At 33.0% G+C, this 57,671-nt stretch carries 42 protein-coding genes (1 of these 42 running past the window's edge); 22 read left to right on the forward strand and 20 right to left on the reverse strand.

Annotation, left to right across the window (positions count from 1 at the left end):
• A partial coding sequence (locus tag HY951_14445) for a choice-of-anchor L domain-containing protein (GenBank protein MBI5541262.1) occupies positions 1-4,279 on the reverse strand: 4,279 nt, incomplete at its 3' end.
• An 8-nt stretch (positions 4,280-4,287) separates the two neighbouring features.
• On the reverse strand, positions 4,288-4,680 hold the full coding sequence (locus HY951_14450; GenBank protein ID MBI5541263.1) for a hypothetical protein: 393 nt from the start codon (positions 4,678-4,680) through the stop codon (positions 4,288-4,290).
• 217 nt (positions 4,681-4,897) lie between these two features.
• On the opposite strand from HY951_14450, the gene HY951_14455 reads away from it, so the two are divergent.
• Entirely contained in the window at positions 4,898-5,509 is a 612-nt protein-coding gene (locus tag HY951_14455; protein ID MBI5541264.1) for a hypothetical protein, read from the forward strand.
• A gap of 81 nt (positions 5,510-5,590) precedes the next feature.
• Here the strand turns inward: HY951_14455 and deoC are convergent, their stop codons facing one another.
• Positions 5,591-6,451, reverse strand: a complete 861-nt coding sequence (gene deoC, locus HY951_14460) for a deoxyribose-phosphate aldolase (protein MBI5541265.1) — start codon at positions 6,449-6,451, stop codon at positions 5,591-5,593.
• A 118-nt stretch (positions 6,452-6,569) separates the two neighbouring features.
• Between deoC and HY951_14465 the strand changes: the two genes are divergently transcribed.
• On the forward strand, positions 6,570-7,802 hold the full coding sequence (locus HY951_14465) for a T9SS type A sorting domain-containing protein (GenBank protein ID MBI5541266.1): 1,233 nt from the start codon (positions 6,570-6,572) through the stop codon (positions 7,800-7,802).
• A 100-nt stretch (positions 7,803-7,902) separates the two neighbouring features.
• Positions 7,903-8,592: a hypothetical protein gene (locus HY951_14470; protein ID MBI5541267.1), complete on the forward strand. Its 690-nt coding sequence runs from the start codon at positions 7,903-7,905 to the stop codon at positions 8,590-8,592.
• A 2-nt stretch (positions 8,593-8,594) separates the two neighbouring features.
• Here HY951_14470 and HY951_14475 read toward each other — a convergent pair whose 3' ends face one another.
• Positions 8,595-9,047 carry a DUF1905 domain-containing protein gene (locus HY951_14475; protein ID MBI5541268.1) on the reverse strand — a complete coding sequence of 151 codons (453 nt, stop codon included), beginning with the start codon at positions 9,045-9,047 and terminating at the stop codon, positions 8,595-8,597.
• 6 nt (positions 9,048-9,053) lie between these two features.
• Positions 9,054-10,166: a glycosyltransferase gene (locus tag HY951_14480; protein ID MBI5541269.1), complete on the reverse strand. Its 1,113-nt coding sequence runs from the start codon at positions 10,164-10,166 to the stop codon at positions 9,054-9,056.
• A gap of 101 nt (positions 10,167-10,267) precedes the next feature.
• Here HY951_14480 and HY951_14485 point away from each other — a divergent pair, with 101 nt between their 5' ends.
• The 5 genes from HY951_14485 to HY951_14505 all read left to right on the forward strand — a co-directional run bounded on the left by HY951_14485 (position 10,268) and on the right by HY951_14505 (position 16,917).
• Complete coding sequence (locus HY951_14485; GenBank protein ID MBI5541270.1) at positions 10,268-11,500, forward strand: FprA family A-type flavoprotein; 1,233 nt, start codon at positions 10,268-10,270, stop codon at positions 11,498-11,500.
• A 4-nt stretch (positions 11,501-11,504) separates the two neighbouring features.
• Positions 11,505-12,581, forward strand: coding sequence for a methylmalonyl Co-A mutase-associated GTPase MeaB (gene meaB / locus HY951_14490; protein MBI5541271.1), 1,077 nt, complete (start codon positions 11,505-11,507; stop codon positions 12,579-12,581).
• Positions 12,582-12,718: 137 nt separating this feature from the next.
• Positions 12,719-14,218 (forward strand): amino acid permease, encoded by a 1,500-nt coding sequence (locus HY951_14495; protein MBI5541272.1) that lies wholly within the window; start codon positions 12,719-12,721, stop codon positions 14,216-14,218.
• A 9-nt stretch (positions 14,219-14,227) separates the two neighbouring features.
• Positions 14,228-15,673: an amino acid permease gene (locus tag HY951_14500; GenBank protein ID MBI5541273.1), complete on the forward strand. Its 1,446-nt coding sequence runs from the start codon at positions 14,228-14,230 to the stop codon at positions 15,671-15,673.
• A gap of 65 nt (positions 15,674-15,738) precedes the next feature.
• The gene (locus HY951_14505; protein ID MBI5541274.1) at positions 15,739-16,917 is read left to right on the forward strand and encodes an SAM-dependent methyltransferase; all 1,179 of its coding nucleotides are present in this window, start codon (positions 15,739-15,741) and stop codon (positions 16,915-16,917) included.
• A gap of 146 nt (positions 16,918-17,063) precedes the next feature.
• Here HY951_14505 and HY951_14510 read toward each other — a convergent pair whose 3' ends face one another.
• Positions 17,064-17,849: a (Fe-S)-binding protein gene (locus tag HY951_14510; GenBank protein ID MBI5541275.1), complete on the reverse strand. Its 786-nt coding sequence runs from the start codon at positions 17,847-17,849 to the stop codon at positions 17,064-17,066.
• A gap of 28 nt (positions 17,850-17,877) precedes the next feature.
• A complete protein-coding gene (locus tag HY951_14515) occupies positions 17,878-19,182 on the reverse strand; it encodes a (Fe-S)-binding protein (GenBank protein ID MBI5541276.1) in 1,305 nt (434 codons plus the stop codon).
• A gap of 86 nt (positions 19,183-19,268) precedes the next feature.
• Here HY951_14515 and buk point away from each other — a divergent pair, with 86 nt between their 5' ends.
• Positions 19,269-20,345, forward strand: coding sequence for a butyrate kinase (buk, locus tag HY951_14520; protein ID MBI5541277.1), 1,077 nt, complete (start codon positions 19,269-19,271; stop codon positions 20,343-20,345).
• Between the two features lie 10 nt (positions 20,346-20,355).
• On the opposite strand, the gene HY951_14525 is transcribed toward buk, so the two are convergent.
• Both HY951_14525 and HY951_14530 read right to left on the reverse strand, forming a co-directional pair.
• Positions 20,356-21,027 carry an inorganic pyrophosphatase gene (locus tag HY951_14525; protein MBI5541278.1) on the reverse strand — a complete coding sequence of 224 codons (672 nt, stop codon included), beginning with the start codon at positions 21,025-21,027 and terminating at the stop codon, positions 20,356-20,358.
• 47 nt (positions 21,028-21,074) lie between these two features.
• Positions 21,075-23,267 carry a glutamine synthetase III gene (locus tag HY951_14530; protein MBI5541279.1) on the reverse strand — a complete coding sequence of 731 codons (2,193 nt, stop codon included), beginning with the start codon at positions 23,265-23,267 and terminating at the stop codon, positions 21,075-21,077.
• A 210-nt stretch (positions 23,268-23,477) separates the two neighbouring features.
• Here HY951_14530 and HY951_14535 point away from each other — a divergent pair, with 210 nt between their 5' ends.
• Genes HY951_14535 through HY951_14545 form a run of 3 tightly spaced genes read left to right on the forward strand, consistent with a single transcriptional unit; the run spans position 23,478 to position 31,054 of the window.
• A complete protein-coding gene (locus HY951_14535; GenBank protein MBI5541280.1) occupies positions 23,478-23,975 on the forward strand; it encodes a hypothetical protein in 498 nt (165 codons plus the stop codon).
• A 24-nt stretch (positions 23,976-23,999) separates the two neighbouring features.
• A complete protein-coding gene (locus HY951_14540; protein MBI5541281.1) occupies positions 24,000-30,050 on the forward strand; it encodes a gliding motility-associated C-terminal domain-containing protein in 6,051 nt (2,016 codons plus the stop codon).
• A gap of 32 nt (positions 30,051-30,082) precedes the next feature.
• A complete protein-coding gene (locus HY951_14545; GenBank protein MBI5541282.1) occupies positions 30,083-31,054 on the forward strand; it encodes a PorP/SprF family type IX secretion system membrane protein in 972 nt (323 codons plus the stop codon).
• Between the two features lie 4 nt (positions 31,055-31,058).
• On the opposite strand, the gene HY951_14550 is transcribed toward HY951_14545, so the two are convergent.
• The 3 genes from HY951_14550 to pseF form a co-directional block, all read right to left on the reverse strand.
• Positions 31,059-31,760: an OmpA family protein gene (locus HY951_14550; protein MBI5541283.1), complete on the reverse strand. Its 702-nt coding sequence runs from the start codon at positions 31,758-31,760 to the stop codon at positions 31,059-31,061.
• Positions 31,761-31,840: 80 nt separating this feature from the next.
• A complete protein-coding gene (locus tag HY951_14555) occupies positions 31,841-33,382 on the reverse strand; it encodes a YifB family Mg chelatase-like AAA ATPase (protein MBI5541284.1) in 1,542 nt (513 codons plus the stop codon).
• A 72-nt stretch (positions 33,383-33,454) separates the two neighbouring features.
• Positions 33,455-34,141: a pseudaminic acid cytidylyltransferase gene (pseF, locus tag HY951_14560; protein MBI5541285.1), complete on the reverse strand. Its 687-nt coding sequence runs from the start codon at positions 34,139-34,141 to the stop codon at positions 33,455-33,457.
• A gap of 205 nt (positions 34,142-34,346) precedes the next feature.
• Between pseF and HY951_14565 the strand changes: the two genes are divergently transcribed.
• The gene (locus HY951_14565; protein MBI5541286.1) at positions 34,347-36,233 is read left to right on the forward strand and encodes a tetratricopeptide repeat protein; all 1,887 of its coding nucleotides are present in this window, start codon (positions 34,347-34,349) and stop codon (positions 36,231-36,233) included.
• A gap of 164 nt (positions 36,234-36,397) precedes the next feature.
• Positions 36,398-37,891, forward strand: a complete 1,494-nt coding sequence (locus tag HY951_14570) for an Ig-like domain-containing protein (protein MBI5541287.1) — start codon at positions 36,398-36,400, stop codon at positions 37,889-37,891.
• A 79-nt stretch (positions 37,892-37,970) separates the two neighbouring features.
• Here the strand turns inward: HY951_14570 and HY951_14575 are convergent, their stop codons facing one another.
• On the reverse strand, positions 37,971-39,428 hold the full coding sequence (locus HY951_14575) for a sodium:solute symporter (GenBank protein MBI5541288.1): 1,458 nt from the start codon (positions 39,426-39,428) through the stop codon (positions 37,971-37,973).
• Positions 39,429-39,542: 114 nt separating this feature from the next.
• Here HY951_14575 and recR point away from each other — a divergent pair, with 114 nt between their 5' ends.
• From recR to metF, 4 genes are all read left to right on the forward strand, one after another.
• On the forward strand, positions 39,543-40,169 hold the full coding sequence (gene recR, locus HY951_14580) for a recombination protein RecR (protein ID MBI5541289.1): 627 nt from the start codon (positions 39,543-39,545) through the stop codon (positions 40,167-40,169).
• A 100-nt stretch (positions 40,170-40,269) separates the two neighbouring features.
• The gene (locus HY951_14585; protein MBI5541290.1) at positions 40,270-40,872 is read left to right on the forward strand and encodes a hypothetical protein; all 603 of its coding nucleotides are present in this window, start codon (positions 40,270-40,272) and stop codon (positions 40,870-40,872) included.
• Between the two features lie 82 nt (positions 40,873-40,954).
• Positions 40,955-42,916: a glycosyltransferase gene (locus tag HY951_14590; protein MBI5541291.1), complete on the forward strand. Its 1,962-nt coding sequence runs from the start codon at positions 40,955-40,957 to the stop codon at positions 42,914-42,916.
• 37 nt (positions 42,917-42,953) lie between these two features.
• Positions 42,954-43,907, forward strand: a complete 954-nt coding sequence (gene metF, locus HY951_14595) for a methylenetetrahydrofolate reductase [NAD(P)H] (protein MBI5541292.1) — start codon at positions 42,954-42,956, stop codon at positions 43,905-43,907.
• 94 nt (positions 43,908-44,001) lie between these two features.
• Here the strand turns inward: metF and HY951_14600 are convergent, their stop codons facing one another.
• The 3 genes from HY951_14600 to asnS all read right to left on the reverse strand — a co-directional run bounded on the left by HY951_14600 (position 44,002) and on the right by asnS (position 47,589).
• Positions 44,002-44,631 (reverse strand): hypothetical protein, encoded by a 630-nt coding sequence (locus tag HY951_14600; protein MBI5541293.1) that lies wholly within the window; start codon positions 44,629-44,631, stop codon positions 44,002-44,004.
• A 10-nt stretch (positions 44,632-44,641) separates the two neighbouring features.
• On the reverse strand, positions 44,642-46,138 hold the full coding sequence (gene rpoN, locus HY951_14605; protein MBI5541294.1) for an RNA polymerase factor sigma-54: 1,497 nt from the start codon (positions 46,136-46,138) through the stop codon (positions 44,642-44,644).
• 62 nt (positions 46,139-46,200) lie between these two features.
• Positions 46,201-47,589 (reverse strand): asparagine--tRNA ligase, encoded by a 1,389-nt coding sequence (gene asnS / locus HY951_14610; GenBank protein ID MBI5541295.1) that lies wholly within the window; start codon positions 47,587-47,589, stop codon positions 46,201-46,203.
• Positions 47,590-47,964: 375 nt separating this feature from the next.
• On the opposite strand from asnS, the gene HY951_14615 reads away from it, so the two are divergent.
• The 3 genes from HY951_14615 (at position 47,965) to HY951_14625 (ending at position 53,078) form a co-directional block, all read left to right on the forward strand.
• Entirely contained in the window at positions 47,965-50,910 is a 2,946-nt protein-coding gene (locus HY951_14615; GenBank protein MBI5541296.1) for a T9SS type A sorting domain-containing protein, read from the forward strand.
• A 152-nt stretch (positions 50,911-51,062) separates the two neighbouring features.
• Positions 51,063-52,061, forward strand: coding sequence for a type I glyceraldehyde-3-phosphate dehydrogenase (gene gap / locus HY951_14620; GenBank protein MBI5541297.1), 999 nt, complete (start codon positions 51,063-51,065; stop codon positions 52,059-52,061).
• Positions 52,062-52,109: 48 nt separating this feature from the next.
• The gene (locus HY951_14625; GenBank protein MBI5541298.1) at positions 52,110-53,078 is read left to right on the forward strand and encodes an acyl transferase; all 969 of its coding nucleotides are present in this window, start codon (positions 52,110-52,112) and stop codon (positions 53,076-53,078) included.
• Positions 53,079-53,080: 2 nt separating this feature from the next.
• Here the strand turns inward: HY951_14625 and HY951_14630 are convergent, their stop codons facing one another.
• Together HY951_14630 and HY951_14635 are read right to left on the reverse strand one after the other, a co-directional pair.
• Entirely contained in the window at positions 53,081-53,530 is a 450-nt protein-coding gene (locus HY951_14630) for a tetratricopeptide repeat protein (GenBank protein ID MBI5541299.1), read from the reverse strand.
• Entirely contained in the window at positions 53,530-55,971 is a 2,442-nt protein-coding gene (locus HY951_14635) for a hypothetical protein (GenBank protein MBI5541300.1), read from the reverse strand. Before HY951_14635 ends, HY951_14630 begins: the two co-directional genes overlap by 1 nt.
• Positions 55,972-56,200: 229 nt before the next feature.
• On the opposite strand from HY951_14635, the gene HY951_14640 reads away from it, so the two are divergent.
• Positions 56,201-56,743 (forward strand): DUF4924 family protein, encoded by a 543-nt coding sequence (locus HY951_14640; protein MBI5541301.1) that lies wholly within the window; start codon positions 56,201-56,203, stop codon positions 56,741-56,743.
• 85 nt (positions 56,744-56,828) lie between these two features.
• On the opposite strand, the gene HY951_14645 is transcribed toward HY951_14640, so the two are convergent.
• Together HY951_14645 and HY951_14650 are read right to left on the reverse strand one after the other, a co-directional pair.
• Entirely contained in the window at positions 56,829-57,470 is a 642-nt protein-coding gene (locus HY951_14645) for a hypothetical protein (GenBank protein ID MBI5541302.1), read from the reverse strand.
• On the reverse strand, positions 57,451-57,671 hold the 3' end of the coding sequence (locus tag HY951_14650) for an RNA polymerase sigma factor (GenBank protein MBI5541303.1). Its footprint extends 385 nt past the window's final position; only the last 221 of its 606 coding nucleotides appear in the window; its start codon lies off the right edge, out of view; its stop codon occupies positions 57,451-57,453. Before HY951_14650 ends, HY951_14645 begins: the two co-directional genes overlap by 20 nt.

The raw sequence follows: 57,671 nt of genomic DNA on the forward strand, positions 1-57,671 counted from the left end.
ACAACTGAGTTTGTAATAAAGCAGATGGATTAATAAATGCAGTGTCTGTCCAGTTAAAAGTATAGTAATTTGTCTGAGCTCCATTTGCAGTACTTAGCAAAATTTCTCCGTTACATTCCATACAATGTGCATTTGTTAAATCATACGAAGGATTAAATGGTGCAGGCTCTACTACCTGATTGGTAACAATACCGCTACGACAACCCCAGGTATTAGTTGTTATAAGTGTAACATTATGTTGTTCACCTGTTGACCAGCTTACATAAATTGTATCCGAAACAGTTGTATTCAATATAACTGGTGATAAACTACCGTTTGTATATACCCATTCGTAATTTGTTATCATATAATCAACGTGACCAGGTAGCGGCCATGTGTTTGCTATTATCATAGAACTATCATGACGACATGCTGGCATTGTTGTAGTAAATGTACCACTTGGATGTGGAGCAAAATACAATCTTAAAGTATCACTGTTTACGCAACCTTCATGATTTTCCTGCCATATAAATTCTCTGTATTTTGGACCAGTTGCATTAAACACTGTATAACTTGTTCCTGTAATATACAAGCTATCGTTATATATTGTAGTTTGTTGTGGTCCGGTAGAATTATGGAAATGCACATTTGTAGGATCAAGCGAATACCAGTGTCCATCTCCTATTGAAGGAACAGCACCCATTTCGTAATTCAATCCGCAAACTGTATCTGTTTTTATGCGATGATTGTTACCAAATAATCCCGACCAGTAATTTGGTCCTGCATTGGCAACAGGCATTTCAATAAATTTAACAGGAACCACTTCAGAAGTATCACGACAAATACCATTTACTGTAATCCAGTAAAAATGATGATATCCGTAATAATCAACACCACCGGTATCGATTGATGCAATCGGACTTGGGTTTGTAGGTGATGGCGTAAACGTTGTTAACATAACTGTATCCATCCAATAACCACTGCCGTATGCAGGTTGTTGTGCGTTTAACAATGTATACACTGGTCCGCAAACTACCGAATCAGCAGGATCTACCAAGTGTTCAGCTGTCTGAATACTGCTAAAATAAACATTAACAGAATCGTATCCTGTACATACACCGTTATTCTCAAACCAATACATTGTTATGGTGTCATTTTCAGAAGGCCAGCGAATCCAAGAATTAGCAGAGTCCTGATAAGCTGGTGTGTATGTTCCATTATCGCCATTATAATATGCTATTCCGGAAGGACCGCTCCATGTACCATTTGCTACACTTGTTGTTGCATGAATATTTGCAAATCTTCCGCATACAGAGAAGTCAAGACCAGCATCTGGCATTGGAACAATTTTAAATTCAACACTTACGGTGTCTCTATCAGAACAAACTGTATGTGCTGCATTAGATTCTTTCCATACAAACTGATAAGTTCCGTATTCAGTAACTGTTACATCTGATAATGGATCGTTAGGTGATACAAAATTAGCAGAGCCACCTACAGGACCTGAGATAGTTGACCAGATACCAACCGGATTATCAATACTCCAATTTGCTTCTAAATCATATGCCTTGCCACAAATTGAGGTGTCTTTTCCAGCATAAGTTACCGGAACATCATAATAAGTAATCCTTACAGTATCGCTACCTGAGCATCCGATTCCATTTTGAGCAATAAAAACCAAATAATACTCACCAACTGAAAAATGGTATGCAGAATTTCCCATTAACGAAACATCAGCTGTTGCATTATATGGTGTTGGTGGAAGTCCGGCTGTAATAACAGGACCAGTTGGTAATGATGTCCAATATGCATTTACTATTCCGCTACCAATAGTATCCGGGTTCATTATTGCAATTGTACCGCAAACATCTTGAGGAGGTCCGGCCTCGGCATGAGGGGGGCGGGTAAATGTAACACTTACAGGATCCGTATCGGTACAGTTTCCATTTAGTGCATGCCAGGTAAATGAGGTAGAATATGTTGTTCCCGAATAGCTTGGTATAACAATACCTGTTTCAGCATGATCGAAACCATCAATGTATATAACACCCAATGGACCAGTCCAATATCCAGAGTAAGTACTATCTGCAGATAAAGTGTATCTGTTACCACATGCAGTAGCATCAGGTCCTGCATCTGCAACCGGAACCTGCATAAACTCTATGTTAATTGTGTCTTTACTAACACATCCTGTATTTGTTTCTGTCCAGATATATTGGAATGTACCATATCCTGGAGCTATTACAGATGATCCGGGACTTGAAGGAGTTATTACACCTGCGCCAGCCCATGATCCTGTACCCGGAGTACTCATTTGTGCTATCATTGTATAATTAAGTCCACATACAGCAGTATCTGTTCCGCCATGAGCAACCGGATCCTGAATAAATGTTAAAGTAACAACATCCAAAGAATCACAAGGTCCGTTAACCTCATTCCATTGATAGGTATATGTTCCGGGTTGTGTTACGTTTACTTCAGAATATGTAAGATGATTGTTTCCTCCTCCGTAAGTCGAAATACCTGGACCTGTTAATTGTGTCCATGTACCTGTATAACTTGGATTGTCGGGATCTACTGCCTGAAATTGACCTGAAAGACCGCAGAATGATAAATTTGGACCAGCATCAGGTGTTGGAATAACGCAGCAATTGGGAGTTCCTGCACCTAGTACCTGTATAAACTGTTGTATTGTATCACCTGGGCATCCATTTGCAGCAACTGTTTGCAAAGAGACCATATATGTTCCGGCAGCATACCAGGTAATTGTAAATGGACCAGCTGTTCCAGCAGTTCCAGATAAAATTGTTCCTCCGCCAAAATTCCATGGGAAAACTGAACCACCAGTTCCAAGATAATTTATAGTTGCAGCTTCACCAGCACAAATTGGTGTAGAGAGTGTAAAATTAGAAGTTGGTGTTGCGTTTACCGTAATATTAATACCATCTGTCACGGTAGCTCCGCATGCGTCTGTTGCTGTAACAGTATATGAATGAGTTCCAACAGGTGGACTTATTGTAATATTCGAATTGCTTGGTAAACCTCCACTCCATGCTAATGTTAATGGTGCAATACCTCCCGAGGCCGCGACACTAAAGTTTACTGGTTGCGCCCCATCGCAAATAGTCTGATCTGACGTGACTGTTGCCTGAACGGGAGTGTTATCAATAATATTTAATGTAATATCTTCGGTTCCACATGGTGATGTTTGAACATGAAGTACTACAGTTTCAGTTCCCTCGGTTAATCCATCCATAATGGAATTAATAATAATTCCAACAGAATCTGAACCGGCAGGAATTGTCACTGAAGTTGGTATTGTAGTGTAATCAGTGCCAGGTATTGCAGTTCCGCCAATAGTATAGTTTACAACTATTGGAGTTGTTGCTGGATGATCTAGTGTAAAGCTAATAATTCCATCGGTACAACCTTCAATTGCACTTAAACCTAATGCAGGGTTTGTGTAATAAGCACCTAAACCAATTGCGTCTGCCTGAAAACTGTTTGCTTCAAGAAAAACTCCTGAGTCGTAAGCACCATCGCCAATGTCACTAATAGCAAGTTTTATATGGTATTGTTGACAAGGTACAACGTTTACTGTAGCTGTAAGAGGTGTTGTAAATCCATCAAAGCAAATAGTAGATCCTGTATTGTTAACATAATACACGTTATATGAAAGTGAAGTACAGCCCGTAGTGGTTCCATAAGATCCGGGAAATCCACTATTTACAGAGTTAATTGTTACAGGAAGTGTAGTTCCTGGTATTATAGCAATATTTTGATTTGTATAAGTTCCCCCTAACGGATTAGGACCTGAAACAAAAAATCCGAATGCATCATTAAAGTTTGAACAAACATATTCTGGGTATTCTTCAGAACCAAATACATATCTAAAATTTACAACATTTGAAAGAGGAATAAAATCGAATTCCAATACAACTGCATCATAAGAAGTAAAACCACCTGAAAGTGCAGCAAGCAAGGGGTCGCCTGCACCACTTAATGAGTTACTCAAAAAATATCCGTTTGCATTAGGCACATTTGCAAATCCGCCTGTTGACATTATTACCCCACTTGTTAAACCTAAATTTGTAGTATTTCCATTAGAAAATGATCCTAAGCAGTTTGTAGGACCAGTTGCTGTAACATTTGTTACAGTAACTCCATTACCTACAAGCACAGTCTGAACAAGGTTATTAGGAGTCATACCTCCAGCAACTGCTAATTGTCCAAAACTTTGAACAGAGCAAAATAATGAACAAATAAGAGCTATTGAACAGAGCTTAATTATAGTTTTCATATTCATTATTAATTTAAATTATCAACGTCGGAGTTAACGTTATCAATAACTAGCTGTGATACCTTCATTAGTTTAAACATATTTTTAAAATATGGGATATCTGAAAATTCATAAAAAATTCCACTAGCCTGCCAATTGCTGGTTCCTGCAATGGGGATCATGTTAAATTCCTCAACACCACGATAACCTCTTATGAATTTAATCAGATTATCAGCATGTTTTTGGTTTTCTATTCCCGAAATTTCAAAAGAAAGCAAATGTTTTCCGTTGTTGTTTGAAGTAAAAATACTGCCTTCAGTTTTTGATATTTTTGCAGTTAGTCCAATATTTTGGGCAATAATGCTATTTCCCGAAAAAAGAAACAATACTGCGATTGCAAAAAATAAAAATGGAGTTTTCATATTTAAGGTATTTATATTTTTGATTTTATATATATAAGTCAATTAACTAGTACATTTGGTTGCCTGCAAACTAAAAAAAAAGTCATTATTTTTAATGTTTTTTTTAATTGTCTGAGGACTAACAATTTTAAAAAATTTCCGAAATATACAAAATATCATAAATTTATGCAAAGTTTACGATATTTGAAGATTATTTTATTATTCAAAAAATAAACATATGAAACGACTACTTGTTTTATCACTTTTGATGCTTTTTTGTTCAACCTTATTTTCGCAGGAAGAAAATACTGAAGCTGAAGATAGTCTAGGACTTTCGGTTTTTCTTGCACCTTTTTTTGAAACAACATCAATGGTAAAGCAGACAAATTATATTGGTGGTATGGGTGGAGTATTTGTGTCTGAAAATGTAATCATTGGTGGATTTGGAAAAGCGATGACATCCTTTTTTAGAGTTGATAGTGCATACAATGAAAAAACAAAACTGATGGAAAGAGATTTAGAGTTGGATCTTGGTGGTGGGGGATTGGTTTTTGGTTATATGTTTATGCCTTCAAAAAAAATTCATCCTGTTATTATGCTTTGGACAGGTGGTGGAAGCATCTCATTAAGCGATAAAACCAAAACAAGAATTAAAGATTTGTATGATGACTTTTTTCTTTTTAACGGTACTTTTGAAATTGATTATCGTCCGTTAAAATTTTTAAGTTTAGGCGTGGGCGTACATTACCAAATGGTTTCAGGTTTAAAACTTTACGGGTATACAAATAATGATTTTAACGGAGCTGGTCTTTTTGTAAATTTAAAAATTGGCTCTTTTGAAAGGGATTAGATTAGGTGAAAAATTGCTGAATAATGCAATTATTTGTATTATCTTAAGTTGATGCTTGCTTCAATAGTTGAAAAGAACAGATTAAAAATAATTTATTTCTTTTTTATCACCTGTTTCAAATTCTTTAATTTTTGAAAGTAAATTATTGGCTAATCTGCTAGCACCTAATCTGAACCATTCAGGGGTTAGCCATTTATCACCTAAAACTTCTTTTACAATTGCAAAATAAACAAGTGCTTGTTCTGGAGTTACTACTCCACCGGCAGGTTTTATCCCAACCATTCTTCCGGTTTTTTCAAAATAGTCTTTAATGGCAGTAACCATAACTAAAACTGCTTCTGGAGTTGCAGCAGGTTCCATTTTTCCAGTGGAAGTTTTAATAAAGTCTGCACCAGCTTCCATTGACAACATACTTGCAAGATAAATTTCATCAAATGAGGAAAGTGCTCCGGTTTCAAGTATAACTTTTACGTGAGCTTTTCCGGCTGCTGCTTTTATTAATGTAACTTCGTTTGCAACTGATTGGTAATCTTTTTCTAAAAATTTTCCAACCGAAATTACCATATCTACTTCATCTGCACCTTTTTCAACAGCAATGCTAGTTTCTGATAATTTTATTGAAATGAATGTTTGTGAAGAAGGGAATCCTCCAACAACCGATGCAATATTTACATTTTTTGCCTTAAGTGTTTTTCTAACAAGTCCAACAAAGGAAGGATAAATACAAATTGCTGCAACGTTCGGAAAATCAGAAAAATTTTCAGAAAAGTTATTTACTTTTTCACAAAAATCGCGAACTTTTGCGTCGTTATCTGTTGTATTTAAAGTAGTAAGATCAATAAGGCTGAAAACGGTTTTTAAATTTCCAATATTTGATAATTTTTCAGATTCTTTTGCAATTCTTGCTGTTTCAGCTAATATAAATTCTTTTTGGAGTAACATAATTTTATTTTTTATGCTCAAAAGTACATGTTTTTGACTTAAAAAAATAAATGTAATAATTGAAGTTTGATTTTTAATTTAATATATTTGTATACTAAATCGATTAAACTATTTAATTATGAAAACAATAATGCTATTTATTCTGTTTGCGGTTTTTGGTCTAACAACATATGCTCAATACAATTGTTATGGTACAAGATACAACGATAGTCTTTTTGATGTAACCGTTACATCAGATGTGCTTTATGGGAACAATTTACTTTATACAGGTGTTGCAACAGATTTGCATATGGATATTTATCAGCCTACAGGCGATACAGCATTAATGCGTCCATTAATAATTTTTGCACCTAAAGGAAGCTTTTTACAGGAAGATAAAGCAGAGTGGACAATGCAGCAACTTTGTTTAAAATTTGCGCATATGGGTTATGTAACAGCTGCAATTGACTATAGGGTTGGAATAAATTATACACTTGCTTTTCAAAATCCCAATAGAGAGTTTTCTTTAGCTGTAATGCGTGCTTATCATGATTACAAAGCAGCGATTAGGTTTTTTAGAAAAGATGCTGCAACAACTAACACATATAAAATTGATCCGAATATGATAATTGCAGGAGGAAGTTCAGCAGGTGCAATAACAGCTGTGCACGTTGCTTATTTAGATCAGCTTTCAGAAATTCCGGCAGTTATTGACACAACGGGTTTAGGTGGAATTGAGGGACACAGCGGAAACTCAGGTTATTCAAGTCAGGTAAACTATGTTGTTAATCTTTGTGGGGCAATTGCAGATACATCATGGATTAATTCTGGTAATATTCCGTTAATAAGTATGCATGGTAATTTGGATACTGAAGTTCCTTACGGCTCTGCAGTAATTTCTATGGTAATTCCAATAACTGAAGTTGATGGAAGTGCATCTATAAATCTAAGAACAAATACAGTTGGAATAGAGAACCCGTTTCATACTTTTTTAGGACAGGCACACATTCCTTATGATCCCAATGCAGGAGGCAGTTATCTTTTGTATATGGATACTGTTATTAATTATGTTAAGACTAACTTATATAACTGGATTTGTACTAGTACAGGTGTTACTGAAAATAATTTGTTGCCGTTTGTTCAGGTTTATCCAAACCCTATGCAAAATGAGCTTAATATTAATTTGAATAATAATATTTGTGATGGCGTCTCTGTTTATGTGTATGATGTTATGGGAAATATTTGTTTAGTAGAAGAATTACAAAATAAAGAAACCATTCTTAGTATTAACAATTTGCCTGAAGGGATATATCTGATTAAGATAAAAACTCAAACAAGTGTTAATACTTATAAGATAATAAAGTCTTTATAAACGATACGCAATATAAATTTTACTAAAGCACTCATATTAGTTTAACAACAGTTTGGTATATTAGTTATTTTTATACCTTCGCGTTGTTAAAACAAATTATATGAGATTAACTTTTACTTTGTTTTTAATTATTGGTATTGCCTTTTCATCATTTTCTCAGGATTATATTGTTAAGAGTACTGGCGATACAATATATTGTAATATTTCACAAATTAGTAAATATTATTTAAAGTATAAATTAGATAAAACAATTCACTTTCTGTCAACAGATAGTATTGCTGGTTATAAAGTTGAAATTTTTGATTATGTGGAAATTGACAATAAGGAGTTAGTAAATAGTATTATTGGCAATCCACCCAAAAAATACATTTTTGCTATTAGTCCAGGTATTGGTGAGAATCATGGCATTGGTGGGTTAAAAGTACTTTTAGGTCAAAATGCATCTTCAGGTATTTTCGGTTGTGTGGGATACGGAATAATGTCAGTTTTTTGGAAGTTTGGCTTACAGGCAAATTATAAATGGTTTTATATGGCAGCATCTATTGGTACAATGAAATTTTATGAGATAGGTACTATGGTATATAAAACCAATGTTATTAACGGGTTAACTATTGAAACCGGACTCCTTATAAATTTAACAAAGAATAAAAGATTTTTTATTCAGCTTGGTGTTGGGTATAACATTCCGATTGAGGAGGTTAGACCTAATTCATCTTTTTATTTTGGTCCATTATACATGGTAGATTTTTCTGGCGTAAGACCTGACTTGGGAATAGGAGTAAGGTTCTGATTTTATTCCATTAACTTATCAATAATTTTTTGCAATCTTTTTAGTCTGGTTTCTTCTTTTTTTGCGTCGTTAAGCCACATTACCCATTCTTTTTTATGACTGTATGACATTTTGTTAAATTTTTCCTCAGCTAAAGGAAATTCTTTCAGTAAAAGAATAAGATCATTAGGAATATCAACCGTTCTTTTGTCTTTATCTTCTTCTATAACAACGTTTATAATATCTCCCGGGTTTTTGTTTATAGCTTTTCTTACCTCCTTATTTAGCCCGATTAAATGACAATGATGACCCATCTTAACAAGTGAACCGCGATATAAAAATCCGTCAAACCAGGCTTTAACTTTTACTTGTCCTTTTTTTCCAAACTCTTTTTCTGTATCATAGGGAAATTCAATAAAACCTGAATCTAATTGTTTGTGCTTAATAATTAAAGCTTCAAATTTGTATTGTTTCATATGTTGTTATTTACAATTTCTGTCTTTCCAGTTATATTTAACGACTATTGAAAGTATTGAGATTAGTGAAGTATACATATAATAAATCATCTGTAATGGCACAAAAAACCATAGTAAATATTTTTGCCTGTAAAAACTAGCAGCAAGGAAAAGTATAGCAAAATCGATAATTGACTTTACTGCTAAAAGAAAAATAAAAGCGTAAATTATATGGTGGTTAAAAGCAGAATAAATGAGTAAACACGTCAATAAAATATTTATTGATAAAACAGAGAATGAAGTTATTACTGATGTGCTATTTTTATAACCTTTTGCTTTTGATGCCCACCTAATTCTTTGATTAAAAAATGCAATAATTCCCGATGGAGGAGATGTAGAAACAATAGCATCTTCAGAAAAAATAAAACGAATTTTATCTTTAGGTAAAATATTTATGGCATTGTGAAGAAAAAAAACATCATCGCCCGAAGCATATTTTTTTCCAGTTTCTTCGGAAATATTAATCCATGTTTTTTTTGAAAATGCGAGATTAGCTCCATTACAAAGAAAAGGATTGTTCATCTCTGCCGCCCCGGCTCCGACTGCCTGTAAACTTAGAAAATCCAGCGAAAAGATTTGCTGAAAAATGTTTTTTGATGCAATTTGTTTTACTGGTCCGATAATAAAATCTGCATGTTCAGAATTATAAAAAGAAACAATTGTTTCTACCCATTTTACTTCCGGAATACAATCTGCATCAGTGGCAAGTATCAAATCACCTTTTGAAAGGTTAACTGCAGTAGCAATGGCAACTTTTTTACCAATTTCATTTTTATTTAATGTAAAAAGTGAACAATTAATAAATTTATTTTCCCGAATTATTTCTGCAGTTTTATCAGTAGAATGATCGTCAATAATTATTATTTCAAAATTGCGATATGTTTGTAACGATAAAGCTTTAAGTAGATTTAGGATATTTTTTTCTTCGTTTCTGGCAGCTATTATTATAGAAACAAAAGGTTTTAAATCAGCAGTTTGATTTTTATATGTTTTATACTTAATCCAGCCTATACAAAAATAGCCAATAACTAAAGTATAAAGCAGAGAAATAACAATAACTATAATCCAAATGAAAGTCATTTTAACTAATGCGTAAAAATGTTTAAATTTACACCAATAAATTAAATTAGATTTAGGATTTAAAATAAATCAGAAATCAGCTAAAATTCAATATTATAGTTATGAAAGATGATAAAATTCTTGATGTAAGTAACGATGTAAAGTGGATTGGAATTCTAGATAAAGACCTTGTTACTTTTGATGTAGTGATGGAAACCAAATTTGGTACAACTTATAATTCATATTTTATTAATGCTGATAAAAAAGTAATTGTTGAGACTGCCAAAGAAAAATATTTTGATACTTATCTCGAAAAACTAAAGAAAGTGGTTGCCCCTGAAAGTATTGATTATATTGTGATGAATCATACCGAACCCGATCATTCTGGTTGTTTAAGGCATCTTTTGCAGATTGCACCTCAGGCAACGGTTGTTGGTAGTGGAAACGCAATTCGTTACTTACAGGATATTATTGGTGTCCCTTTTAAATCCTTACAAGTAAAAGATGGTGATACTTTAAGTCTTGGAAATAAAACTCTACGTTTTATGTCAACTCCGAATTTACATTGGCCCGATACAATGTTTACATATCTGGAAGAAGACAAACTTTTATTTACATGTGATTCATTTGGTGCACATTTTTGCGATCAGCAAATGTTTGACGATCTTGTTCCAAATTACGATGAGGCATTCGAATATTATTTTGACGTTATAATTAAACCTTATAGCAGATTTATGCTTAAGGCAATCGATAAAATTAAGCCTCTTGACATAAAAACAATATGTACAGGACATGGTCCTATTCTCCGTTCACACTGGAAAAAATATGTTGATTATGCTGCAGAATTATCATCAAAATATTTGGATTCAATAAAGGGCGATGAGAAAAATGTGTTAATTGCTTTTGTTTCTGCATATGGTTATACGCGCGAGATGGCAGAAGCTTTTGCCGAAGGAATAAGGAAAACAAATTGCACTATTACTGTTGACCTGGCTGATGTTGAAAGTATGTCGTTAGGCGAGATTGATGCTAAATTAACAAAATGTAATGGATTAATTGTTGGTTCACCAACTCTTAACCAAAATATTATGTTGCCTGTTTACAAAGTTTTTTCGATGATAAATCCTATTCGTGAACGTGGTAAGCCTGCCATGTCTTTTGGTTCATACGGATGGAGTGGCGAAGCTGTGAAAATTATTGATGCCTCTTTAAAAAGTTTAAAGCTTAATGTTATTCGTGATGGAATTGCAATAAAGTTTTTTCCTTTTGGCGAAACAAGAAATATACTTGTAGAGGAAGGTCGAAAATTTGCAAAAGCTGTAATTACTCAACCCGAACAGGTTAATTGCGACTAGTAAAATGAAAGAATCTCAACGCAAAAGTGCATTGCATGTAAACTCAGGTATAGAACAACCTTCGAGTGTTAATGCTGAAAGCGTAAAGAATATTCGTGAAAAAAGAAAAAATAAATTATTAGCAAAAGATTATACAAATGAAATTCTAAATGGAAACAGAACTGTTTTAAGCCAGGCAATTACTCTGGTAGAAAGCACTCTGCCTGAACATCAGGATTTGTCAAGAGAAATTGTTGAAAGCTGTTTGCTGCATTCAGGAAAATCAATTAGAATAGGTATTTCCGGAGTGCCAGGTGTTGGTAAAAGTACTTTTATTGAAGCTTTCGGAAAACAACTTACAAAACAAGGATTTAAACTTGCTGTTTTAGCAATCGACCCAAGTAGCGAAAGATCAAAAGGAAGTATATTGGGTGATAAAACCCGAATGGAAGATCTGGCAAATGACCCAAATGCATTTATTCGCCCAAGTCCTTCTTCGGGGACACTTGGTGGTGTTGCACGAAAAACACGCGAAGCAATAATTTTATGCGAGGCTGCTGGTTTCGATGTTGTATTTGTTGAAACCGTAGGTGTAGGACAATCAGAAACTGTTGTTAATTATATGGTAGATATGTTTTTGTTGCTTATGCTTGCAGGTGCAGGCGACGAATTACAGGGAATAAAACGGGGTATAATGGAAATGGCGGATATTATTGCAATAAACAAAGCCGACGGAACAAATATTAAAAAAGCAGAACTTGCCGTAAGCGAATATAGAAATGCATTACATTTATTTCCTGCAAAAGACTCGGGTTGGATGCCACAGGTGGTTACATGTTCTTCTATAACAAATCACGGGATATATGAGTTGTGGGATTTAACAAAACAATATTTTGATAAGGTAAAGGAGTCAGATCATTTTAAAATAAGAAGAAATTTTCAGTCAAAATACTGGATGTACGAAGTTATTTTTGAAAGGCTTAAAGAGAATTTTTTAAACCAGCCCGAGGTTAAATTGAAATTAAACGAGATGGAACAAAAAGTTTTATCTGGAGAAATATCTTCTGTTGCAGCTGCAAATATTATTATTGGAAAAAAATAATTGTTACTCTGACAATATTTGAGTGGTAGGTAATTGCTTTTTTGGTATTTAAAATACATATTTTAACCCAACCATATATCATTTTTGTTTTTAACTAAAAAATCTATAAGTTTGAGTTTTAAACCTCAAATAATCTTATGGCATCAAAAATTTTCAAAAGGAAACCTATAGGCGAACTGCTCAAAGAGACCGAAAGTGAGAATAGCCTTAAAAAAACACTTACAGCAACAGCTCTTATTGCACTTGGTGTGGGAGCCATTATTGGTGCTGGGTTATTTGTAAGAACAGCCTCGGCAGCTGCAAATAATGCAGGCCCTGCAGTTACAATTGGATTTATTATAGCCGGCATTGGTTGTCTTTTAGCTGGACTTTGTTATGCAGAATTTGCATCCATGATTCCTGTTGCTGGTAGTGCATATACATACTCATATACAACAATGGGTGAAATGGTTGCATGGATTATCGGTTGGGATTTAGTTCTCGAATACGCACTAGGAGCAGCAACTGTAAGTATTGCATGGAGCGAATATTTAAACAAATTACTTGGCTACTTTGATATGCGAGTCCCATATGAATGGAGCCATTCTCCATTTGAAATAAGCACATTGGGGACTCATGGAATAATGAATATTCCCGCTCTGTTAATTGTGTTTTTACTTACAGTTTTATTAATAAGAGGGGTAAGGGAATCGTCATTTGTTAATGCAATAATTGTTATAGTAAAAGTCGCCATAGTTGTTTTGTTTATCGGCTTCGGTTGGTCTTATATTAACCCAATTAATCATACTCCTTTTATTCCTGAAGCTACATTGTATACCGATTCTCAGGGAATATCTCATAACTTTGGTGGATTTTTAGGAATTTTAGGTGCTGCAGGTGTAGTGTTTTTTGCTTTTATAGGCTTTGATGCTGTTTCGACAGCAGCACAGGAAACAAAAAATCCCAAACGCGATATGCCAATAGGAATTCTTGGTTCATTAGCTATTTGTACAGTTCTTTATATTTTATTTGCATATGTTCTTACTGGTGTAGCAAGTGTTGAGGATTTTAGAACAGTAGGAAAAGAGGCTTCGGTTACATTTGCTGTTCAGACTTATATGCCTGGATTTAGTTGGCTTGCAACTTTAATAACAGTTGCAATTTTAGCTGGATTTTCTTCAGTAATTTTAGTAATGTTATACGGTCAGTCACGTGTCTTTTATTCTATGAGTAAAGATGGATTAGTGCCAAAAATATTTTCTGATGTACATAAAAAGTACAAAACACCATATAAATCAAATTGGTTGTTTTTAATTTTTGTTGGATTATTTGCCTCTTTTGTTCCACAAGATATTGTAGGAGATATGACAAGTATAGGAACTCTGTTTGCCTTTATATTAGTTTGCTTAGGTATATGGATTTTAAGAATAACTAATCCCGAAATTCCAAGAAAATTTAAAACTCCTGGGATATTTTATCTAAAAATTAAACAAGCCAAAATAATAATTCCAATAGTCCCAATTCTTGGTGTATTAGCCTGTGGAGCTATGATATTTGGATTAGGTCCTGCTAATTGGTATAGGTTATTGGCATGGATGGCTATTGGATTAATTATTTATTTTGCATACGGAATCAGAAAAAGTAAATTAAGAAAGTAATTTTATCGTATGGGCAAAGACGCAAATGTAGGCTTTCGTAAGAGTCTTAATTTATTCGACTCTACTGCAATAGTTATCGGGTCAATGATTGGCTCAGGAATTTTTATTGTAAGTTGTGATGTTGCCCGTACTTTAGGTTCACCTGGCTGGTTAATGATTACATGGCTTATAACAGGTGTTATGACAATTATTGCTGCACTTAGTTATGGAGAACTTGCTGGAATGATGCCAAGAGCAGGTGGACAATATGTTTATTTGCGTGAAGCATATAATCCGTTATTCGGATTTTTATATGGATGGACACTCTTTCTTGTAATTCAAACAGGTACTATTGCTGCTGTTGCAATGGCATTTGCAAAATATTCAGGTGTGCTTTTTCCCTGGATTTCTGAAAAAAATACCTGGTTAACGATTGGATCATTAAAATTTAACACTGTTCATATTATTGCTATTTCATCTATCGCAATACTTACATGGATAAATATGCGTGGTGTTAAACAAGGTAAAATATTACAAAATTTTTTCACCTCTACTAAAGTTATAGTAATTTTAGTGCTTATTGTTTTTGGATTTCTTCTAATGGGCAACAGCTCAGCTGCCAGCGTTAATAGCGGATATTTCTGGGATGCAATGTCAAACAAGAATGGAGTTGAAACTCCACTAACAGGTTTATTGCTTTTAACTGCTATTGGAACTGCAATGGTTGGTACTATTTTCACCTCTGACGCATGGAATAATGTAACATTTACCGGAAGTGAAATTATTAATCCGAAAAGAAATATTCCTCTTAGTTTATTTTTAGGGACATTAATAGTAACCTGTATATATATGCTAATGAATTATATTTACATTCAACTATTACCATTAAGAGGAACTCCCGAAGGATTAACAGTATTTGAAAAAGGTATACAGTTTGCAACAAATGACAGATTAGGTTCTTCGGTTTTAAGTATTCCACTTGGTGAAATTGGGGCTGTTGTTATGGCTGCATTTATTATGATTTCAACTTTTGGTTGCAATAATGGATTAATACTTTCCGGTTCACGCGTTTATTACAGTATGGCTCAGGATGATTTATTTTTCAAAAAAACTGGCAAACTAAATTCAAAAGGTGTTCCGGCTGCCGCTCTTGTAATACAAGGCATTTGGGCATCGCTACTTTGCCTCTCGGGAAGCTACGGACAACTATTGGATTATGTTGTTTTTGCTGTACTTATATTTTATGTTCTTACAATTGTTGGAATTTATATTTTGCGAAAAAAACAACCAAATGCTGAAAGACCATACAAAGCTTTTGGATATCCAATTCTTCCTGCTGTTTATATTATTGCCGCAATTGCCTTAATGGTAGATTTGCTAATCTACAAACCTGAATTTACATGGCCAGGACTAGGAATAGTTTGTATGGGAATTCCAGTATATTTTATCTGGAAAATCTTTAAAAAGAAAAAATAATTATTACTTATTATTTGTTATAATACTTTACTCTAATATATTTTATTTACTAACCCATCAATATCATGAACGAAAATAATATAAAATTATTCATTGCATTTTTAATTGAAAGCATTGAAAACAATAGCTTTGTTAAACTGGCGTTAATGAATAAACGGGTTAAAACAAATGACTTAAATACCGTTACTGCTAAACTTGTAAAAATTAAAGATGAATATAAATTATCATTTATATATAGATATCCTACAAAAGATATTACAAAGAATTATTCTGTTTTTGAAAGCCGAAATATTATTGAACAACTTTTAGAAACGTATTTTTTTCAGGCAGATATTTACACATTAAAAAGTGACTGGTTTTTATCAGTTAATAAAAACAATATTGTTTCAATAAGAAAAAAGGCACCAACAAGTATTGAGCAGCCAAAGCTAACTCACGATGAAATTAAAAATCGCATAATTGTAGCAGAAAATAATATATACTTAAGGGAGCTTGGCGTAACAACTGCTGATTGGCAGGTTAAAACAAGCATGCAGGATAAATTCAGGCAGATAAATAAGTATGTTGAAATTATTGATGGAATTTTAAGAAATGCAAATCTGGATAAATCTTTAAGTGTAGTTGATATGGGAGCTGGTAAGGGTTACCTTACATTTGCATTGTATGATTATTTGCTTAATACTTTAAATAAATCTCCTGAAATTATTGGCGTTGAGCTAAGGGAAGAGTTGGTTGATGATTGCAATGTTATTGCAAAAAAGGCTGAGTTTAACAATTTGCATTTTAAATCGGGAACTATAAAAGAAATTGAATTAAGCAAAGTCGATTTATTAATTGCGCTTCATGCCTGTGATACTGCTACTGATGATGCTATTTTCAGAGGAATTAAATCAAATGCTAAAATAATTATTTGTGCACCTTGTTGTCATAAACAGGTTAGAAAACAAATGAATCCGACAGATGGTTTAAAATTAATTAGTCAGTATGGTATTTTAAAAGAAAGACAGGCAGAAATAATAACTGATGCAATACGAGCTTTAATACTGGAGGCATATGGATATAAAACTAAGGTTTTTGAATTTATTTCTACAGAACATACTCCAAAAAATGTTTTAATAGTTGGTGTAAAGCAAAGCGAAAAAAGCATTCCTGATAATGAAATGTTAAAACAAATAGAAAGAATTAAGAATATTCATGGAGTTGAATTTCATTATCTTGAGAAGTTGCTTTCTACAACTATTTAATAATTTAATCAAATTGCAAACATTCATCGGTATTTGTAATACCGATTTATTGTGTACTCACTCTCATCTTGCTGGTGAGTTATTATAAAATAATTTAGCAATTTGTTTTTTCGCACAGGTTGAAAGTCCTGACAGTATTTAGGATTTTACCAACCCATTGCCATAACAATAAGCTCGGCAATGTCGTAATTAAAAATTTCTTCTTCTTTGTTTTTATATTTCAGACCATCTGTAAGCATTACCATGCAAAACGGACATGAGGTTGCAATTATATTCGCACCTGTTGCTAAAACATCTTCGGTTCTTTCAATAAAAACTTCTTTATTTCCCTTTTCAGCTTCTTTAAACATTTGTCCGCCACCAGCACCACAGCAAAGAGCAAAGCTTTTATTTCTTTTCATTTCAACTTTAGTAGATGGTATAGCTTCAAGTACTTTTCTTGGAGCAGTGTATTCTCCGTTTGCTCTTCCTAAATAACAAGGATCATGAAATGTAATGGATTTTTCGGCAAATTTATCAGAAGTTATTTTTAGTGTTCCGTTTTCAATAAATGCTTGTAAAAACTGAGTGTAATTAATTACTTCGTAATTTCCTCCCAAATCAGGGTAGTCATTTTTAAAAATATTATAACAATGTGGACAAATAGTAATAATCTTTTTTACATTGTATCTTGTAAATGTACCGATATTGGTTAACGCTTGCATTTGGTAAAGCATTTCATTTCCTGCACGACGGGCAGGATCACCTGTACATGTTTCCTCTTTTCCAAGTACAGCATAACTTACATTTAAGTTATGTAATATTTTTGTAAAAGCTCTGGATACTTTTTTATATCTGTCGTCAAATGCACCGGCACAGCCAACCCAAAACAAATATTCTGGTTGTTGTCCTTTTGCAGTTACATCTGCCATTACTGGAATTTCTATATTCATTTCTTATATTATATTAAATTCTAATAAACTAATTTGTTGTTAAATCATTTGCCCATAACAATCTGTCTTCTGGTGAAAATGGCCAAGGAGCTCCATTGTTTTCAATATTGGTAAACATAACATTAAGTCCTGTAGGAGCGGCAGATTCTTCCATTACGAGGAATCGTCTCATAAAAACAATCATTTCAGGATGATTAATATTTACAGGACATTCCTGTGCGCATGAATTACAGGTAGTACAAGCCCAAAGCTCTTCAGTTGTAATATAGTCGCGAAGTAAAGATTTGTTATCGTTATAATTTTTTCCTTCTTTTAAAATATGGGGTGCTTTTTCATTCATTCTTTTTCTTAAATCAATCATGATTTTTCTTGGAGAAAGCATTTTTCCTGTAATATTAGCAGGGCATGAAGCAGTACATCTTCCGCATTGTGTACATGCTAGCGAATCTAAATAATTTTTCCAGGTTACATCTTCAACATCTTTTACTCCGAATCTTTCTATTTCGCTTACTGGCTCGGTTGGTGCTGCAAATGCTAAGTTTGGATCCATCATTAATTTTACTTCCTTTGTTATATTATCCATATTTGGCAATTTTCCTAATGGTTCAATTCTACTGAAAAACACATTAGGGATAGACATAAACACATGAAAATGCTTGGAATAAGGCAAAATATTCATAAAAAGAAATATTACCCCTATATGAGTCCACCAGTTAATTTCATATGCTCTTAATAATATAGTATGGTCTAAGGATGTGAAAAACTGCCCGAATAATGCGTTAATAGGATAAAGTGTTCTGCTTTCTTCAAGATTCATTGCCGAATAAAGAATATTCATCCAGATTAATGTTACCATTAACACAAAAATCAAGGACAATGCAAAATTTGCATCAGAATGCGATCTGCGCTTCATTTCTATTCCTTCAAATCTTGTTACGGTTAAAAATACTCTTCTAACAAAGAATACGCACACTGCAATTAAAATTATCCATGAAAAAACATCACCCGAGATAGAAATAATCTGATAAATAAAGTCAAAAGATGAAAGTGATTTTTCTATGCCGGTAAAGCCGTCAATAATTATCTCAACACTTCCAAAAAGAATTACAATAAATCCCCAGAAAACAAGAGCATGAAGTAAGCCAATAACCGGTCGTCTTAAAATTTTTGTTTGGAAAATTGCCACAGTAATTGTTTTGTAAAGTCTTTTTCCTAATGGACCTTTTTTATGGTTTTTAGTAAGCTTTAAAAAAGAATAAATTCGAAGTAACGAATAACCTAAAATTCCAAATGAAATTATAGTAGCAGTAATGAAAACAATTTGCTTTATCATAAGATTATATGGTTAAACCATGATTAAAGGCAGAACTTATATGTTAAATTTGTAATAATTTTGTAATATTAATTATTATTAAAGTCATGAGCAAAAAAATTATTCTAACAATTAATCCAGGTTCTACTTCAACAAAAATTGCTTTGTATAGTTCGAATGATGTTGTGTTTTTAAAAAACATCAAACACACTAGTGAAGAGCTAGATAAGTTTGAAAGAATTTGTGACCAGTATGAATTCAGAAAAGATATTATTGTTAAAGAACTAATTTTTGCACATATTGATATTAATTCAATTCAGGCAATTGTAGCACGTGGTGGACTGGTAAAACCCATTCCATCTGGAGTATATGAGGTAAATGAAAGATTAAAAGAAGATTTAAAAGCCGGTATTCAAGGTCAACATGCTAGTAATTTAGGAGGATTAATTGCCGACGACTTGATAAAGCAAATACCTGGTTGCAAGGCGTTTATTGCAGATCCTGTAGTTGTAGATGAACTTGAACCAATTGCAAGAATTTCAGGTCATCCGCAATTTCAAAGATTCTCGATCTTTCATGCATTAAACCAGAAAGCTATTGCCAGAATGCATGCTTTAGCAATTGGAAGAATTTATGAAGAAATGAATTTAATCGTTGTACACCTTGGTGGAGGAGTTAGTATTGGTGCGCATAAAAACGGACGAGTAATAGATGTAAATCAGGCACTTGATGGTGAAGGTCCTTTCTCTCCTGAAAGAAGTGGAACATTACCAGCCGGAGATTTAGTTAAACTTTGCTTTAGTGGTCAATATAAGGAAAAAGAGATTCTAAAAATGATTACAGGTAAAGGTGGTTTTGTTGCTTATCTTGGAACTAACAGCGCTTATGAAGTTGAACAAAAAGCAAATGCCGGTGATACAGATGCAATTATGATACAGGAAGCAATGGCTTATCAGGTTTCAAAAGAAATTGGAGCAATGTGCGCTGTATTAGAAGGAAAAGTTGATGCAATCTTACTTACCGGTGGAATAGCTTATAACAGAACATTTGTTAATTACGTAAAATCAAAAGTTGGACATATTGCAACAGTTGGCGTATATCCCGGTGAAGACGAAATGCGTTCTTTAGCTATGAATGGCTTAAGAGTATTAGAAGGAGAAACAGAATTAAAAGTTTATGAATAAACTTTTTTGTTTAAACTTCTCTTAATAATAGTTCAAGATTCTCAAATCTTTTTCTGTAATCGTCACAAGATCTTTTAATTATTTCGTGTGCTTCTTTAACTCCAAATGTGTGGGTTATTTCAACTTTTACTTCTTGCCCGGGTAAATCTTTATAAGTTAAAAAATAGTGTTTTAAACGATTAAGAACCAGTTCAGGGCAGTCTGTTATATCTTTATAGTCACCATAAACAGCATCGTTTCTTAATACACAAATAATTTTATCATCAGATTCATTTCCGTCTATCATTCTAAATCCACCAATTGGAATTGCTTGTACTAAAATATCTCCGTGAGTAATAGTTTTTTCGGTTAGTACGCAAACGTCTATTGGGTCGCCATCTCCTTTAATTCCTTTTTTACCCGATTTTTCCATACAGAATTCAGCTACTGACTTTCCGCTATAAGTTTGAGGAAGAAATCCATATAAAGCAGGAACTACATTTGAGTATTTTTGCGGACGATTAATAGTAAGATATCCACTGGTTTTGTCTACTTCATATTTTACCGTATCTGTAGAAACCATTTCAATAAAACAAGTAACACATTCAGGAGATTTCTCACCAATTTCAACACCGTGCCAAGGATGCGATTTATATCTTAGACCCATTAATTTTCCAATAGGATCCATTATTTTATTTGCCATAATTTATAGGTATTTTGCTAATTATTATTTTACAAAATTAATAATTGCTATTTAATAAAAAGCAATTCTCTGTATTTAGGTAATGGCCATAATTCATCGTCAATAAGAGTTTCAAGTTTATCTGCGTGGTAGCGAATGGTTTCAAAGTACGGTTTTACCTTATCACAATACAACATTGATTTCTTGTCAATTTCTTCAATTTGATTTACTTTTTTTCGTTCTTCAATCATTTTGCTAACATCTGACTGAATTCCGTTTATATGATCAGAAATTTCTTTAATTAATTCTAATTGATAATATGCTTTCTTTTTAAATTCTTGCTCTGTGAGTACTTCTTTAAGTCCCCTAACATTTTCTAATAAAAGATTCTGATATTTAATTGCAGTTGGAATTATATGGTTTAGTGCTAAGTCGCCCATTACACGAGCTTCAATCTGGATGATTTTAGTGTACATCTCGTGTTTAATGTGATAACGTGCTTCAAGTTCGCGCATTGAAAAAACACCTGTTTTTGCAAATAAATCTTTTGATTTTTTAGATAAATATGCACTTAATGCTTTTGGTGTTTCTTTTAAATTTGACAAACCGCGCTTTTCGGCTTCTTTAACCCATTCATCACTGTATCCGTTTCCTTCAAAAAGAATATTTTTTGATGAAATAATATAATTTCTCAAAACTTTAATAATGGCTTCATCTTTCTGGTCGTCATTTCCATGCATCATTTTTTCAACATCTGCTTTAAAAATGATAAGTTGATTTGCAACAATTGTATTTAGTACTATCATTGATGGAGAACAATTTGCAGATGATCCCACTGCTCTGAATTCAAACTTGTCGCCGGTAAATGCAAATGGCGAAGTACGGTTTCTGTCCGTATTATCCATTATTATTTGCGGAATTTTGCAAATATTTAATTTTAACACTGTTTTTTCGTCAGGTGTCATTTTATCTTCTTTCACCTTATTAACAATATCATTAAACACCTTAGTAAGATGCTCACCTATGAAAATTGAAATTATTGCAGGTGGAGCTTCGTTCGCACCAAGCCTGTGGTCGTTTCCGGCTGTTGCAATAGCAGCTCGTAACAAATCAGCATGATCATATACTGCTTTTATAACATTAATAAAAATGGCTAAAAACATCATATTGTTTTTAGGAGTTTTGCCCGGACTCAATAAGTTTTTTCCGGTATTAGTAGCTAACGACCAGTTATTATGTTTTCCCGAACCATTTACACCTGCAAAAGGTTTTTCGTGAAGCAGAATTCTGAAATGATGTTTACGTGCAATTCTTGCCATTAAGTCCATAATTAATTGATTGTGATCAATTGCAATATTTACTTCTTCGTATACAGGGGCAAGTTCAAACTGATTAGGTGCAACTTCATTATGCCTTGTTTTTACTGGAATTCCCAGTTTCCATGCTTCAATTTCAAAATCTTTCATGTAAGCAGTAACTCTTTCAGGAATAGAGCCGAAATAATGATCTTCGAGTTGTTGATCTTTTGCTGCTGCATGTCCAAAAAGGCTTCTACCAGTTAAAACTAAATCGGGACGGGCAAAAAATAAAGCTTCATCAATTAAAAAATACTCCTGTTCCCATCCAAGAGTTGGAAAAACTTTTGTAATGTTTTTATCAAAATATTGGCAAACATCAACAGCGGCTTTGTCTAAAAAATTTATTGCTCTTAATAGTGGTGTTTTGTAATCTAAGGATTCGCCTGTATATGAAATAAAAACAGTTGGAATACAAAGTGTACCACTTATAATAAATGCAGGCGATGTGGGATCCCAGGCAGAATATCCGCGTGCTTCAAATGTGTTTCTAATTCCACCACTCGGAAAACTTGAAGCATCTGGTTCCTGCTGAACGAGATTTTTTCCTTCGAATCTTTCTATTGACCTACTTCCTTCTGAAGGAGAGAAGAAAGCATCATGTTTTTCTGCAGTTGCTCCATTTAAAGGTTGAAACCAGTGTGTGTAGTGTGTTGCACCTTTATTCATTGCCCATGTTTTCATTGCAGAAGCAACCTGATCGGCTATTTTTCTGTCGATTATCTGACCAGATTCTATGGTAAGTTGAATTTTTTCGAATGTTTCATGTGGCAATTGCTCACGCAATGCATCCATCCCAAACACTTCACTTCCGAAAATTTCTGAGATCTTTGAAGTGATTTGTGGATTTAAATCAGTATTTCTTGTTAATGCATTTTTTAATGCTTCGTTTCTGAAAATAGTCATAATTGTAATATTTTTTGCAAAACTATAAAAAATATTGAGGTAAAAAATGAAAAAACATATAAAAAATATAAACTACCCCCTAAAAATCATCACATGTTTTAAAAAATATAGAAAAATAATAAATTTAAAAAAATAAAAGATTTTTTATAAAAGCAAAAATAAATATAACCGTAATGCATATCTTGCGTACAAAAAAACAAAGACAAAAAAATGATAAAATTGTTATACTTAATAACGCTTTCCTTTGTCAAATCTCGTTTTGCTCTTTTTTGCTTTTTTGTTTTTTTTCTTTTGATTTCTTCAAATTTATTTTCTCAGAACACATCCAAAACAATATCTGCTCCTGAAAGAGAATGGGAATTATTAAAAGAAGCAAATGGTGTTCAGGTGTTTACTCAGAATGATGAATGCCATGATTTTAAAAACGGAACTCATTACGAGTATATAATACTGAAATTTGTAAATACTACTGTTGATAATAAAAAGATAATGTGGTCTGAAAATTTATTTTATAATGGCATTTGTAGTACTTGTGATGGCAATAGCGATAAAACGGTTTTTGAATTAGAATTAACATCTAAACAAACAAAGCAAGGAGATTGCGGGGTTGACAATAATGATATACTAAGAATTTTTAATCGTTTTTTAAATTATAATGATAAGCCTGTTTTAACAAAGTACGAAATAGTTAACTTTGAAGTAAAATGATGGTAAACTACAAAACATGAAGTAGTGAAAAAGCTTTTTATCAATATTATATTGATTTGCACAACAATAGTACTTTTTGTTGGATTCTCAAATAACGCTTTTTCTCAATGTAACATCATTGCTACAGCCGATAATCAGATTGCAGATACAGTTTATATTTGCGAAGGAGAGCATGTAAAATTACATTCATGGGGTAACTGTGATGATTATTTAATGGATAATAATTTTAATAATGGTTCAATTGGTGCTGGCTGGTCTACAAATGCATCGCCGATGTTTAACAATCCTTGTGTTTCGGGTCCGGATGGGTCAACATGTTTATGGATAGGTCCGGCAACAAATTTTCCTAGAGAATTAGTTACTCTTCCTTTTAATGTAACAACTTCCTGTACTATTTGTTTTGATATGATATATTCTGTGCAAGGTGTTAGCTCTCCTTGCGAAGGGCCGGATTTACCTACTGAAGGCGTTCACTTACAATGGTCAAATAACGGAGGTACTACATGGACTGATATTCAATACTGGTCGCCAAATGGTGGTCACGATCCGGCACTTACCAACTGGCATAATTACTGTTGTAATGTTCCTGTTGCCGGTAACAACGTTCAATTCAGATGGTACCAATCAAATACATCGGGTAATAATTACGATCATTGGGGCATTGATAACGTTGTTATTACTTGTCCTCAGACATCAAATGTTTGGTGGACTGGTCCTGGTGGCTTTACATATAATAACTATCATCCGCCTTCATTTGCACCTACTCAAAATGGATGGTATGTTGTGCATTTAACTGATGGTGTATATATAGGAACTGATTCTATTTACGTTTTAATACATCCACAGTTATATGCAACAATTACTCCTGTAAATCCTACACTTTGTTTTGGACAAACCAGTACTGTAATTTCTGGCATTCCATCAGGAGGAACACCTCCTTATACGTATTTATGGAATACTGGTGCAACAACACAGAGTATAAATGGAGGTCCGGGAACTTATACTTTGTTAGTAAACGATGCTTCAGGATGTACTCCTGTTTCAGTAATGGTTACAATTACATCTTATCCTGTAGCGGTTTCTGCTAATGCAGGTGCTAATCAAATATTATGTAACACAAATACTATTGTTAGTTTAACAGGTACAGTAACAGCGGCAACAGGTGGAATCTGGTCGGGCGGAACAGGTGTTTTTTTACCATCAAATACCTCCTTAAATTGTACTTACACTCCAACCCCTGCTGAAGTTATTGCGGGTAATGTAATTCTTACATTAACTACAACCGGAAATGGAACTTGTCCTGCAGATACTGATAATGTATTGGTTAATTTTGTTTCATTTTCAGAAAACATAACATTTTCAACCAATAATGTTAATTGTTATAACGGAACAAACGGAACTGCTACAGTAAATATTACATCAGGAGTTCCGCCATATACTTATCTTTGGAATACAACACCACAACAAACAGGACAAACTGCTACCGGTCTTACTCAGGGAACTTATTTTGTGACAGTAACAAATGGCAATGGATGTACGAAAATTGCTTCAATAGCGATAACACAGCCACAGCCTCTTACAGCTGTTATTAATTCTACTGATGTTTCATGTTTTGGATTGTCTAATGGAAGTCTTCTGGTGTCTGCCTTTGGTGGCACGCCAGGATATTCTTATAATTGGTCAAATGGATATAATGGATTAAATTTAACAGGAGTAACTGCAGGGAATTATACTGTTACGGTTACAGATGCGAAAGGGTGTACAACGACTGTAACTTCATCTGTAGGTTCGCCGGCATTGTTAACTGTAAATATCAGTAATTCTGTTAATGTTTTTTGTTCTGGTGAAAGTAATGGATCTGCTCAGTTAGCTGTTAATGGCGGAACTCCTGGGTATACTTATTTTTGGTCTTCTGGTGCAGGAACCTCACAAACTGCTTCGGGGCTTATAGCCGGAACTTATTTTGTAACGGTTACTGATTTTAACGGTTGTCAGGCGAATACATCTGTTGTGATTACTCAACCAGATGCGCTAGCAATAGTTCTTTCAACAAGTAATGTTTCTTGTTATGGAGGTAATAACGGAACTGCTTCTGTAATAGTTTCTGGTGGTACACCGAATTATATGTATTCGTGGTCGCCCAATGGTGGGAATACAGCAAATGCAACAGGATTACTTGCAGGAAATTATACTATTACTGTTACTGATAGTAAAGGTTGTCAACAAACAACTGTCGCAGTAATAAGTCAACCGCCACCATTAAGTGTAATGTTAAATAATGTAGCAAATGTTTTGTGTTTTAGTGGCAATAATGGTTCTGCCAGTATATCTGTAAATGGAGGAACACCAGGATATACTTATCAATGGCTTCCAACTGGTGGAAGTTCACCTATTGCAACCGGATTGCCTGCAGGAAATTATATGGTTTCTGTTACAGATGCAAATTTCTGTGTTTCGCAGTTAAATGTATTTGTTTCTCAGCCAAGCTCGGCTTTAACATCAACTTATTCTCAGTCAAATGTAAGTTGTTTCGGTGGACAAACAGGAAGTATTACTGCTAACACAATTGGTGGTACCGGTCCTTATAGTTACTTTTGGCAACCATCCGGGAGTACTACCCAGACTTTGTCAAATATTGGAGCGGGTACATATTTTGTAACAATTTCAGATGCTAATGGGTGTTCATTAACAAATTCTATTAATATAACACAACCAGGGGGGATCTTATTAACAACTAGTACAACGCAGTCAACGTGCGGTTCTTCTAATGGAACAGCAACAGTAACGCCGATTGGTGGAACTCCGCCATTTTCATATTTATGGCAACCGGGAGCTGTAACAACGTCTACAATTAATAATATTTCTTCAGGATTATATAGTGTTACAGTTACTGATTTTTCCGGATGTAGCCAGATTGCGAATGTAGCATTAAATGATGTGTCAGGACCAGTAGTAGCAATGGCAGCAATTCAAAATGTTTCATGCTTTGGTGGACATGATGGAACGGCTACTGTTAATGTTAGTGGTGGTTTGGCTCCATATACCTATTCATGGTCGCCATATGGAGGGAATGGGTCAACGGGAACTGGTCTAGGAGCTGGAACTTTTGTTGTTTTGGTTAATGATGCGAACGGATGTCAGGGAATTGCTGTAACAAATCCCGAAATAACTCAGCCTCCTGCAATTTCAATTTCTTCAACTCAAATTAATATTACATGTACAGGTGCTAATAATGGTTCTGTTAATTTATCTGTAAATGGCGGAACTGCACCATATACATATTTGTGGTCAAACGGACCAACAATTCCAAATCTTACAGGGCTATCTCCGGCTGTATATCAGGTAACAGTTACTGATTCTCATAATTGTCAGGATTTTTACTTTGTAACATTTGTTGAGCCAACTCCATTAAGTGTTTCAATTAACACTTTTCAAAATGTAAGCTGTTTTGGTGGTTTTGATGGTTCAGCAACGGCGTCTGTTTCTGGCGGAACCCCACCTTATAATTTCTCGTGGTCACCAGGTGGAGCAACTTCTCAAACAGCATCTGGATTATCAGCAGGAACGCATACTGTTTATGTAACTGACTCCAGAGGGTGTTCTGGAAGTGCTTCAATTTTCTTGTCACAACCTTCATATTTGTCAATTTTATCAGGTTTTACAAATCCTGAATGCCATAATGGCAATGATGGTTTTGCTTGGGTTTTGGCCGCTGGAGGTACACCACCATATAATTATAATTGGTCACCAATTGGAGGAACCAATGATACAGCATCAAATCTTCAGGCAGGAATTTATTACGTGACAGTAACTGACCAACATTCTTGTCAAAGTTTTGTTCCCGTAATAATTTCACAACCATCTTCAGTGGATATTTCTATTACTAATTATTCAGATGTAAGTTGTTACGGAGGTAGTGATGGTAATGCACTAGCTTCGGTAAGTGGCGGGGTTCCGGCATATACTTATAATTGGTCAACAGGAAGTAATTCACCTGGAATTACAGGCTTAACTCCTAACACATACTTTGTTACAGTTACTGACTCAAAGGGATGTTTTGATACTTCTTCTGTTGTAATTCACGCTCCATTATTAGGTTTATCCGTTAACGCTACTGCACAGAACATTTCCTGTTATGGTATGTCTGATGGCACAGCAACTGCTGTTGCTTCAGGTGGGACTTCACCTTATTCATATGTTTGGGTTCCGGCAAGCCAGTTTACAGCAACAGCTTCTAACTTAATATCTGGAACATATACTATTTCTGTAACTGATATAAATGGTTGTCAGATTACTACAAGTATTTCGTTATCACAGCCTCAACCATTAGTTGTAACTGCAAATGAGGATTTGTCTGTAAGTTGTTATAGTACAAATACAGGTGCTGCATCTGCAATTGTGTCGGGTGGAACCCCACCATATAATTATAATTGGAATACTATACCGGCTCAAACAACTTCAAATGTTACCGATATTTATTCAGGCAACTATAATGTTTCAATAACTGATGCAAACGGATGTACATCTTCATCATCAATTATTGTTTCTGAACCAACTGCACTTACTGCAGTATTGGTATCGCATTCAGATGTTTCTTGTCATGATGGTTCAAATGGAATTGCTACTGTAGGTGCTACAGGTGGAACTCCGCCTTATAATATTACATGGGGAACAACTCCTCAGCAATCAGGACAAACTGCAACCGGACTGGTTTCTGGCTCATATTCAGTAACAGTTACTGATAATAATGGATGTTTATCAACTATTGTTACAACAATTAGCAACCCAACACAGGTTAATGCTAATGCAACAGGTCAGAATGTTATTTGTTTAGGTGAATCTACTACATTAACAGCGGTTGGTTCAGGTGGTGCTGGTAATTATTTATATTACTGGAATCATGGATTAGGGTTAGGAAATACTAAAACGGTATCGCCTGTTACTGAAACTACATATATAGTTAATGCATATGATCAGAATGGTTGTCCGGGAATAGGTGATACAATTACTGTATTTGTTAAAACATTATTTCCACAAGATGTTGATATACTCGTAAATTCTCCTGTTTGTGCAGGTACTCAAACTACAGTTTATTCAACTTCTACAGTAGGAATGTTTGATACTTTAACATATGCTTGGAATAATGGATTAGGACCTGGCGAAGGGCCATTTATAGTTGCGCCACAACAGGAAACAACGTACATAATAACTGTTACAAATACTTGTGGTTTTTCTGTAATTGACTCTGTTCATCTTTATTTTGCACCACCACCTACAATATATTTTAATGCAGATGCCACTCAGGGTTGTGAGCCACTTACAATTAATTTCACAGATAGTTCGTTTACAACTTTTGATGATATAAGTTCATGGACATGGCATTTTAGTGATGGAACATCATCAACCCTTCAACACCCTACTCATACATTTGCTACATCTGATACATTTTATGTTTCACTTGATCTTGAAACTCAGGGAGGGTGTGTTTCAAGTTCAGCTACCTATCCTTTGGAAGTTTATGTTTTTCCAAATCCATCAGCATCTTTTACTGTAAATGCAACAACTCTTTACTTGCCTAACGATCCCGTTGTTTGTACAAATACTTCAATTGGTGGGGTGGGTTATCTTTGGAATTTTGGTGATGGAAATACTTCAGTACAGGATAATCCAACACATAATTATATGAATCTGGGGCAATTTACTATTAGTCTCGTAACAGTTAACACATATGGATGTACTGATACTTCTTCAATATTGGTAAATGCTACAGGAGATATTATTTTCCCGAATGCATTTACTCCTGATCCTAACCATGCATCTGGTGGTACGTATGATCCGACTGATTTAACAAATCATGTTTTCTTTCCATTTGCGACAGGAATAACTGAATTTAAAATGCTTATTTTTAACAGGTGGGGTGAATTAATATATGAAACAAATGATGTAAATATTGGCTGGGATGGTTATTACAGAGGACAACTATGTCAGGAAGATGTTTATGTTTTTAAAGCTTCTGCTTCTTTTATTGATGGCAGAAAAGTAGATAAAGTAGGAGATATATTGTTATTAAGATGATGCGAAAAATTATTATATTATTGTTTGTTTTATTGATACAGTTTTCCGTGTCATTTGCACAGGATTTACAATTAACTCAATTTTATGCTTCTCCAATTTATTTAAACCCTGCTTTTGCAGGTGCTAATGCCGATTCACGTTTGGCAACAACATACAGAAATCAATGGGCTTCTTTGCCCGGAGCATTTAATTCTTTCCTATTGTCTTATGATTATTATTTAAGTAATTTCAGAAGTGGAGTTGGAGTATTATTGACAAGTGATAAGGCTGGTTCTGCAGGTTTTGGCAATAATACTGTAGGCTTGAATTATGCTTACGATTATAAGTTTACTCGAGTATGGACTGCATCATTAGGTATTAGAGCAACATATGGTTATCGTTCGTTAGATTTTAACAGATTGGTTTTTGGAGATCAGATTTCAAGGGGAGCATCAACTTCTATTCAGGCACCAACTCCTGAGAAAGTTCATTATATGGATTTTTCAACTGGAGCATTAGTGTTTTCAAAAAATCAATGGGTAGGAATAACATTTAATCATATAAACAGACCAAACGAATCTTTTTTAAGTAAAAAAGCGCCGTTGCCTGTAAAAGGATCTTTACACGGAGGGGTAAATTTCTTGCTTGAAAACCATGGTGGTGAGGGTCGTAAAAACGAAAAGCCAACTATTACAGTTGCATTTCAATATCGTTTTCAAAAAGAATTTGATCAGGCAGATGTTGGAGTATATTATAAAAGACAATATTACTTTCTTGGAGTATGGTATAGAGGAATTCCTGGTTTTAAAGCTTATAAGCCAGGTTATTCTAATCACGATGCTGTTGCATTAATGATAGGTGGTGTTTATAAAGATTTAATAATCGGTTATAGCTATGATATAACAATATCTAAACTAACAATGGCTTCTGGTGGTTCGCATGAGATTTCTTTAAATTACCAATTTATTAATCCTAAAAAACCTAAGCATCATAGGACTAAAATAATTCCTTGTCCGAAATTTTAGAAAACTATTTGCCTGTTGTTATAACCTTAAATTCTATACGACGATTCATTGCACGACCCTCTTCATCTTTATTAAAGCCAATGGGACGGGTTTGTCCGAATCCTTTAACTGTTAATCTTTCTGCTTTTATTCCTTTTGAGATACAATAATCAGCAACTGCCTGGGCTTGTTTTTCTGAGAGTGTCATGTTTTCTGCAGGTTCTCCTTTATTATCTGTATGCCCTTGAATTTCTATTGTTATTTTTTTGTTTACTTTTAAAAATTCAACAAAGCGATTAAGTTCAGGATACGATTCTTTTTCAAATTCTGCAGATTTCTTTTTAAAGAATAAGTTATTAATTCTAACTACCTGTGATTCCATAACAGGTGCCATAAATAAATTTTGTTCTTCAATTTCGGTATATTCTTTAAGGTCGGTTACGTCAAGATTTTTTGTTACAGAGTAAAAACCTTCAGCCATTGCCATATATCCATATTTTTTACCGAAAGGAAGTATTATTTTATATTCTCCGTTTGAAGGGTCAGTACGGGCAATGCCAGCTTCGGTTCCATCTGGTAATAGCTCCCAAATTACTCTGGCTTCAAGTGGCTCCATACTTCTTTCGTTTACTACTTTACCAGAAATGAGAACAACAGGTTGGCTTCCTTGCGAAAATGCAAGGATTGAAAAAAAACAGAGCATTGCTAGAAGGTATATTGTTTTCATTTTTGCAATTTAATGGCTTAAAATTAAAATTAAGTTTGAAAATAAAAAAGTATAATCTAAAAAGTTTAGCTTGAATTAATTTAACCAGCCCATCCTTCCCTGTCAAGGCTTCTGTATTGAATAGCTTCAGCAAGGTGATGTGTTTTTATATTTATTTCGTTTTCTAAATCAGCAATTGTTCTTGAAACTTTTAATATTCTATCATAGGCACGAGCCGATAATCCTAGTCGAGTCATAGCATTTTTTAGTAATTCGGTTCCTGCTGTATCTATTTTGCAGTATTGATGAAATAATTTGGAGTTCATTTGTGAATTACTATGAATTCCGGATATATCTTTAAAACGATCTTCCTGAATTTTACGCGCTGTTATAACACGTTCCCGAACAGAAGCACTTGTTTCACTTTTTTGTTGTTCTGAAGTTAATTTTTCAAATGGTACAGGTACAACTTCTAAATGAATATCTATCCTGTCTAAAAGCGGACCAGAAATTCTGCTTAAATATTTTTGCACAACACCAGGCGAACAAACACATTCTTTTTCAGGGTGATTGTAAAATCCACACGGACAAGGATTCATTGAAGAAACAAGCATAAAACTTGCAGGATATTCAACTGTGAATTTTGCACGGCTTATTGTTACAACCCTGTCTTCAAGTGGCTGACGCATTACTTCAAGTACAGTTCTTTTAAATTCTGGTAATTCATCTAAAAATAAAACACCGTTATGTGCTAACGAAATTTCCCCTGGTTGTGGAAAAGTACCTCCACCAACGAGGGCTACATCCGAAATTGTGTGGTGTGGTGAACGAAAAGGTCTTCTTGTCATTAGAGAAGTATCTTTCTCTATTTTTCCTGCAACAGAATGAATTTTTGTGGTTTCTAAAGCTTCTTGTAAAGTAAGTGGTGGAAGTATTGTTGGAATTCTTTTAGCTAGCATTGTTTTGCCAGCACCCGGAGGTCCTATCATTATAATGTTATGACCACCTGCAGCTGCAATCTCCAAAGCACGTTTCACAGATTCCTGACCTTTCACATCTGCAAAATCGAAATCATATTTATCGTAATTATTATAAAATTCTTCACGAGTATTTACAATAACAGGTTTTAACTCACTTTTATCTTCAAAAAAATCAATAACTTCTTTAAGATTATTTACACCATAAACTTCTAAACCGTTAACTACAGCAGCTTCACGAGCATTTGTTTCGGGTAAAATAAATCCTTTAAATCCTTCTTCTTTTGCTTGAATAGATATGGGTAAAGCTCCTTTTATTGGTTGTAAACTTCCATCCAAAGAAAGTTCGCCCATAATAACGTAATCTTTTAGCTTATCGCCATTAATTTGTCCAGATGCTGCTAGAATTCCAATTGCTAGAGGTAAGTCATATGCAGAACCTTCTTTACGTAAATCTGCAGGAGCTAAATTTATTATAAGTTTTTGTCCAGGTCTTCTATAGCCATTAGTTTTTAATGCCGATTCAATTCTTTGTAAGCTTTCTTTAACTGCATTATCAGGAAGCCCGACTAAATAATATTTCATTCCTTGAGTTGCATTCACCTCAACAGTAATGGTAGTGGCATTTATGCCATGAACAGCACTTGCATAAGCTTTAACAAGCATGAAAATTTATTTTTTTTTGTAAACCTATATTAATTTTAAAACTTAAGCAAGAAACCATTTTGTAAAAGTTAATTATTGAAAAAGAAGCTTATATTTCATTTCAGCAACTTTCCAATCTTCAAGGGTGTCAATGTCGTGAGCTTCCAGTTCTGATAATACAATTGCTCCAGAATTATCAGAAAACAGCTTTTTTTGAATGTTAAATGCATCCGTTTTCATCCAGTAAAACTGACCACTATCATGATAGGAAGGAGATAAATCTTGTGATCTTTTATTTAAATTTTCAGGCCAAATCATACTAATTTTTCCGTTTTCGATTTTAAGTGAACGTTGAATGGGATAGCTATACTGCAGAACCGGAAATACAGAATCAAATTTACCATTGTTTAATAATTCAAAACCTTCAAGAAGCCTACCTTGGTTTGTAAATGGTGCGGTAGGAAAAATAACACAAAAAACATCAAATTCTTTGCCTGCTTGTTTGTATGTTGTTAGAACTTCATCAACTACTTCAGCAATATGTGCAGTATCATTTGCAGTTTTATGGCTTCTTAAAAAAGGAACAACAGCTCCTGCATTTACTGAGATTTCAGAGATCTCAATATCGTCAGTTGAAACCATTATTTCATTGAATAAGTTTGATTTTATAGCTGTTTCAATGGAGTATTGTATTATAGGTTTTCCTAAAAATGGAATAATGTTTTTTCTTGGAATTCGTTTACTACCACCACGTGCCGGTATAATTGCTAATGTTCTCATGTTAAGAATACGTTATTCTTATTTTTATTTATAAAAAAACTGAGGTTAAATTGTCTATTACAAAACTATGTAAAATTTATAGAATTCATTAAAAAAAGGCTTTAAATATTATAAAGCCAATATCATCAGTTTAAATAATAATAGTCTTTAGTCAATTATGTAAAATACCCTTACTTTTGTAAATAAAAAGATCTGTTTAAAATTTATGCGATTTATTTTCTTACTTTTTTTACTGTTTCCTGTTTTTATTTATTCCTGTCAGAATAAAGAGAAAGCATCAAATGATGGGATAAAATTTAATAAAGATACTAATGATGTTATTGAGTTATTAAAGCTAGTAAATCAATATTCTATTTCAAATCCAAAACTTGCTAAAGAAAAAGGAAATGAGGCAATTACTTTATCACAATCTATAGATTATAAAAAGGGATATGTAAACTCATTATTAAATTTGGGTCAGGTTTATATGAAAGGTAATGAATATGTAATGGCTAAGCGATATTTTATGTCGGCATTAATGTATTCAAAAGAAAATGAATTGATTTTGCTTGAGCCCAAATGCCTTGGAAGTCTTGGAATAGTGTCCGAGAAATTATGCAATTATCCAGAGAGTATTGATTATTATGAAAATTGCAGAAAGGCATTTGAAAAAACAAATGATACTGTTGGTATAATTAAAGCTCTTATAAATATAGGAAATGTATATAAAGCAATAGGAGATGATTCAAAGTCAGCAAATGTTTTGCTTGAAGCAATAAAAATGGCGGAAAGAAATAATAATGAGAGCATAAAAGGAGTTGCCTTAAATAATCTTAGTATTTTATATCAGGAAAGAGGAAAAAATGAGGAAGCTTTAAAATCCTTCTTTCAGATTTCTGAAATTAATATAAAAACTGGTGATAGCTCTGGTCTTTCTGATTCATATAATAATATTGGTATTACTTATCAGAGTTTAAAAAATAATGATTTGGCACTTAAATATTATTTAAAGTCAGCAGAAATAAGGCAAAGAATGAATGATAAAACTGGTTTGGCAATCTCATTTAATAACATAGGGTCTTTAAGGTATGATGCAAAGGATTATAAATCGGCACTTGATTATTTTAAAAAAGCATATGAAATAACACAAGAGACTCAGGATTTGTTACCATCCAGTAAATATTTAAAGAATATTAGTGATGCATATAGTAAACTTGGAAAATTTAATGAAGCAATAGATTGCTTAAATAAAAGTTTAGATATAGCAAACAGAATTGGCGCTAGTTCTGAAAAATCAACAACTTTAAATGCATTATCAGAAGTATACATTCAAATTAATGATTATAAATCAGCATATAATTATTTTAAAGCATTTAGTTTATATAATGATTCAATAAAAATTCATGAAAATAACAAAGCGATTGAAGAAATGAAAGGGCTTTATGAGTCCGAAAAAAAAGAACAGCAAATATATAAACTGGAAACAGAGAAAAAATCGGCAAAGCTCACAAATATATTGCTTTATGGTTTAGCATTTTTGTTAATAGTTATTGGAGTTCTAACATTCTTGTGGCAAAGAAATAAAAACATAAAAAACCGACAAAATGCTGAGTATAGCCACTCCTTAATGGAAGAAAAGCTAACAGTTGCAAAACTTGAACAGCAGAACCTTAAACAGGAATTGGAATATAAAGAAAAGGAATTGGTAAATATGGCTTTATATATAATTCAGAAAATAGAATTTATTGAATTGTTAAATAATGAATTAAAAGCTCTTCAAAAGGATTCAAAAGGTGAAAAAAACGAAATTGTAAATAAGCTTTCACAACTAATTTCTGCAAATGTAAAGCTTGACAAGGAAAGGTTGGATTTTCAATTACATGTAGAGAATGTAAACCAATCATTTTTTATAAAACTCAAAGAAAAATTTCCAACTATCACCGAGAACGAGAAAAAATTATCTGCATTATTGAGAATTAATTTGACATCAAAAGATATTGCTTCTATATATAATATTTCACCGTCAAGTGTTGATATGAATCGTTACAGATTAAGAAAAAAACTAAACTTAAATTCTGACGAAAATCTAGGTGAATTTTTGAATAATATATAAATTTTAAAAACATCATTTTTCTATTTGTAAGAACCAAAGCAACATAGATTGTTTGGTGTATGGATATTTTATTGCATTGTATAGATAGTATATAGGTATAAAAAAGCGATTGTTGTTTTATTCAGACGTACTTTTGTCCTAGAAATTTTTCAAAAAAATTAATTATGAAAACAAAGCTTAAAATTTTTGCATTAGGATTACTTTCTTTCACTGCAGTATTTTTTAACTCATGTAAGAAAGACAAAACAGAAGAAACAACTGATACTACTAAAAAGTATGTGTTGGTTATAGAAAATGGCGCACAAACAATGTCACCTGATGGGCATATTACTTATACCGCTGTTTTAGTTGATGTTAATGGCGCTGTGTCACCTGCAACAGGGATTACTTGGACCTCTTCAAGTACAACTATTGCAACAATTAATACTGCAGGTGTTGTGACAGCAGTTTCTACTGGCGAAGTAAAAATTACTGGTTCAGTTACTAAAGATAATGTTACATATTCAGCATCTGTTCCATTAGGAATAAGTATTCCATCTGCTTTTGCAGTTGCACCATCTGCAATTGTTTGGAATAAAGGAGATAATCTTCAGTTAGAATCTGTTTATATGTCTACAACTGGTGTTACAAATCCAACTTGTACTTACGAATCAAGTAATACTGCAATTGCAACAGTTTCTTCAACCGGATTGGTTACTTTTGTTGAAGTTGGTGAGTGTCACATAACTGTTACAGCAACAAGTATTCAGGGTAATCCTGTTGTAACTGTACCTGTTCTCGTTATTGGTATTCCGGAAGTTGCAATTCCGATTATCAGAATTGAAGTTAATCCTCCTTCAAAAGATTTATTTAAAAATGAAACTCAGCAGTTGGCAGCTAAAGCATTTAAAGGTGATGGTACTGAAGCAACCGGAATCTCATTTACATGGAATTCTACAGATCCAGCAATTGCAAGTGTTAGCAGTACAGGATTGGTAACACCGTTAAAAACAGGAACAACTTATATTCAGGCAAAAGCTGATGGAATTATTGGTCAGGCAGAAATTACTGTTAACTCAGATACATTGGTTGTTGTAACTCCATTTTACACATCTATACCTGCAGGCGGAACAAAACAATTTACAGTACAGGCATATCATATTACAAGAACCTCTTCTGCACCTTATACCGGAATTACATTTGATTGGCAAATTCCTACTTATGGTTTTCCTATGTTTGACATTGCAACAGTAAATGCTACAGGACTTGTAACATTAAAATCAAATGCTTTTGCAGGAATGTCAACTTTTGTAATGGCTTACGATCATAATAATCCATGGGTTGGAAGCGTAGGTACAATAATGGTTGGAATTGCCGATGACTGTGATTGTGGCTCTGGAAATTCATCTGTAAATAGCATTCAGGTGGCTAATGGAAGCACAATAAATATGACAATGATTTCTGGGGTTCCTGTTCAGCTTAATGTTACAGCACTGGATGCAGTTGGTGGAACTGTTGCTAGTCCAAATTTAGTATATTGTTCGGATAATATTTTGGTTGCCAGTGTTGATGCGAACGGTCAGATTATTGCTGCAGGTGAAGGCGATGCAGTTATTAAAATTTGCTCAGGCACATATGCAGAAACAACTGTAAATGTTCATGTAACATTAATGAAATAATATGTTATTTTTAATCAAAAAAGGGAAGAAAATTAATTTCTTCCCTTTTTTGTTTCTTTATTAATGTTATTTGCTTTTACTAAATTTTCTTTTTCATAAACCCGCTTAGCCACAAAAAAATAAATGTAAATAACCCGTTTATTATAAGCAGTTCATAACCCAGTTCATATCCGTTAAAAAGTTGCTTAGAGTAAGTGCTTAGAAAAAAGCAAATTACAGGAGAAAGAATAGCAATAACTGGAACAATTTTATCTGAAACAGGTCTTTTGGTAAATAAACCAAAGCTGTATAACCCCAAAAGTGGACCATAAGTATAACCTGCAACAGTGAGAAGTTTGCCGATAACTGCCTGGTCGTTAATTGCCCTGAAAACTACAATTATAATTAATAAGAGCAAAGCAAATGAAAGATGAACTTTGTATCTTGTGTTACGGATTTGTTTTTCTTCCAGCTTTCTTTTATTTAATCCTAAAAAATCGACACTAAAAGAAGTTGTAAGAGAGGTTAAAGCACCGTCGGCACTTGGGAAAGCTGCAGAAATTAATCCAATCAGAAATATTATTCCAACAGCCGGACTAAAATATTTTAGTGCTAACAAAGGGTAAAGATCATCTGTTGTTTTTGGAACAGTAATATTGTTTGCACCGGCATACATATAAAGTATTGCTCCTAAAAATAAAAACATAAATATTACAAACACCATAATTATTGAAAATGTAAACATGTTTTTTTGTGCATCACGTAAACTTTTACAACTTAAATTTTTCTGCATCATCTCCTGATCAAGTCCAGTCATTGTAATGGTAATAAACATTCCGGCAAAAAATTGTTTTAAAAAATGTCGTTTGTCGTTCCAGTCATCTGCAAAAAACATATCTGACATATTTGATAATCTTACATTATCGATAAGTTGTGGGAAGCTTATATTCATTTCTGATGAAATAAAAACAATAGTTAAAACTACTGCTGTAAGCATGCCTACAGTTTGTAAAGAATCTGTCCAGACCAGTGTTTTTACTCCGCCCTGATAAGTATATAAAATTACTAAAACTATAAAAATTAAAACTGTTACCCAGAATGGAACATTCCATGCATCAAAAACAAAAATTTGTAATACGTTAATTACAATATACATTCTGAACGAAGCACCTAAACTTCTTGAAATAATAAAGAAAAATGCACCTGTTTTATAAGACCAGAAACCAAATCTGGTCTCAAGATATGAGTAAATAGAAGTTAGATTTAATTTATAATATAAAGGTAACAAAACAGTTGCTATAACAATATATCCAAATAAATATCCAAAAGCCATCATCATGTACGAAAACTGTGTAGAACCAACCCAACCGGGAACAGACATAAATGTAACACCAGACAGTGAAGTGCCAATCATTCCGAATGCAACAACAAACCATGGTGATTTTTTGTTTGCGTTAAAAAATGTATGTGAAGTAGCTCCTTTTGATGTAAAATATGCAATTGCCATTAAAACAACAAAATATACTGCGATTATGGAAAAAACTAATATTGAACTCATGCTAAACTATTTACAATTTATAATTATTGTTTTATTTTTCACCATCTATAATTACAATTATACATATTTGAAGTCTATTTCTTATTACATTTGCATTAAATTATCCCCAATTTTATGAACCCTTCAGGTTATCCCTCTAAACTACTTGAAAAAGCAGTAAATGAATTCTCAAAGCTTCCCGGTATTGGACAAAAAACCGCTTTTCGTCTTGTAATGCATTTATTAAAACAGGGCAAACTTCCAGTTTTTGAATTTGCAACATCGTTAACAACTCTTGCTGACGAAATTAAATATTGTAAATCTTGCCATAATATTTCCGATAATGATATTTGTGAAATTTGTAGTGATGGTCGTAGAGATAATGGTTTACTCTGTGTTGTTGAGTCGGTTAAAGATGTAATGGCTATTGAAAATACTCATCAGTTTAAGGGTGTTTATCATGTTCTTGGAGGTTTAATTTCGCCAATGGATGGTGTTGGACCATCTGATTTAAATATTTCTACGTTGGAAGAAAAAGCTGCTTCTGGTAATTTTCGGGAAATAATTCTTGCGCTAAGTACTACTATGGAAGGAGATACTACAAATTATTATGTGTATAAAAAACTTAGTCGTTTTGAAGTTGAGATAACAACTATCGCACGCGGTGTTGCAATCGGAGACGAGTTGGAATATGCTGATGAGGTAACTTTAGGTAAATCAATTACAAACCGAGTACATTTTGAGATGACAGTTAAAGGTTAACTGTATTTAATTCCTATTCATTTTAAACAAAGTTAAATCTTAAGTGAACCTAATTGTATTAAATTCAAAAATGATACTTTTGCAAAAAAAAATAAAAATCATGAAAAAAACATTTTTTATTATACTTGTTTTAATATCAGGTATATCAATTAATATTAAATCTCAGGAAATGAAAAAAGGGACTAACTTTTTAAGTCTGGGTGTTGGTCCAAGTCTTAATTATTATCATTTTTCTGCTGTTGGAACCTTTGGAGGAACTCCGGCTGTTAGAGTTTCATTTGATCATGGGTTTAAAAAAATTGGTCCGGGAACATTAGCTTTTGGTGGATTAGTTGGTTCATTTGCAAAAACATATAAGGGAATATATACTGATGGAATTTGGCCTGTAGTAAACACATACAATTATACTCAACACTACGTATATTTAGTTGTTGCCTTCAGAGCTGCATATTACTATAACTTTGGTAAGCTAATTAATACTCCTGAATTAAATGCATATGCAGGATTTGCAACAGGTGTTAGACAAAGATTTTATAGTTATTCGGGTCCTGCTGCATATAAGCCATCTTACCAGGGTGGAGCTGATTTTCATACTGCAGCATTTGCAGGAGCAAATTATTTTGTAACTAAAAAGATTGCATTTTTTACAGAGTTTGGTTATGATATTAGCTATTTTACTGCTGGAGTAACATTTCATTTATAATTATTTTTATTTTTGTTCGTTTGATACAACAATCAAACTTTCATGTTAATTGTATATTTTTACCCGTTGATATTTTAACTGGTTGAAACTTTCCGTAATCATAGTAAACTATAATGTAAAGCACTTTTTAGAGCAGTGCTTACATGCTGTCATAAAGGCTGCAAAAAGCATTGAAACAGAAATATTTGTTATAGATAACCGTTCTGTGGATGGATCCTGTGCAATGGTTAAGGAAAAATTCCCTAATGTTATTTTAATTGAGAATACCGAAAACTTAGGGTTTTCAAAAGCAAATAACCAGGCAATTAATAAATCTAAAGGGGAATATGTTTTATTGCTAAATCCCGATACTGTTGTTGAAGAAGATACTTTTGTTAAAGTTGTTGAATTTATGGATTTGCATCCTGAGGCCGGTGGTCTTGGAGTAAAAATGATCGATGGAAAAGGGAATTTTTTGCCCGAATCAAAACGAGGATTGCCAACGCCTTCAGTAGCTTTTTATAAAATATTTGGATTGTCAAAATTGTTTCCAAAATCAAAAACATTTAGCAAATATCACTTAGGAAATTTAAGTAAGGACGAAAATCACGAAATAGAAATTCTATCTGGCGCATTTATGCTTATGCGAAAAGAAGCACTCGATAAAACTGGTTTACTTGATGAGTGTTTTTTTATGTATGGCGAAGATATAGATCTTTCGTATAGACTGATATTAGCCGGTTACAAGAATTATTATTTTTCAAAAACTACAATTATTCATTATAAAGGTGAGAGCACAAAAAAAGGAAGCATAAATTATGTTCGAATGTTTTATAATGCAATGTCAATATTTGCAAGAAAACATTTTTCAAAAGGAAATGCTAATATATTTTCTGTTTTAATTTCGATTGCAATATGGTTTAGGGCAGCATTAGCATTGGCAACACAGTTTTTTAAAAGCATGGCAACTCCTGTTTTTGATGGAGCTGTTATTTATTCTGGGTTCTATGTGATAACAAAATACTGGGAAGAATATAAATATCATGGTGATGGAAGTTATCCTCTGATGTTTTTAAAATATGTTGTGCCGGTATATATTTTACTATGGGTGTTTTCGATTTTTTATTTGGGTGGATATTCCAGACCGGTTAAGATTAAAAATGTATTTAAAGGAATTGGATTTGGAATATTGTTAGTATTAGTTTTTTATGCATTGTTGAGTGAAACAATGCGATTCTCAAGAGCTATTTTATTAATAGGAATGCTTTGGACCGTTATTGCAGTTCCTGCATTTCGGTTTTTACTCCATTTTTCAGGAATCTCTGTTTTTAAACTACACAAATACAGAAAGAAACGAATTGTCTTAGCGGGAAGTATAGAAGAATGTACGCGTGTTGAGCAGCTTTTAAAAAATACAGGATTGCAATTTGATTTAATAGGATTTGTTACAACAAATGGCCTAATTGCAAATGACAAGTTTATTGGAGGTTTGGATGAGTTAACAGAGATTGCTCAGATAAACCGTATTGATGAAATTGTTTTTTGTTCTCGCGATATTCCTTCTGCAAATGTAATAAGAAGCATGGTAAATCTTTCGGCATTTAATATTGATTATAAAATTGCCGGTCCCGAGAGTATTGCTATAATCGGTAGTAATTCAATCGACACAGCAGGTGATTTGTATGAAGTGCATTTTAATTCAATTGCAAGCGAACTTAATCGTCGCAATAAACGACTTATTGATATTACATTTTCAATTTTACTTTTGGTTTTTCTACCCGTTGTATTATTTTTTGTAAAGAATCCGTTTGGGATGTTCAAAAATATTGCCTTGGTTTTAGCGGGGTTAAAAACATGGGTTGGTTATATTAATAATCAAAGAAATAATATGCTGCCTAAACTTAAACCGAGTATATTAAATCCGGAACCTAAAAATCAGAGTATCGAAATAAATTCTGATATTATTGCCCAAATGAACTTATTATATGCAAAAGATTACAAAGTAACTATTGACATTGCATGTATGTTTAAGAAATTCAGAGAAATTGGAAATTTAAATAAATAATAGCAACAAAATACAAATAACAAGTAACACGAAGAAAATGAAAGTTGCAGAAATTCTAAGAAACACAAAAAAAACACTTATCTCTTTTGAAATATTACCTCCACTTAAGGGTGATAGCATTGAGGGAATTTATCGTACAATAGAACCATTGCTTGAATTTAAGCCTCCTTATCTTAATGTAACATATCACCGTGAAGAAGTAGTTTATAAAAAACATGAATCCGGTTTATTGGAACGTAGAATAGTTCGTAAACGTCCTGGTACTGTTGCTATCTCAGCAGCGCTTCATTATAAATATGGAATAGAAGTAGTTCCACATATTATCTGTGGTGGTTTTTCGCGCGAGGAGACTGAAAATGCTTTACTTGAACTACATTTTCTAGGAATCAGAAATGTGTTAATTGTTAGGGGTGATCCTGATAAATCTACTAAAACATTTGTACCAGAGGAAAATGGAAATAATTATGCGATTGATTTAGTTAAACAGGTAATGGATTTAAATCAGGGCAAATATCTTGACGATGATTTAATGAATAGTACAAAAACTTGCTTTTCTGTTGGTGTAGCTGGTTATCCCGAAAAACATCCCGAAGCACCAAATATGAGAAGCGATTTAGCTTATTTAAAAGAAAAGATAGATGCTGGTGCTGAGTATGTTGTTACACAATTATTTTACGACAATCAGAAATTTTTTAATTTTGTTGATGAGTGTCGCAAAGCCGGAATAACAGTACCAATTGTACCTGGATTAAAACCGATATCTGTTTTAAGTCACTTAAATATTCTGCCAAAAACATTTTACATAGAAATTCCAGAGGCACTTGAAAAAGAAGCTAAAAAATGTAAAACAAATGATGAAATTAAACAAGTTGGAATTGAGTGGGCTATAATGCAGTCAAAGGAATTAGTCGCTGCTGGAGTTCCTGTAGTGCACTATTATACAATGGGAAAATCTGACAATACCAGAAAAATTGTTGAAGCAGTTTTTTAAATAACCCAATTTTTATAGTGTTTTTGCAATAATGAATAATAAATATTTAACAATGTTCACCGGTAATTGAATTTACAGTAAAACAATAATTCTTTCAACCAAAAAACACAAAGCCAAAAACCACTGCGATACCTAAAAATAATCCCGCTAATATTTGTAATGGGGTGTGTGCATTTAATCTTAATCTTGCTGTTGAAACTATTCCGGCAATTAATATGCTGCCAATAATATAATATTGTAAATTAGTTTCCATTCTAATAGATAGAGCAATTAAGGCACCAATAATTCCACCAAGTCCCATCATGTGATAACTTATTTTCCACCATATTGTTATTAATAATGCAAATGATGCCATTGCCACTATTGATGTAATAAATCCTGTTATAACTGTTGGTATTGGCAATTTGTTAAGCATATAATATCCAAGAAAATAAAAAACAAGAGTGAAAACAGCCGGCATAATTCTTTCGCTACGACTGTCCATATTTATATTCTTAATTACTCTTCTGTAGATAAATAATGGCAATGATAGTAGTGGTAAAACACAAGTACAGAATCCAAGAATTATATATAAAAAACTTTTTGCATCATCATTCATTGTTTCTAAATATGTGCCTGAATGAAAAAACAGGAATAGCCCCACAGTTGGCATTAGCAAAGGATGAAAAATATACGAGATAATTATTGCTGTGATTTTTTCAGCTTTTGTTATTTCCTCTGTCATTTTATAAAATCTAAAGCTCTTTTCTTAGTCTGCCAACCGGAATATTAAGTTGTTCTCTGTATTTAGCAATTGTACGACGGGCAATCGGATAACCACGCTGTAGAAGAACTTCAGCAAGTTCTTCATCTGTTAATGGGTTGTGTTTATCTTCTTTTTCTATTTCGTCTTGTAAAATTTTCTTAATTTCGCGAGTAGAAACTTCTTCGCCTGCATCGTTTTGCATTGATTCAGAGAAAAAGAATTTTAACGAAAATATTCCAAACTGAGTTTGTACATATTTACTATTTGCAACTCTTGAAATTGTGCTGATATCCAAGCCGGTGACGTCGGCAATATCTTTAAGTATCATCGGTTTCATCATAGTTTCGTCGCCTTCTCTGAAAAAATCCTGCTGATAACTTACTATTGCGTTCATTGTTATTAACAACGTGTTTTGTCTTTGCTCTAATGCATCAATAAACCATTTTGCCGAATCAACTTTCTGACGTGCAAAATTAATTGCTTCTTTATCGCGTTTGCCTTTTTTGTTTTTGTTTGCCTGAAAAGTCTGAATCATATTTAAGTAAGTCTGGCTTACTCTAAGCTCTGGAGCATTACGGGAGTTGAGCGAAACATATAGTTTTCCGTCACTATTGTCAACTACAAAGTCTGGTGTTATTTGGTGAAGACTCTTGTTTTGCGGATCTGAAAAAGAATTTCCGGGACGTGGGCTTAAATGAATAATTTCATCAACAGCATTTTTTAATTGGTCTTCGGTTATTGATAATTTCTTTAAAATTTTATCAAAATGTTTTTTTGTAAACTCTTCAAAACAATCATTAAGAATGGAGATGGCATTTCTGATTGCTGGGTTGCGATGATCTTTTCTGGTTATCTGTAACAACAGACATTCTTGAAGTGATCTTGCTGCAACCCCGGGTGGATCAAGTTGCTGAACAATTTCAAGAATCTCTAATAATTCATTTTCTGTAGTAGTTTCGTTTTGTAAAAAAGCTAAATCATCAACAATTGCAGAAATTTCGCGACGTAAGTAACCGTCCTCATCTAAATTTCCAATTAAGTATTCTGCAAGTTTTGTCTGTTGAGGTGTTAAAAATCTTAGCCCGATCTGCGATGTTAAACTTTCATGAAATGTAGAGCCAGTAGAGTAAATGAATTCTTTTCTGTCATCGTCTTTAGAGTAATTGTTTACATTTAAATTGTAATAAGGAGTGTCGTCGTCTTCATCTTCAATGTAATCTTCCAAAGAAAATTCTTCATCTTTTTTGGGCTCATCTATTTCTTCTTCAAAATCTTCATCTATATTTTCTTCATCCAGACTTAAATCATCATCTACATTGTCAATTTCTTCTTCTGCTTCACCTTCTTCAAGAGCAGGATTTTCTTCCATCTCTTTTTTAATACGTTGCTCAAGTTCCATTGTAGGAATTTCGAGTAGCTTTATAAGCTGTATCTGTTGTGGCGAAAGCTTTTGCAAAAGCTTTTGCTGAAGTCTTTGATCTAACATATTGCTTTGTTTTCCTTATAAAGACGTAAACGAAAAGATTATTTTAAAGTTTCAAAGATGTTTTAAAACTCAGCATTTTTAGGTGTTCTGGGGAAAGGAATTACATCGCGAATATTTGCCATTCCCGTAACAAATAATATTAATCTTTCAAAACCTAATCCAAAACCACTATGAGGAGCTGTTCCAAATTTTCGGGTTTCTAAATACCACCACATATCTTTTGATGGGATATGAAGCTCGTTTATTCTTGTTTCGAGTTTTTCTAAATTTTCTTCACGCTGCGAGCCACCAATTATTTCTCCAATTTTTGGAAACAAAACATCCATTGCTCTTACTGTTTTTCCATCGGGATTTTGTTTCATGTAAAATGCCTTGATTTCTTTTGGATAATCAATTAAAATAACAGGCTTCTTAAAATGTTTTTCTACTAAATAGCGTTCATGTTCTGATTGTAAATCGGTACCCCAGGAAACCGGGAATTCAAATTTTTCTCCAGATTTCATAAGAATTTCAACAGCCTCTGTATAAGTTAACCTCTTAAAGTCATTGTTAACAACAAATTCCAGACGGGAAATTAATTCTTTGTCATACATTTCGTTTAAGAAATTCAAATCATCTTTGCAATTTTCTAAAGCATAACGAACAAGATATTGAACAAAATCCTGAGCCAGTGTCATGTTATCTTCAAGGTCATAAAATGCCATTTCGGGTTCAATCATCCAGAATTCTGCAAGATGGCGTGGAGTATTGGAGTTTTCAGCTCTAAATGTTGGGCCAAAAGTATATACCTCTGAAAGAGCCATTGCTCCGAGTTCACCCTCAAGTTGACCTGAAACTGTAAGATTTGTTTCTTTGCCGAAAAAGTCCTGTGAAAAATCTATGTTTCCTTCCGGAGTTTTCGGTAAATTATGCGGATCAAGTGTTGATACTCTGAACATTTGACCAGCGCCTTCGGCATCAGAACCTGTAATTATAGGAGTATGGATATAATAAAATCCTTTGTCGTTAAAATATTTGTGAATTGCAAATGCCATGTTATGACGAATTCTTAAAACAGCTCCAAAAGTATTTGTGCGTGGTCTTAAATGTGCAATGCTTCTTAAAAATTCCAGAGTGTGACCTTTCTTTTGTAAAGGATAAGTTTCTGGATCACATGTTCCGTAAACCTGAATCTCTTTTGCCTGCATTTCAACAGGTTGTCCTTGTCCTTGGGATTGAACCAATATTCCTTTTACTCTTATACAAGCTCCTGTAGTAATATTTTTTAATGCCTCTTCTCCAAATACAGGTATGTCAACAACAACTTGCATGCTATGAATTATAGAACCATCATTAATTGCAATAAAACTCACGTTTTTATTTCCTCTTCTGGTTCTAACCCAACCTTCTACAACAACTTCTTTTCCAAAATCTTTGGATAGTAATAACTCTTTAATTTTAATGCGTTTCATATTATTATTTTTGAACTACAAACCTAATATGATTTTTACTGCTCTCCAAACATTTCAAAAGATCAGGAATAAAATTTATCAAAAATTGAAGTTTAGTTAAATTATAGACCAATAAAATGTTTATTCTTGTCCCGTTTAAATTTTAAAATTGCACTTAATATGACAATACATGTTGTTAGGAGACTTAGTTGTTTTGTTAAAAAGTTTAATGTTGTATTTTAGAATTTCAAATTGTAGTTTTATACCATTATTATTCATTTTAAAAGTCAAAAAAGACAGTAATGATTATTTCTCTTTTTTGATATATAATTTTTGCATATCTTGTGCATTTATTTTTAAAATGTGAGTATTAAATTAACTTGAAAAAATAATCATATGAGAACCAAGCGTTTATTTTTATCTTTTACATTATTATTAGCTGCAGGTGTTGCTTTTACTTTTTTAACATCAATGTCAAATAATGCTGATGTAATATTGAAAAGCAAGAATTCAATTAAGAACTTCTTAAAGAATCACAGCACAATCAGTGAGATCTTTTTTGATATTGAAGCCCCTAAAGATGGTAATGGAAAAGTTAATACAACTTCTGGACATAAAGTTAAAAAAAGTCCTGCTACTCAAATGAATTGGACAGAAATGGGTCCAAGTAATGTTGGTGGAAGAACCAGAGCTGTTGTGATTGATAAAGACAATCAGAACCTTATTATTGCTGGTTCTGTTGGTGGAGGAATCTGGAAATCTACTACAGGTGGGCTTTCATGGGTTAAAATTGCAGGAAATGATTTATTGGATAATATGATTATCAGCTCTATGTGTCAGGCTTCAAACGGAGATATTTACGCAGGAACAGGTGAATATTTTAATTTAAATAATAAATTAGGATTTAGAGGTCAGGGAATTTGGAAATCTACAGATCATGGAGAAACATGGACACATTTAACTTCAACTTGGAATTCATCAGATGATTCGAAGAATATTTTTTATTACGTAAGTAAAATTGCAATTCACCCAACAAATACAAATAAAATATATGCAGCAACAGCAAAAGGTTTAATGCTTTCTACAGATGGTGGAACTACATGGGCAAATACAATTGCCGGAGATGCAAATGCAGATTCAGTTTGTACCGATGTTCAGGTAAGTAAAGATGGTTTGGTTGTTATAGCAGCATTAGCACGTAAAGCTTATGTTTGCAATACTGGCGACGATTCCTTTAAAAACATCTCAGATAAAGTAACTCCTGTGGACTCTATTCCAACTGATGTTAGACGTATTGAGTTTGCTATCGCTCCTTCAAATTCTAATTATATATATTGTTTAGCAGCTGATAACGCAGGAGCATTGAAAAATGTATACCAGTCAACAGATAAGGGGAATACATTTACAAAAATGTTGGCTAGTATAAATTCTCAATTTTTACCATTTGGCGAAGATAAATATGGACGTTATAATAATGTTATAGCTGTTTTTCCAGATGATCCCGAACATTTATTATTAGGTGGATATGACTTATTTGAATATACAACAGCAAATCCTTGGCAACAGGTTTCTACTGGTTTGCTTAATTTCACTAATCAAAAATATGTTCATTCAGGAATACATACAATAGTGTTTGCTCCTAATTATTCTGCAACTAATAAAGTAATTTATTTAGGAACAGATGGTGGTGTATTTAGTTCTGCAGATGCTGCACTTACATGGAGCCAAAAGAATAAAAATTATAATACTACAATTTTTAATTCAGTAAGTTATTCTATCAATGGTATGGTTATAGGCGGTACTCAAAATAATGGAACTGAAATAATACCACTTACCGGAACTCATGTAACTGATGCATTTAAAATATATGGTGGTAATGGAGGCCATTGTGAGTTTTCACAGTTAAATCCTTACATGATTTTTGCTACAACAAGCTTTGGAAAATTAATAAGATCAAATGATGGTGGTGGTACATTTGAAACAGATAATACTAAGCTTATAAGTAAAAATATTACTGATGCAAATACTAATATAGGAACCTCAACCCATCCTTTTGTAACTCCAATCAGATTGTGGGAAACGTTTTATGATCCAGGCAGTTGGCTGTATTGGTTAGCTAAGGCTCCTGAAACACTTTATCTTGGCGATACTCTTAGTATTTTTTCTCAGTGTGGAAGGGAATTAAAACATATTATTAATTTGACCGATTTAAATGGTAGGGATTCATTAAGAAAATCAGATACTGTGGTTGTTCAAGATACCTATCAGTCAGTTTTAGCTATTGGATATAGTGGTAATAATGCAACAAGCCCAAATGGGTCAATTTGGATTACTCGCTTCAGCCTTCTTCAATCAATGTCGCCTCCAATTTGGTATAGAATTTCAAAATTAACTACAGTAAAAGAAATTCAAAATATTGAATTTTCTAAGGATGGAGATCATTTATTTTTCTCAGATTATAATGCAACAACTGGTGTAAGTAAAATTTATCGTTGTTCTAATATTAATTCTGCAAAAGATAGTGCAACTTGTGCATCAAATTCATCGCAGCAAGTTATTACTACAACTGAAATCGGTAATTTTGACCATAAAATTACAGGTATTGCAATTGATCCTCAGAATGCAAATAATGTTGTACTTACTTTAGGTGGCTATACAAGTACAGATTATATTTATTATTCATTTAATGCAGCAACTACAACATCATCAGTAACTGCAGATAATTTTGCCTCAAGGCAAAGTTCTTCTTTACCGGCAATGCCGATTTATAGCGCAATTGTAAACTGGAATAATTCGCTTGTAGTAATAATCGGAACAGAATCCGGAGTTTATACTACAGATGATATTACAGTTGCAAGTCCAACTTGGGAAAAACAAACAGCTTTTCCAAATGTTCCTGTAATCCAGTTACGTCAGCAAATTCATCCAAACGGATGGTATGTACTTCCAGTTGTTGATGGTGGTTTTAATTCAAACATTGAAAACCATGGTGTTATTTATGCAGCAACAGCAGGTCGTGGGATATATCGTTGCGAAGATTTTAGAGGTCCGGTTAGTGTGCCAGAAATTGTTGAAAATAAATCAAATTCTTTGCAAATTGTTGTATATCCTAATCCTGTAAAAGATCAGGCAAGCGTTTCTTTTAACCTAAACAAAAGAAGTGATGTTATTTTTAAAATATATGATTTGTCCGGAAATGTTGTAAAAACAATTTCAAGTAAAAATCAGGATGCCGGTAATCACAGTTTAGAATTTGATACATATGGATTATCAGCAGGTACATATATTGCATCTATGGAATCAAACGGCACAAAGAGTACCACTAAATTTGTAGTTTATTAATTTCTCATAGCTTACATTAAAAGCCCTGTCGAGAGACAGGGTTTTTTTATTTATAAAGGTGATAAAGGTTTTTTGTGTTTAAACTTATAATCATTAATTTTGACTTTTAATAATTAGTGTTAATTGACTTAATTTTATTGAATATGACAAAGATAAAAGTTGCAATCAACGGATTTGGAAGGATTGGAAGAAACGTTTTTAAAATTGCATTAAAACGTTCAGATATAGAAATTGTAGGAATCAACGACCTTACAGATACGCAAACTCTGGCTCATTTATTAAAATATGATTCTACTCAGGGAAAGTTTGAAGGAACAGTTGCTTTTGATAATGAGAATCTTATTGTTAATGGAGTTAAAATAAAAGTAACCGCAGAAAGAAGTCCGGCAAGTATTAAATGGAGTAACACCCCTGATGTGGTAATCGAGTCTACTGGTAAATTTGTTAGCAAAGAAAGCGAAAAAGGAGGTTATGGTGACCATTTAAAAACTGGGGCAAAAAAAGTTATACTTACAGTACCATCAAAAGATACAATTGACAGAATGATTGTAATGGGCGTAAACGATAACGATTTACTGTCTACTGATCAATGTGTGTCAAATGCAAGTTGTACAACAAACTGTCTTGCTCCTGTTGTAAAAGTTTTAAATGATGCATTTGGTGTTGAAACCGGCTTTATGACAACCATTCATGCATATACTAACGATCAGATGATACTTGACTCACCACATAAAGATTTAAGAAGAGCAAGGTCATGTGCAGTTTCTCAGATTCCTACAACCACAGGTGCTGCAAAAGCAGTAGGCAAAGTAATTCCTGAATTAAAAGGTAAACTAGATGGGTTGGCTATTCGCGTACCAACCCCAACAGGTTCATTAGTAGATTTTGTTGTAAATTTAAAAACAGAAGCCACAAAAGAGCAGATTAATGCTGCTATGAAAAAAGCTGCAGATGGTCCGATGAAAGGAATTTTAGAATATACCGAAGATCCTATTGTTTCAGTTGATATAATTCATAACCCGCATTCAAGTATTTTTGATGCTTTAAGTACTATGGTAATTGGTAAAACAGTTAAAGTACTTTCATGGTATGATAATGAATGGGGATATTCAAACAGAGTAGTAGATTTAATTCCTCTACTATTTAAATAAAATATTAAACCGGCAAATGCCGGTTTTTTATTATAAAAAAAAACAAAAGTGAATTTGTTAGAAAGTCATACTGATTTCGAATTTGAAAATTCTGCTATTGAAACATTTTGTTATCAAGCCCAGAATAATCTTGTGTATAAGCAATATTTAAAATTATTGCACATTGTTCCTGATAAAATTAAAACTATTAATGAGATTCCATTTTTACCTGTTTCATTTTTTAAAACTCACAAGATAACAACTTCAGAATTTTCAGAAATTATATTTACAAGTAGTGGTACTACAGGTGATGAGGTGTCAAAACATTATGTAAAGGAGTTGTCCTTATATAAGAATAGTTTTAAAAAATGTTTTGATTTGTTTTATCAGAATCCCACAGACTACTGTATTTTAGCACTTTTGCCTTCATATCTTGAAAGAGAAGGTTCTTCATTAGTTTATATGGTTAATGAACTAATAAAATTAAGCAATAATAAAGATTCCGGTTTTTTTCTTGATAACTTTTCTGACTTAAATAACATTATAAAAAAGTATTTAGATTCAACACAAAAGGTTCTTTTATTGGGAGTAAGTTTTGCATTATTGGACTTAGTAGAAAAGTTTCCGCAACAATTGTCATATAATTTTATTGTGATGGAAACGGGTGGAATGAAAGGACGAAAGAAAGAGATTACACGAAGGGAATTACACGAGAAATTAAGTGCTGGATTTGGAGTTAGTAATATTCATAGTGAGTATGGTATGACCGAGTTATTATCTCAGGCATATTCAAAAGGAAATGGCAAATATAATTGCCCACCGTGGATGAAGGTATTAATTCGAGACACTTCTGATCCGTTTCAATTAATAGAAAATGGAAAAACCGGTGGAATAAATATTATTGATCTTGCAAACAGATATTCTTGCTCATTTATTGAAACACAGGATCTGGGGAAATGTTATAATGATGGAAGTTTTGAGGTGCTAGGAAGATTTGATTACAGCCAGGTAAGGGGTTGTAATTTACTCTTGGGATAATGTTATGGCAATTCGCCAAGATCTTTTATAAACAACCCACATTTATTTTTATATAATTCTTTTCCTTGTGGTAAACCATAAAGTGCAGCTTTTTTTACATCCATACACGAACCTTTTGTGAATGCGAATCTTGCTTTTGCAATACCCCTGTTATAATATGCTTCAGCAAGAGTGGAATCAATTTTAATAGCCTTGTTATAATCGCTAATTGCATCAGGATAAAGTCCCATGTACGCATATTGTACCCCTCTGTTTACATATAATGGTGCATTTTCAGGATTTGTGTGTATCTGCTGTGAGTATTGGAAAATATTTTCTTTTATTCTAATTCTGTCTGCATCAGTTAAAGTCCTGTTAAAATATATTTCAAGATTCAAAGGTTTTTTTTCCTGTGAAAATAATGCTTGAAAAAATAAGCAAATAAACAGTGAAAAAACAAACAACAGTTTCATTATTTACCGCATGTTTTGCAATAAAGTTCTTTTACCTTAGTGTTTTCTAAAGCCTGAATAGTTAATTTATCTTTCTTAAAAAGTTTGCAGTACCTGTCCTTATCCAGTTCTTTTGCTTTATTCATTGCAAGTACAAATCTTGGGGAACCGAATTTATAAGGTAAATGACTGCAAATTGAAATATAAGAGAAAATTAATTCATCAAAAGGATTATTGCTAATTATATAAGGCTCTAATAGTTTTGCTGCAAATTCGTAGTCTTTCTGGCTTACAAAAATGTATGCAAGTTTAAGAGAATTTTGCCAGTTTGCTTCTGTAAGTTTTGATATTGCACGAATAGTGTCCAAACTAGCTAATAATAGTGGAGGTGGCTCGTCAAGTGTGTCTAAATACTGAATAACTTTAAACTGGTATTCCATATTTAGTAAATCAACAGTTTTCTTTTTTAATCCGGTTGAGTATAATCCACTAATTTCTTTTTGAAAGTCAACAATACTCTTGTCGCCGGTTAATTCCTGATGTAAGATTCTGCAATAATACCAGTTATATGTAATGTAGAAATTTTCTGGTGCCATATTATGAAGGTTTGTGATTTTATCGCAATACTCTTCACTTATTTCCTCGTTGTTAATATATTTCTCTAACCATAGCTTATTCATTAATAAACCTGATAACCATAGTTTATTTAACAATAAACCTGCAAATTCTGGTGTTTCGGGAATCTCTTGTCCAGTAACGGCTTCAGCGGTATATTCTTTTTTCGGAACTTTTCTGAAAATAAATTTTTGTATAGAAAGTGCACGGGTTAAATTATTTTCTTTAAGGCTTTTATTAAATCTGCTTAACACAAAAGCCTGTTCCTTTTTACCTGCAATATCATAGGTGATATTCATGGTTAGCTTGCCATAACGATGTTTTTGTAAGATTGGCTCAAGTTTTTTAATGAGATTGTTTTTTCTGATATAATCCTGAGCTTCAGGAACTGTCATGGTTGCCATATTTGAGAATTCGGTTCCCTGCACATCCCGTTTAAAATCTTCCATGTTATCGCCCATTGTTATATTAGAAACAACTTTATCTTTTTGTCTCGATTTTAGAGCGTCAACAATACTTTCTGCACGATTTTTCTGAAGAACCTTATTTGATTCATCATTGCCTTCAATTGAAGAGTAGGCTTGAATGGCAAGATCTTTAATAATAAAATCAGGTTCTTTAAGCTTTTTAATAAGAGGTTCGATATCTTCGGGTTTGTAGGTGGATTTATTTCTTTCAAACGGTATAACAAATTCCAGTGTTGAGTTTTCGGCAGTTGGAATATAATCAGATTCCCCAATAACTACAGTGTCTGCAAGCAGTTCTATAACATTTGAATATTCAACGCCGGCATCTTCGTTAAATGAAGGAGAAATAGTTTTACAAACTTTTTTTCCAATAACAACGAGTAAGTTTAATTCATATTCGCCTGTAAGGTCTTTTGGTAGAGGTCCAATAAGAACTTCAACTTTTTTCTTTTTTTCTTTAGGATCTGTTACGAGGTTCTTCTTTTCAAATTTGGAAGCCTTGTACCTTTTTACCATTACACCTTTGTTTACAAGGCTGTTATTTATTATGTTTTCACCTTCGCAAGGATATTGTGCACGTTGTATAACATCGATAACCAACCCGTCAGTTGGGTCTTTTAATAGTTTCTTAAGTGCCTTGTAATCGTCATATTTAAAATAAAGATTATTATCTTTAATGTAAATTGCTTTTTGTAAATCTTCTATATTTCTAAATTTATCACAACGTTTACAAATTTTATCATCGAATTTTTTAAGACCGTATTTTTTAGTTGTAAATGGGGTTGCAAGCTCATCTCTACGGGTACTTCCGGCATTAAATGAACTGTAATTTCCAAACACAACAGAAACGTAAACTTTTTTATGATCAGCATCAAGGGCAGAGCCAATTCCAAAAAACATATAAGTTGGATCATTTAAAACAACTATCCCTTTTTTATCTGATAGCCATTTAAACATAATGTCATCAACAACTTTGCCGTATGTATATAGTTCATTTCCTTTTTTGATGGGCATTTTAACAACTAGTTCATTTCCGTTATTCGATCCACCATAAAATGCTATTCTTTTTCCTGTTGTACTTTTTTTTCCGCCTTGTTCGTATGTGGCATTATTTGTTTCGGCCATGAAAGTTGCCTGATCGTCAGCAGCACTTTTTAGTAAAGTTTCAAAAGTTAATGTATCTGATTTTTGTTTTAAGCGGTATTTATTAATAGCATTCTTAATAAGGTCGTTTAATAAGTCTGCATTATAATCCTCAGAATCTAAAATTCTTGAATAATTTGATGTGTCCGAGGATAAATTTCCCGTTTGAGCTTTTGATATATTATATGATAAACAGCCTGTTATCGTTAAAAATAAAATTAATAATTGTAATTTCATGTGGTTAGGTTAAATTATTAAATGTCCAAATTACTAATTTTTATACTATTTAAAATTGTTTTATAAAGCTATTTACAAGTACTTTATTAACATAATCCATGTAGTTTATTTTTAAGTTTATATTTGTTGAATCCCCTATATTTGTTGATAAATTTCTAAATTAATAATGAGATTTTGGAAGAGTCTGTACTTAAAATTACATTTACAAAAAGATTGAAAACAATATTATATGTTAATTGCAAAAGAACTTAAAAAGACGAATATTTCTGAATATTTGATATATATGTTTCAGCTTGAGGATTTAATAAGAAGCAATGATTGTGATTTTGAAAAACTAGAGAGAACTCTGATTTCACAATTCAAGCAATCTGAGCAGGAAATGTATGAGATTCGTAAATGGTATCAGGCGCTTTGCCGTATGATGAACGAAGAGAGATTGCAAAAAAGTGGTCACTTGCAATTTGTAGCAAATCAGGTAAAAGAATTAACAGATTTTCATTATCGATTGTTAGAATTAACCGACGATAATAACTATAAGGAACTATTTAATACTGCAGGTCAGGATATAGAACATTTTAGACAAAAGCTTCCTACAAAACCCGATTCAGATATTGAAGTTTGCCTTTATGCATTGTATTCTTTATTGTTAATGCGACTTAAGAAAGTTAGCTTAAATGTTGAAACTTTAGAGGCAATGACTAATTTTAGTAATCTTATGGCATATTTGTCTAAAAAATATAAAGAGTACGAAAAAGGAGAATTGGAGATTTAAAAAAAATAGAGTGTCTAAAGCATTGCCTTCCTTCGACTCCGCTCAGGATGACGGCAGTCTGGTGCTTAGAGCTATTGAAAAATGGTTACAAATTTTCTAAAAGTATTTCAAAGTTCATTGTATCTACTGGTGAAATGTTGATATTATAATCATCATCTTGAATATCTTCTTTCCCTATATTTAGTAAATATTCTGTTATTTCATCGTTGGAAGTTTCGGCTATAGCATTGTTTATTATTTGTTGAATTATTTCGTCGTCGCTTAATTGATTTTTATTTACAGAACTAATGTTTTCTTTAATGTTAATATTTATAATTGGCAAGTTGTTATGAACTGAGTATATAGTATCTTTTTTAGATTGTTTTACAAATGATTTGATTTCATTATGCTTGAAGTTATTTGAAAGATGTTTATTATTATCCCTTATACTAAAAATATAAAGAGTCACAATCAATAAGCATGCAGCCGCTAATGAGGAAGAAATATAAATTATTCTTTTTAAACTTGTTTTTGAATGTGAAGATAATGTTTCCGGCATACTCTCATTTTCATTGAAAGCCATAAGCTCATCTTTAAAATGATTTACATAATCTGAAACAACTTTTTGTTTAAGCTTATATTCTTTTTCAGATGAAACCGAAAGAATATTTTTCTTTTCGTCTGGTGTTAAGTCATCCCAGGGTTTTGTGAAATCATTTAATTCTGACTTATTGCTTTGTGTGTTCATAAATCATAGTGTGTTTGAACGTTGTTAACTTTTTAGCGAGTGCTTCAATTGCATAAAAAATTCTTGATTTTACTGTTCCTTCAGGACATTCAAGAATTTCTGCAATTTCTTTTACCGAAAGCTCTTCCTGATACCTTAGAATAAAAACTATTCTTTTTGATTCTTCAAGTTCTTCAAGTGCTATATCTAATTTTTTTTTAT

This window comes from Bacteroidia bacterium (assembly GCA_016218155.1).
Classification (GTDB): Bacteria; Bacteroidota; Bacteroidia; order Bacteroidales; family GWA2-32-17; genus GWA2-32-17.

Excerpts from the sequence above, each read along its gene's own strand:
- HY951_14450 (MBI5541263.1), bottom strand. The coding sequence starts at position 4,680 with ATGAAAACTCCATTTTTATTTTTTGCAATCGCAGTATTGTTTCTTTTT.
- HY951_14455 (MBI5541264.1), top strand. The coding sequence starts at position 4,898 with ATGAAACGACTACTTGTTTTATCACTTTTGATGCTTTTTTGTTCAACC.
- deoC (MBI5541265.1), bottom strand. The coding sequence starts at position 6,451 with ATGTTACTCCAAAAAGAATTTATATTAGCTGAAACAGCAAGAATTGCA.
- HY951_14465 (MBI5541266.1), top strand. The coding sequence starts at position 6,570 with ATGAAAACAATAATGCTATTTATTCTGTTTGCGGTTTTTGGTCTAACA.
- HY951_14470 (MBI5541267.1), top strand. The coding sequence starts at position 7,903 with ATGAGATTAACTTTTACTTTGTTTTTAATTATTGGTATTGCCTTTTCA.
- HY951_14475 (MBI5541268.1), bottom strand. The coding sequence starts at position 9,047 with ATGAAACAATACAAATTTGAAGCTTTAATTATTAAGCACAAACAATTA.
- HY951_14480 (MBI5541269.1), bottom strand. The coding sequence starts at position 10,166 with ATGACTTTCATTTGGATTATAGTTATTGTTATTTCTCTGCTTTATACT.
- HY951_14485 (MBI5541270.1), top strand. The coding sequence starts at position 10,268 with ATGAAAGATGATAAAATTCTTGATGTAAGTAACGATGTAAAGTGGATT.
- meaB (MBI5541271.1), top strand. The coding sequence starts at position 11,505 with ATGAAAGAATCTCAACGCAAAAGTGCATTGCATGTAAACTCAGGTATA.
- HY951_14495 (MBI5541272.1), top strand. The coding sequence starts at position 12,719 with ATGGCATCAAAAATTTTCAAAAGGAAACCTATAGGCGAACTGCTCAAA.
- HY951_14500 (MBI5541273.1), top strand. The coding sequence starts at position 14,228 with ATGGGCAAAGACGCAAATGTAGGCTTTCGTAAGAGTCTTAATTTATTC.
- HY951_14505 (MBI5541274.1), top strand. The coding sequence starts at position 15,739 with ATGAACGAAAATAATATAAAATTATTCATTGCATTTTTAATTGAAAGC.
- HY951_14510 (MBI5541275.1), bottom strand. The coding sequence starts at position 17,849 with ATGAATATAGAAATTCCAGTAATGGCAGATGTAACTGCAAAAGGACAA.
- HY951_14515 (MBI5541276.1), bottom strand. The coding sequence starts at position 19,182 with ATGATAAAGCAAATTGTTTTCATTACTGCTACTATAATTTCATTTGGA.
- buk (MBI5541277.1), top strand. The coding sequence starts at position 19,269 with ATGAGCAAAAAAATTATTCTAACAATTAATCCAGGTTCTACTTCAACA.
- HY951_14525 (MBI5541278.1), bottom strand. The coding sequence starts at position 21,027 with ATGGCAAATAAAATAATGGATCCTATTGGAAAATTAATGGGTCTAAGA.
- HY951_14530 (MBI5541279.1), bottom strand. The coding sequence starts at position 23,267 with ATGACTATTTTCAGAAACGAAGCATTAAAAAATGCATTAACAAGAAAT.
- HY951_14535 (MBI5541280.1), top strand. The coding sequence starts at position 23,478 with ATGATAAAATTGTTATACTTAATAACGCTTTCCTTTGTCAAATCTCGT.
- HY951_14550 (MBI5541283.1), bottom strand. The coding sequence starts at position 31,760 with ATGAAAACAATATACCTTCTAGCAATGCTCTGTTTTTTTTCAATCCTT.
- HY951_14555 (MBI5541284.1), bottom strand. The coding sequence starts at position 33,382 with ATGCTTGTTAAAGCTTATGCAAGTGCTGTTCATGGCATAAATGCCACT.
- pseF (MBI5541285.1), bottom strand. The coding sequence starts at position 34,141 with ATGAGAACATTAGCAATTATACCGGCACGTGGTGGTAGTAAACGAATT.
- HY951_14565 (MBI5541286.1), top strand. The coding sequence starts at position 34,347 with ATGCGATTTATTTTCTTACTTTTTTTACTGTTTCCTGTTTTTATTTAT.
- HY951_14570 (MBI5541287.1), top strand. The coding sequence starts at position 36,398 with ATGAAAACAAAGCTTAAAATTTTTGCATTAGGATTACTTTCTTTCACT.
- HY951_14575 (MBI5541288.1), bottom strand. The coding sequence starts at position 39,428 with ATGAGTTCAATATTAGTTTTTTCCATAATCGCAGTATATTTTGTTGTT.
- recR (MBI5541289.1), top strand. The coding sequence starts at position 39,543 with ATGAACCCTTCAGGTTATCCCTCTAAACTACTTGAAAAAGCAGTAAAT.
- HY951_14585 (MBI5541290.1), top strand. The coding sequence starts at position 40,270 with ATGAAAAAAACATTTTTTATTATACTTGTTTTAATATCAGGTATATCA.
- metF (MBI5541292.1), top strand. The coding sequence starts at position 42,954 with ATGAAAGTTGCAGAAATTCTAAGAAACACAAAAAAAACACTTATCTCT.
- HY951_14600 (MBI5541293.1), bottom strand. The coding sequence starts at position 44,631 with ATGACAGAGGAAATAACAAAAGCTGAAAAAATCACAGCAATAATTATC.
- rpoN (MBI5541294.1), bottom strand. The coding sequence starts at position 46,138 with ATGTTAGATCAAAGACTTCAGCAAAAGCTTTTGCAAAAGCTTTCGCCA.
- asnS (MBI5541295.1), bottom strand. The coding sequence starts at position 47,589 with ATGAAACGCATTAAAATTAAAGAGTTATTACTATCCAAAGATTTTGGA.
- HY951_14615 (MBI5541296.1), top strand. The coding sequence starts at position 47,965 with ATGAGAACCAAGCGTTTATTTTTATCTTTTACATTATTATTAGCTGCA.
- HY951_14630 (MBI5541299.1), bottom strand. The coding sequence starts at position 53,530 with ATGAAACTGTTGTTTGTTTTTTCACTGTTTATTTGCTTATTTTTTCAA.
- HY951_14635 (MBI5541300.1), bottom strand. The coding sequence starts at position 55,971 with ATGAAATTACAATTATTAATTTTATTTTTAACGATAACAGGCTGTTTA.
- HY951_14640 (MBI5541301.1), top strand. The coding sequence starts at position 56,201 with ATGTTAATTGCAAAAGAACTTAAAAAGACGAATATTTCTGAATATTTG.
- HY951_14645 (MBI5541302.1), bottom strand. The coding sequence starts at position 57,470 with ATGAACACACAAAGCAATAAGTCAGAATTAAATGATTTCACAAAACCC.